Here is a 56,601-nt window from a genome sequence, read left to right on the forward strand (position 1 = left end):
GGCGGTCTGCATATCCTGGTCAACAACGCCGGCCTGATCCGCCGCGCCGACGCAGTGGACTTCAGCGAGCAGGACTGGGACGACGTGATGAACGTCAACATCAAGTCGGCTTTCTTCATCTCGCAGGCCGCCGGCCGCCATTTCATCGCCCAGGGCAGCGGCAAGATCATCAACATCGCCTCGATGCTGTCGTTCCAGGGCGGCATCCGCGTACCGTCGTACACCGCCAGCAAGAGCGGCATCGCCGGCATCACCCGCCTGCTGGCCAACGAGTGGGCGGGCAAGGGCGTGAACATCAACGCGATCGCACCGGGCTACATGGCCACCGACAACACCGCCGCGCTGCGCGCCGACCAGGACCGCAACAAGGCGATCCTCGAGCGCATTCCGGCCGGCCGTTGGGGTACGCCGGAAGATCTGGCCGGCGCGGCGGTGTTCCTGGCCTCGTCGGCGTCGGATTACATCAACGGTGCGGTGCTGCCGGTCGATGGTGGCTGGCTGGCGCGGTAATGCTTGGTTTTCGGTAGTGCCGGCCACTGGCCGGCATTTCCACCGACGCTCAACGCATCCATGAAATTGCCGGCCAGCGGCCGGCACTACCAAGGCCCGGCCATGCGGAAGCTGTTGTTGCTGTTGCTGCTGTCGAGCGCCGCCGCGCATGCGGCGCCGGTGCGATTGTTCATTGCCGGTGACTCCACTGCGGCCGAATACGGGCCCGAGCGTGCGCCGCAGGCCGGGTGGGGCCAGGCGCTGCAGAGCTACCTGGATCCGGCGCGCTTCGAAGTGCGAAACCACGCCAAGGGTGGGCGCAGCACGCGCAGCTTCATCGACGAAGGACGCCTGGATGCGATTGGCCGCGAACTGCGTCGCGGCGACGTGCTGCTGATCCAGTTCGGCCACAACGATGCCAAGTTCGAAGACCGGACGCGTTATACCGATCCGGACAGTGACTACCCGCGGATGCTGATGCGCTACGTGCAGTTGGCGCGTGACAAGGGTGCCACGCCGGTGCTGGTCACGCCGGTGGCACGGCTGCTGTACGACTTCGGTTCGCTGCTGGATACGCACGCGCGTTACACGTTGGCGATGCAGCAGCTGGCCACACGCGAGCACGTGGCACTGATCGACCTCAACGACCGCAGCATGCGCTGGATCCGCGCGCTGGGCGAGCAGGGTGCACGCCCGTACTTCCTGTTCGTGCCCGAGCAGAAGAAGGCCGACGGCACCCATTTCAGCGTGGCCGGTGCGAATGCCGTGGCGTGCCTGGTGCTGCGCGAGGCGGTGCAGGTTCTGCCGGCGCTGCAGCCTGCACTGGTGCGCGATATCGACTGCGATGTGATGGGGGTGGGGCAGGGCGGCGATCCTGCGCGTGCCTCGCAGGTGGTGCACGAAGACACGCTGGCGCGCGCGCAACCGGGCCCACATGGCGGCGGCGGGCCGACCACGGCGTACCCGTTCTTCGCCGATGCGCAGGGCCTGCCGTTCGTGCTGCGCAAGCGCGTGCTGCACAAGGGCGCGGGCATCGGCCTGCATCCGCAGCACAAGGATGAGATCTACTACATCGTGAGCGGGCAGGGCAGCTATGTGCTGGATGGAAAACAGCACGACGTGCGTGCGGGGCATGCGCTGCTGACGCGCAAGGGCAGCAGTCATGCGCTGCAGCAGGTGGGTGATGAGGATCTGGTGGTGCTGCTGGCGTATCCGCGGTAAGAGAAACGCAGCCGAGCGTGGGCTCGGCTCTACAACGGCTCCGGGCCGAAATGCTTCAAGCCCAGCCGGGCCAGATCTTCCGGGCGGGCGTAATAGTCGTCCTCGAAGGCATGCAGCGCCTCCTGCTCCTGCTCGGTCATCGCGCCATACAGGTCGGTCAGTTCCTTGATCGCCGGGTCGTCTTCCAGCCGGTCGAGCAGACCACGCATGCCGGCCAGGATCGCGTGCGTCTGCGTTGCGCCCATCGCCTGCAATGCGCGCAGCGCCAGCTGGCAGGTCGGGTCGCCCCAGTTGCACAGGAACTGCATGAAGCCGCCGTTGTTGATGTCCGCTTCCATCCGCCACAGCGCCACCAGCTGCTGGTCTTCATCGGACAGCGCATCGAGCGACCACGCGGCCGCCTTCAGGCGCGCCAGCGCGGCTTCATAGCGGTCATCCCACACCTGGTTCGGAACATCGACCACGCCGCGTTCCTGCGCCGGCAGCAGCGCGGGCCAGTTCACGCCCAGCCCATCGGTCGTGAGCACCCACTGCGCACGCTGTTCAGCCGTGGCCTCGAACAGCGCGGGCGCCCAGCGCAACGGCTGGCGGGTGCGGCGGCCATCGGCCAGGGTCATCAGGATGAAGTCGTCGTTGAAGGCGACGTCGGTTACGCGCAGCGAAGCAAATGCATCAGTCATGCCGTGCAGGATAGCGGAGACCCAGGATTGGCCCCCTAATCTTCAAAAGCTGCAGACGCTTTTGAAGTTTAGCCGGACCTCGGCTGTCGCCTCACACATCCCCACCATCAGCCCAGCCTTCGCCCGTACCCGCCTGGAACACGCGGTCGTCGGCCTGCACGTCACCGGCCGGCAGGTGCGCCTGGTCGGCCAGCGCGGCATAGATCGGGGTGAAGTCCGGCGACGTCGCCTGCATCAGCTGCTCGAAGCTGTCGATGACGAAGTAGGTCTTCTGGAAGGTGTCGATGCGGTAGCGCGTGCGCATGATCCGCTGCAGGTCGAAACCGATGCGGTTCGGTGCGGCCGACTCCAGCGAGTACAGCGATTCGCCCTTCGACGAGACGATGCCGGCACCGTAGATGCGCATGCCTTCGGGCGTGTCGATAAGGCCGAACTCCACCGTGTACCAGTACAGGCGGGTCAGGTTCTGCAGCGCCTCCGGGCCGATCGCATGTGCTTTGACGCCGCCGCGGCCGTAGGCCTCCATGTAGTTGGCGAACACCGGATTCATCAGCAGCGGCACGTGGCCGAACAGGTCGTGGAACAGATCCGGTTCGGCGATGTAGTCGATCTGGTCGGGGCGGCGGATCCACCACGTCACCGGGAAGCGGCGGTTGGCAAGGTGGTCGAAGAAATCCAGTTCCGGCAGCAGGCCTTCCACGCCGACCAGGGTCCAGCCGGTGGCCGCGCCCAGCACTTCATTGAGCTGGTCGAAGCGCGGGATCATGTGCGCGCTCATGCCCATCTCGTCCTGCGCATCCAGGAACTCCTGGCAGGCGCGGCCGACCAGCAGTTCGCGCTGGCGCTGGTACAGCGTGCTCCAGGTGGCGTGGTCGTCGGCGGTATAGGTGTCCCACGGCTGCTCGACGAGCGCGGTGGTGTACACCGGCACATAGCCCTTGTCGGTCTGCTGGTGTTCGACGCGGCGGGGCTGGGCGAGGTCCATGGAAGACTCCTTGACGGGATACCCACGATGCTAGGGCAGGGGGCGCGCAACAGGGTTGCAAAAGTTGCGCGGATTGACCTTGTTGGCGCAATATCCTTGCGTACTCACCATGTTGCGGGGCAACAATGGCCGGAGAAGTCCAGTTCGATCGCACGGATATACGTCTGCTGGCTGAAATCCAGCGTGATGGTCGCGCCACCAACGCGGAGCTGGCGACGCGGGTGAACCTGTCGCCGTCGGCCTGCCTGCGCCGCCTGCAGCGGCTGGAAAGCGAAGGGGTGATCGTCGGCTATGGCGCGCGACTGGAGCCACGCCGGCTCGGTCTGGGGCTGCAGGCGTTCGTGCGCGTCCAGCTGGAAAAGCATGACCAGGCCGCGATCGGGCACTTCGTCGACAGCGTGCAGGCCTGGGATGAAGTGGTGGCCTGCCACGCTCTGACCGGCGACATGGACTATCTGCTGCATGTGTATGTGCGCGATCTGGAGCACTTCTCGCGTTTCCTGCTGGACAGGCTGCTCAACGCCGGTGGCGTGGCCGATGCCAATTCCAGCTTCGTGCTGCGCACGGTGAAGGGTTTCCAGGCATTGCCTTTGTCGCAGCTGGAATGAACCGGCGGCCGCGGTGATGTTTGACGGCGCGCGCGGGCTGGCCGAGCATCGTGGCCCGCGGCGGCCGTGCACACGCAGGCCGCGCAGTGATTCCCTCTGGCTCCGGCATGTCTGATACCCCATCCCCGACGTCTTCCCCGTTGTTCCTTCCGCTGCGCGAGCAGAGCCTGCTGCGGCACCTGAGCGACGGCACGCCGCCGGACACACCGCTGGAGCAGGCCGGCCTGCTGGTGGCCATGCTGTGCCGCCGGCAGAGGCCACCGGCCACCCAGCTGCAGCGGTTGCTGCACGACGCCTGTGCGCTGTTCGCCGCCGATGACGGCCCTGCTGCGCAGGCGCAGCTGGCGGCCAGCGCTGGACAGGACGCGCGGGCGCTGGAGGCGTGGCTGGGCGTGCTGGCCGCGCAGGACGTGCTGCTGGCACCGGACGAGGTGATGGAGGCGGTGCTGGCTGCATCGCCGGATGCGTATCCCGGCGCGGACTTCCAGACGGCGTGCAGGATCACCCTGGAAGAGCACACGATCCACTTTCCGGCGACATCGCTGGCCGAAGGCGATGACGAAGACACCGGCGATGACGAACAGACCACGCATGCAACCCAGCACAACGGCCTGTTCACTTCCGAACAGGCACGCGTGCTGCGTGCGATCGCGGCCAATCCCGATGAATTGATCGACCTGCAGGCCTATGCCGGCACCGGCAAGGGCCATCTGGTGCTGGCGCTGCTGCAGGCTCGCCCGGGCCGTTATACCTACGTGGCGCCCACGCGTGGCCAGGTCGAGGCATTCCGCGCGCGGCTGCCGGCCGACGCCGGCACGCGCCTGCTGACCCAGATCGAGTTCGCCAACGCGATCGCCCGCCATGCCGCCGCCAACGGCCTGACCGGTGGCTTCGTACCGACCTACCGGCAGAGCACGCTGACCCTGCGCGAGGCGGCCGCCCGCCTCGGCCTGCCGGACATCGGTGCACGCCGGCCGGACCAGGTCCTGATGATCGCCCTGGACGCCATCAACCGGTGGTGCGCGTCGTCAGCGCCGAGCCTGCAGGCCTGGCATTTCCAGCGCTCGCTGGGCGCAGCGCAGCTGGAAGCCACGCCGTTCATCGCGGCCGCGGAGTTCGTCTGGCGTTGCATGTTCGATCCGGTCGTGCAGAAGGGTGGCTGCCTGCGCCTGGATGCCGGACACATCGGCAAATGGCTGGCCCTGCGTGCTGTGCCGCTGCCAGTGTCGCTGGGCATGGTGCTGGTCGATGAGGCGCACGATCTCAGCCCTGCATGGAAACAGCTGCTGGCCACCCACGCGCCCGGCGTGGTCAGCCTGGGCGATCCGCATCAACGGCTGAGCGGACGCGTACAGCGCTGGTCATCGGCGAAAACGCTGGAGATGCACCAGTCGGTGCGGCAAGGGCGGCAGGTCGATGCGCTGGTCAACCAGTCACTGGCGTTGGACGATCTCGGCGAACCGGCGCCTTTCGTGGGGGCCAGCGACCGCGCCACCGGGCTGCGCCGCTATGATGACTGGTCGGTGGTGCCCAGCACCGGCGCCCGCCTGTACGGCAGCCTGTGGCGGATGCTGCTGGAAGCCAACGAGTTGGTTGCGCGCGGCGCGCGCGTGCATCTGCATCCTGCGTCGCGGCAGGCGCTGTTGAAAGAGGTGGACGGTCCGATCGACGCCTGGCGCAGCGCCGCCGCTGGCGGCCCCGGACAACGCTGGGAAAGCTTCGTGCAGGTCTGTGCCAAGCGTGGACAGGCGGACATTCCCGCGCTGTTTGCCGGTGGCTTCGATGCTGCGGCGTTGCAGCGCCTGCTCGGGCAACTGGTCGATGCGGACGAGGCCAGCGTCGTGCTGTGCCTGGCCCAGCACGCCAAGAACCTGCAGTTCGCTACCGTGTCCATGGCGCCGTGCTGCTTCGACAGCGGCCATGATGCGCGCGCGCTGCACAGCCCGGTGCGCGCCGCCTATGTGGCGATCACCCGTGCCCAGCAACAGCTGTGGCTGCCGGGGGACGCGATGGAGCAGTTGCAGCTGAGCGCACAGCGGCATGACCGGGCGGTGGATGAGCGGCGCCGGCAGCGACGCCTGGCCAGTGGTTACCCGCCACCGCGGCGCTGACCGCGGCGGCCGTTCAAGCGCCGCGCGTCAGCACTTTTCCTTGCGGCCCATCAGCTTGCCCAGGCGCGAAGGCTCGTCGCACTTGGGCGCAGCCACCGGTGCCGGTGCCAATGCGGCGGCGCGGGCCTTCTGCAGCTGCTGGATCTTGGCGCGGATCTGCGGCATCGCCGCCATCGCGGCCTTCTCGCCTTCCAGGATGGCCGTGCCACGCTGGCTGAAATCGGCAGCACCGATGTCCAGCACCTTCGGCCGGATCACGATGTCGGCGCGCGCCAGTTCCTGCTCGCCCAGGCGCTGGCCCATGATCGAGATCGACTGGTTGACGATGCCGAGCATGCCGGTCGGTGCCTTGCCGCTGGCCTTGCTGGAGATGTCCACGGCGATCACGAACTCGGCACCGAGCTGTCGTGCGGCATCCACCGGCACCGGGCTGACCACGCCGCCGTCGATGTAGTTGCGGCCACCGATCTTCACCGGCTCGAACACGCCGGGGATGCTGCTGGAAGCACGCACCGCCTGGCCGACGTTGCCGCGAACGAAGATCGAACGCTCGCCGGTCTCCAGCTGGGTGGCGACGGCGGCGAACGGCTTCTTCAGGCGCTCGGCTGGGCGGTTGGCCACCTGTTCGTTGACGTAGTCCTGCAGCTTCTGGCCCTGCACCAGGCCACCGGAGAACAGGCGCACGTCGCGGATGCTGGCTTCATCCAGCGCCACCGCCTTGCTCTGCATCTGGAAGGCGTCCATGCCGCTGGCATACAGGGCGCCGACCACGCTGCCGGCACTGGTGCCGGACACCACCACCGGTTCGAAGCCGTTGGCCTCGAGCATCTTGATCACGCCGATGTGCGCAAAGCCCTTGGCCGCGCCGCCGCCGAGTGCGATGCCGATCTTCACCGGCTTGGCCTGCGGAACCACGGTGGGCTGCGCGGGCGGGGTGGGGCGGACCTCTTCACCACCGCAACCGGCCAGCAGGCCGAGCAGGGCGACGGACAGCAGCACGCGGGGGCGGAACAGGCTCATCGGCAGTGCGCTCGCGGCGCCGGATTCAGGAAAGGGCGCCAGCATACCGAAGGCGTGGCAGGCCGGGCAGGGTGGGCCGGCTCCCCATTCATGAAATCGCCTGCCGCCGACTGGGTAGTGCCGGCCGCTGGCCGGCAATCGCTGGGATGCATGGGTTGCCGGGGTTGCCGGCCAGCGGCCGGCACTACCAGCCGTCCAGACTTCCCGCTCAGCCCAGCAGCGAACTCTCGCCGCGGCTCTTGCCGCCGCCCTGCGGCGCGGCCATCCACATGCGGCCGGCCAGGCGCGAGAACGGCAGCGACTGCAGCCAGACCTTGCCTGGCCCGGTCAGGGTGGCCAGGAACACGCCCTCGCCACCGAACAGCACGCTTCGGATGCCTTTGACCCGGCGCACGTCCATGTCCACGGTCGGGTGGTAGGCGACGATGCAGCCGGTATCGACGTCCAGGCGTTCGCCGGCGGCCAGCTCACGCTCGACCACGCAGCCGCCGGCATGGATGAACACCCAGCCATCGCCTTCAAGCTTCTGCATGATGAAGCCCTCGCCGCCGAACAGGCCGGTCATGATCTTGCGCTGGAACTGCACGCCGATCTGCACGCCGCGCGCGCCGGCCAGGAAGCTGTCCTTCTGGCAGATCAGGCGCCCGCCGTGCTGGTCCAGCTTCATCGCCAGCACGATGCCGGGATAGGGCGCGGCGAAAGCGACCTTGCCGCGGCCCTGGCCGGTCTGTGTGTAGACGGTGGCAAACAGGCTTTCACCGGTCAGCACGCGCTTGCCGGCCGCCATCACCTTGTCCATGAAACCGCCACTCTGGCCGCTGCGCGCGCCGCCGCCGAAGACGGTGTCCATCTGCACCGAGGCATCCTTGAACATCAGCGCGCCGGCCTCGGCCACCGCACCTTCGCCGGGATCCAGCTCGATTTCCACGAACTGCATTTCATGGCCGACGATGCGGAAGTCGATGCGGTCGGCGCGGCCACCGGTTGACGCTGTTGCGACTGCAGGGGTGACTGCAGGCATCGGCGGCGGAGCCGCGGTGCCGGTGCCGGCCTGCTGCAGGGCGGCGATTTCGGACACCGGTGTCCACCCTGTCATGCCCTGGCACCAGGCCAGCGCGCGCGGATTGGCCTGGGCAAAGCGGCGCGCGGCCTCCTCGTCGAACGGACCGACACGGTCGGCCTGGCCGGGAGCATGGAAGTACCACTGGGTCATCGCAGCAGGTCCGTTGCGGGGAAAAACCCCGAGTCTAGCGGCAGCGTCCGGCGGCGCGCGAGGCGGCCATGAACGATCGGCATTTGCGAGGGAGGTGCTGTATTGCAACAATTATCTGGTAGCGCCGTTTTACCACCCCTCCAAACACAGCCTACCGCCATGTCTCCGACCCGTACTTCCCGTGGCCGCTCTCCGGTCGCGCGCCCGCTCGTTGTCGCTCTTTCCGCCCTGCTGCCGCTGGTAGCAGCCGCCCAGGAAACCCCCGCCGCCAAGGATCCGGTCGCCCTCGATGCGCTGCAGGTGACTGCACAGCGTCGTGTCGAGAACGCCAAGGACGTGCCGGTTGCGATCAGCGCGATCCAGGGCGAAAAGCTCGACGTGCTCGGTTCGGCGGGCGATGACATCCGCTTCCTTGCTGCGCGCGTGCCGAGCCTCAACATCGAGTCGTCCTACGGCCGTGCCTTCCCGCGCTTCTACATCCGCGGCCTGGGCAATACCGATTTCGACCTCAATGCATCGCAGCCGGTCTCGCTGGTGTACGACGATGTGGTGCAGGAAAGCCCGCTGCTGAAGGGCTTCCCGCTGTTCGACCTGGCCGGCGTGGAAGTGCTGCGCGGCCCGCAGGGCACCCTGTTCGGGCGCAACACCCCGGCTGGCGTGGTCAAGTTCGATTCGGCGCGGCCGTCGCAGGATGCCGATGGCTACGTGCGCGTGGGCTATGGCAGCTACAACAGCTGGAACGTGCAGGGCGCCTACGGCGGCCCGCTGACCGACCGCTGGTCCGCACGCGTGTCGGCCATCTACCAGCGTCGTGACGACTGGGTCGACAACACCCGTGCCGGTGCGCCCAATAGTGGTTTTGAAGGCTATGACGAAGCCGCCGGCCGCGTGCAGTTCCTGTACGAAGGCGATGACTTCGAAGCGCTGTTCAACCTGCACAAGCGCAAGCTCAACGGCACCGCGCGCCTGTTCCGCGCCAACATCATCGAGAAGGGCGGCAACGCGCTGGTCGAGAACTTCGACCGCGACAAGGTCGCCAACGACGGCGTCAATTTCTCCGACCTGGAAACCTGGGGCGGCAGCGCGCGCCTGCAGTGGAACCTCGGTTCGGTGACCCTGCATTCGATCACCGGCTATGAGACCGCCGAATCGCTCAACCGCGGCGACATCGACGGTGGCTACGGCGCCGCGTTCCTCGGCGCAGGCAACTCCGGCCCGGGCCTGATTCCGTTCTCGTCCGAGTCCGCCGACGGCCTGCCGCACCACCGCCAGTGGACCCAGGAATTCCGCGTGGAATCCAACGAATGGGGCCGCTTCGACTGGCAGGCCGGCGTCTTCTACTTCGATGAAGACGTCACCATCAACAACTTCAACTACGACTCGCTGACCCCGGGCAACCCGCAGACCGGCCACGTCGTGCAGCAGCAGCGCAACAAGGCATGGGCGGTGTTCGCTTCGGGCGACTTCGATGTCACCGACCGCTTCAAGCTGCGTGCCGGCGTGCGCTATACGCAGGACAAGAAGGACTTCAGTGCCAGCGTGCTGCAGGCCGTGCCGTTCGGCACCCCGGTCAGCGGTCCGTACCTGGCCAACACCGACGTCAACGACGTCAGCTGGGATGTCAGCGGCGTGTACAAGCTGACCGACAACGTCAATGCCTATGCACGCGTGGCCAAGGGCTTCCGCGCACCGTCGATCCAGGGTCGCCTGGCGTTCGCACCGGGCCTGTCGCAGGCCGATTCGGAGAAGGTGATTTCGTACGAAGCCGGCATCAAGGCCGACCTGTTCGAACGTCGTGCGCGCCTGGGCTTCAGCGTGTTCCGCTATGACGTGGACGGCCAGCAGCTGATTGCCGTCGGTGGCACCAACAACACCGCCACCCTGCTCAACGCCGACAAGACCATCGGCCAGGGCGTGGAGCTGGACCTGGAAGCCTACCTGGCCGACAACGTGCTGCTGACCTTCGGCAGCAGCTACAACGACACCGAGATCAAGGACAAGAACCTGGCGGTGGCGGTCTGTGGCGGCGGTTGCACCATCACCGACCCGACCACGGTCATCAATGGCGGCACCTATGCGCTGGTCAACGGCAATCCGCTGCCGCAGGCACCGAAGTGGATCCACAACGCGACCCTGCGCGTGGGCTTCCCGCTCAGCGATGGCAGCGAGCTGTATGCCTACACCGACTGGGCCTACCGCAGTGCGGTCAACTTCTTCATCTACGAGTCGCCGGAATTCCGCGGCCGCAGTTCGCTGGAAGGTGGCCTGCGCCTGGGTTACAACTGGGATTACGGCCAGTACGACGTGGCCGTGTTCGGCCGCAACCTGACCAACCAGACCCGCGTGGTCGGCGCGATCGACTTCAACAACCTGACCGGCTTCCTCAACGAGCCGCGTACCTGGGGCGTGGAGTTCACCGCGAAGTTCTGATGCGGCTGCAGCAGTGATGCAATGAAGAAGGGCCGGCGCAATGCCGGCCCTTCTGTTTTTCGCGTCCGCCGGGAACGGTCCGGCGCTACCCATGCGTCGCGCCCGGTAGCGCCGGGCCATGCCCGGCGAGCGCAGCGGCGGTGGATTACAAGGCGCTCTGCGGGCGCACCTTCAGCACGGCGTTTTCGGTGGCGCAGTCGCGGCTGGAATGCAGGCCGGCCTTGCGCGCAGCAGCGATCTCCCTGCGCGCGGCAAGCAGGTCGCTGTTGAACGCCGCGTTGTCATGCAGGCGGGCCACGGCGGCGGCGCCCATGAAGCGGCCTTCGAGGATGTCGCTCTGCCAGTGCACGTTGCATACCAGGCGGCTCTCGCCGTAGTTGCGGCCGCGTGCCTGGATGGCATCGGCGCGGTCCGGTGCGATCTCCGACAGGATCAATGCCCATGCCCAGCCGATCGAGGTATGGCCGGACGGGTAGGAGCCGTTGCTGCGCAGCCCCTCCTCATCCTTCGGCGAGCAGGTCGGCTCGCCGTTGACCATGAACGGACGCGGGCGCTGGTACTTGTTCTTGGCAGCCTTGGTGGCAGCACTGGCGTCGATGCGGCTGCGCTCCAGCAGGCGGTACAGGGCCGGGGTCTTCACTGCATCGACGTCGATGTCGGCGGCGCAGGAAAAGTGGTTGGCGCCTTCCGGGAAGCCGAGTTCGGCATCGACACCGGCCTGGGCGAAGCGCGGGCTGCCGCGCAGCGCGCGTGCTTCACGGCTGACCTGCTCGTCCAGCGCAAAGGCCGCCGAGCCGGCGGCCGGTGGTGCCGGCACCAGATCGATGCTGGCCGGCACTGCGGTCTTGTCCAGGTAGCCCACGGCCTTGGTGGTGACGTTGGCTTCGACGGCGGTCGGTTTGCTGGCGGTGGTGGCGGCGCAGCCGGCCAGCGACAACGCGATGGCCAGGCCCAGCAGCGGACGGGCAGGGGGGAGGATCGACGACATGGGCAGACTCGGGCAGGGAACTCGCCGGCCATGATCGCAGCCTCGATTGCCGGCCGCAGCGTCCATCGGTCATACGGCCAGACCCGGCATGGTCCCGCTGGGTTGGATGAAAACAGTCATCAAGTGTCGGCAATCTCCTGAATCCGGGCGCAGCGCACGGACTTTCACGCGCTGCCGCCACGAGCATCAGGTCACAGCCGGGCCGGGGGGATCCGCTGAAAGGGAGAGAAGCGATGCGCAGCACCGCAACAGGAAGTACCGTCCTGGCCCTGGTCCTGGGGCTGGCGACCGCCCCGGCGCAGGCCGCCGACGTCTACGGCGTGGCCTTCGTGCATGGCACCGGCGCGCAGACCAATGCCACGCAGGACTACTGGCAGCCGGCGATCATCGACACCGTCCGCCAGGGTCTGCCGAACAGCAGCAACTACGTAGTCATCAACTGCGACTTCACCCAGTACATGTGGAAGCCGGAAGCGGCCGGTTGCCTCGCCAACCAGCTCACCGGCTTCATCGACAGCCGTGGCATCACCCAGCTGGTGGTGATCACCCATTCCAACGGCGGCAACGTGATGCGCTGGATCCTGTCCAACCCCACCTACGACAGCCGCTACCCGAAGATCATCAACCGGGTGCGCAAGGTCACTGCGCTGGCGCCCTCCTCGGCAGGGACGCCGCTGGCCGACGCCGTGCTCAACGGCAATACCTTCGAAACCTCGCTGGGCTGGCTGCTGGGCTACAAGAGCGATGCCGTGCGCATGCAGCAGGTTGGACACATGGCCACCTACAACGCGCAGAACCTGTACGGCACCGCCGGCCGCCCGGCCCTGCCCAAGCCGTTCCGCGCAGTGGTCGGCAGCGATGTCGAGTCGGCGGTGTGGGACAGCAACAGCTACTGCGGTGGCTATGCCGCCAATGTCGGCCTGGAGTTCACCCAGAACTGGCTGTCGTCGTGCTCGGACGGTTTCCTGGAATGCAGCAGCCAGAAGGCAGCCGGCACGCTGTGGTTCACCGACAAGGCGCGCACTCAGGGCGCCGAGCCGCTCAGCCACAACCAGAGCCGCCGCGAGTGCTTCGGCCTCGGCGGCATCCTGCGCAACGACCTGACCCAGTGAGGGAGATGACCATGACGATCCATTCCACCTTGCTGGCTGCCGCCGTGCTGGCGGTCCTTTGCACTGCATCGGCGCAGGCCGCGCAGCCGCTGCGTGTTGCCGCTGGCGACCAGATTCCCGCCGGCCTGGTTGCCGCGCCGCTGCCTGCCGATGAAAGCGAGCACGCGCCGCTGGCCTTCGCCTGGGCGCTGGACCCGGCACAGCCACTGCAGGCTCCCGGTCCCCAGGCCGCCATCAGCCGCAGCTACTGGCAGCAGGTCGACGCTGCCGAACTGCAGCGCGGCCTGGAACTGCCACTGAGCGCACCGGATGCGGTGATCCAGCTCAGCCCGGCGCCGGGCGCCCGCGCGCTGCCGGCCAGCTCGCTGCAGGTACGTGATCCGGCGGGGCGCAGCAGCGTCGCGCGCAGCGTCGACGCACGCCAGCTGCAGGATGCGGGCATGCCGGTCGGTGATGGCAGCAGCATGCTGCGCACCGGCACCACCAGCGCGGCCGGCGCTTACCGCCTGCAGAGCGCGCAGGCGCAGGGCCGCTATGTGGTGCAGGTGCTGGAGCCCAACAGCCCGCTGCGGTTGGAAGTGCAGGCCAGCCAGACGCAGGTGCTGGCCGGAGGCAACGTGCAGCTGCAAGCGCGTCTGCTGGAAGACGGTGCCAGCGCGTCGGCGTTGCGCACACGGCGTGACAGCCTCGGCGGCGAAGCGCTGCTGGTCGCACCCGATGGCCGCAGCTGGCCGCAGCGGTTGCTGCGCACCACCGATGGCAGCCTGCGTGCACAGGTAAGGATTCCGGCCGAGGCCAGCAACACGCAGGGCCTGTGGGAACTGCAGGTGTTCGCCCAGGCCGACGGCGTGCTGCGCGATGGCAAGGTCGCCTTCGCCGTGGCGCGGCCAACCGCACGCTTCACCGGCCAGGCCGCCCCCGACCCGGCCAGCCGCCAGGTCAGTCTGCCGTTGCAGGTGGCCGCCGCCGGACGCTACGAGGCGCGCGGCACCCTGTATGCCACCGCAGCCAACGGCCAGTTGCAGCCGGTGGCGCAGGCGCATGCCGCAGCGTGGTTCGATGGCCCGGGCCGCGGCGCGCTGGTACTGCCCTTCGACCAGGCCGCGTTGCCTGCCGGCTTCGGTGCGCCCTATGAACTGCGCGACCTGCAGCTGCAGGACCAGAGCCGGATGGCACCGATCGAGTCGCGCGCGCTGGCGTTGCGGTTCTGAAGCAGGGCGTGGCGGGCCGGACGTCCGGCCCGCCACAGACGCGGTGTCACCCCGCGTACGCGGTCAGCCGTCCTTCCTGTTCCACCACCGTGATCGCGCCGCCGAACACGGCCGACAGCGGTTCGTCGCGCAGCAGCTCGGCGCGCGCTCCATCGGCCACCACGCGGCCGTCGCGCAGCAGCACCACGCGCTCGATCTCGGGAATCACTTCCTCGATGTGGTGGGTGACCAGCACCAGGGTGATGCCCTGCTGCGCAAGCACGCGCATGGTGGCGATCAACTGCTGGCGGGCTACCAGGTCCAGCCCGGTGGAGGGTTCATCCAGCAGCAGCGCCTGCGGCCGGTTGACCAGCGCGCGGGCGATCAGCACGCGGCGGGTCTCGCCGGCCGACAGTTCGGCGTAGGCACGCTCACGCAGGCCCGACGCACCGGTCATCGCCAGGGTCTCGCCCACCCGCATGCGCATATCGGTGGTGACCTCGCGGAAGGCCGGCACCATGTAGCTGGCGAAGAACCCCGACAGCACCGCCTGCTCCACCGTCAGCCCCGGCATGTCGGCCAGGTTGCTGCTGAGGTCACCGGTGACGATGCCCAGCTGCGAACGCAGCCGGTCGACCTGCCAGCGGTTCTGCCCCAGCACCTTCACCGCCACCGTGCCGTCGGCCTGCGCCAACGGGTACAGCTCGCGGGTGATCAGCTTGATGAAGGTGGACTTGCCACAGCCATTGGGGCCGAGCAGGGCGGTGTGCTGGCCCTGCGCGATGCGCAGGCTCAGCCCGTGCAGGACCTTCACCTGGCCGCGCATCACGCTGGCGCGGTCCAGTTCGATCAAGGGCGGCAGGTCCCCGGCGGATGGGGCGGGGTCTACGGCGCGGATGCGCGGATCAAGGGTCGACAACACGGGTCCCCAACTGTGAACGAAGCCACGGAATGGCGCTGCCAATCCAGCGGTGCAAGGTGCAGTTTGCAACGCAAGCGCCCATGATGTCTTCCATACCTGTGTCGCTCTGGAGAGCCGCCATGCCTGATGCCCTGATGTCCCTGCTGACCGGTGGCGTACTGGGCCTGGGCTGGTGGCAGCTGGCCCTGGTGCTGCTGGTCTTCACCCAGCTTACGATCTTCTCGGTCACCCTCTACCTGCACCGCAGCCAGGCGCACCGGGGCGTGGACTTCCACCCGGTGGTCGCGCACTTCTTCCGCTTCTGGACCTGGCTGACCACCTCGATGATCACCAAGGAGTGGGTGGCGATCCATCGCAAGCACCACGCCAAGGTGGAAACCGAGGACGACCCGCACAGCCCCGTTACCCGTGGCATCGGCCAGGTGTTCTGGCGCGGCGTGGAGCTGTACCGCGAAGCACGCGGCATGCGCGAGGACATCGAACAGTACGGTCGCGGCACTCCGGACGACGCGATCGAGCGCCGCCTGTACACCCCGTACGCAACCCTCGGCCCGGTGCTGCTGTTTGCCATCAACACGGTGCTGTTCGGCCTGCCGGGCGTCGCCCTGTGGGCGATCCAGATGGCGTGGATCCCGTTCTGGGCCGCCGGCGTGGTCAATGGCCTGGGCCACTGGTGGGGCTATCGCAACTACGAGTCGGCCGACACCTCCACCAACCTGACGCCGTGGGCGTTCTGGATTGGTGGCGAGGAACTGCACAACAACCACCATGCGTTCCCCAGCTCGGCGCGCTTTGCGATGCGGCGCTGGGAATTCGACATCGGCTGGAGTGCGATCCGCCTGCTGCAGGCATTGCGCTTGGCCAAGGTCCTGCGTGTCGCGCCGGCCATGGACGTGCGCCCCAACATCGCCGTGCCCGACGCCGATACCCTGAAGGCACTGCTGTCGCATCGCTTCCAGGCGATGACCGACTACCAGCGCAACGTGTTCATGCCGGCATTGCGCGAAGAAGCGCGATACGCGGGTGCAAAGCTGCGCCGGTTGCTGCCGCGCCGGCTGCGCCGTGGCCTGGTCAACGACGGCCGCTGGTTGAAGCCGGACAGCCGCGCCCAGCTCAGCGAATGGGTCGCCCAGCGCCCGCGCATCCGCACCCTGGTGGAATACCGCGCACGCCTGGCGACGCTGCTGGAAGCACGCGGCCATGATGCCGCCGAGCGCCTGCGTCAACTGCAGGCCTGGTGCCGCGAGGCCGAGGAAAGCGGCATCGCCGCGCTGCAGGCCTATGCCGCGCGACTGAAGGGCTACACCCTGGTGGGCGGATGAGGGCTGCGCTGACGGCATTGCTGCTGGCCGCCGTGTGCGCACCTGCCGTGCAGGCCCAGGTCAGCGACACTGCCAGTTACCTGCAGCGCATGGACAGCGATGGCGACGGCAAGGTCAGTGAAGCCGAGTACCTGCAGTGGATGCTGTATGCCTTCGATCGCATGGACCGTAACGGCGATGGCGTGCTGACCGCCGACGAACTGCCCGGCGGCAAGGGCAGGGCCATCACCCGCGAACAGCAGCGGCAGGTGATCGTGCAGCGCTTCCACAAGCAGGACGCCAACGGTGACGGATTCCTGGATGCACGGGAACTGGCTGCACCGCCGCGCTGAGCGGGCATAGAATCGTCCCATGCCCGAACTGCCCGAAGTAGAAACCACCCGCCGTGGCCTGGCGCCACACCTGCAGGGCCGCCGCGTGCACGGGGTGATCCTGCGCCGTGCCGACCTGCGTTGGCCGATTCCACCGGAAGTGGTCGAGCTGCTGCCCGGCCAGCGCATCGAAGAGGTGCGCCGCCGTGCCAAGTACCTGCTGCTGGATACCGCCATCGGCAGCGCCGTGCTGCACCTGGGCATGTCCGGCAGCCTGCGCGTGCTGCCCGGCGACACCCCGTTGCGCGCGCACGACCATGTGGACATCAGCCTGGACAACGGCCGCCTGCTGCGCTTCAACGACCCGCGCCGCTTCGGCAGCCTGCTCTGGCAGCCGGCCGGCGAGATCCACCCGCTGCTGCAGGGGCTGGGCCCGGAGCCGCTGGACGACGCCTTCGACGGCGACTACCTGTTTGCCCGCAGCCGCGGCCGCAGCGCGCCGGTGAAGACCTTCCTGATGGACCAGGCGGTGGTGGTCGGGGTGGGCAACATCTACGCCGCCGAGAGCCTGTACAAGGCGGGGATCAGCCCGCTGCGCGAGGCCGGCAAGGTCACCCGCGAGCGCTATCGGCGGCTGGCCACGGCAGTGAAGGAAACGCTGGACTACGCCATCACCCGCGGTGGTACCACCCTGCGCGATTTCATCAGCCCCGACGGCGCGCCGGGCTACTTCGAGCAGGAGCTGCTGGTCTATGGCCGCGATGGCCTGCCGTGCCCCGGCTGCGGCCGCCCGCTCAAGCACGCCATGATCGGCCAGCGGGCAAGCGTGTGGTGCAGCCGCTGCCAGCGCTGAACGTCTTCATGCGCTGCACACGCGCAGCGCTATAGTCCAGCCGACATCCGCTGCGGGGGAGCGTTGGCGATGGACGAAGGCCCGGATATCACCGTATGGCTGGATGCTGCGCGCGGTGGCGACCGCGCCGCGCTCGACCGTGTGCTGACCACCTTGTACCAGGAACTGCACAGCATGGCCCGGCGGCAGCTGGCCGGGCAGCAGGGACGCACCCTGGATGCGACCTCGCTGGTCCACGAGTCCTACCTGAAACTGCTGGGCAGCCGCGGTGCGGCGCGTTTCGAGGACCGTGCGCACTTCTTCGCCTATGCGGCGTCGGCGATGCGCAGCGTGGTCGTCGATTACGCGCGCAACCGGCTGGCGCGCAAGCGCGGTGGCGACCTCAAGCGGGTGGCCGAGATTCCCGAGAACAGCAGCAGCGGCGTGCGCCTGGACGAGGATCTGCTGGCCCTCGATGTTGCATTGGAACGCCTGCAGGCCGTCGATGCGCACCTGGCCAAGGTGGTGGAGCTGCGCTACTTCGCCGGCTTGTCCGAACTGGAGATCGCCGAACTGAGCCAGCGCTCGGAGCGCAGCATCCGCCGCGACTGGCAGAAAGCGCGGCTGTTCCTGCTGGCCGCGATGCGCAGCGACTGAGTCGCCGCCACCCACACCATGGATACCGCCCGCTGGCAGCAATTGTCGTCCTGGCTGGACCAGCTGCTGGAGCTGGCACCCGCCGCCCGCCAGCTGCGCCTGCAGCGCGTGAGCGCGCAGGACCCGACGCTGGGCCGCGAACTGGAACGCCTGCTGCAGCAGGAAGCCGACAGCCACGAGTTCATGGCCCAGCCCTTGTGGACCGCTACACCGCCAGGCCGCGCCGGAAGCGAGGTCGGGCCGTATCGGCTGCTGCATCCGCTCGGCGAAGGCGGCATGGGCGAGGTCTGGCTGGCCGAGCGCTGCGATGGCCTGTACCAGCGCCAGGTCGCGCTGAAGCTGCTGCGCAGTGGCGTCGCCGATCCCGGCCTGCGCCAGCGCTTCGGCCGCGAGCGGCAGATCCTGGCCCGCCTGCAGCACCCGCACCTGGCACAGCTGCTGGACGCCGGGGTGGACCAGCACGGGCAGCCCTACCTGGCGCTGGATTACGTGGAAGGCGAGCCGATCAGCGACTACTGCCGGCGCCTGCAACCGCCGCTGGAAACGCGGCTGCAGCTGATGCTGCAGGTCTGCGCGGTGGTCAGCCATGCGCATGCGAACCTGGTGGTGCACCGCGACCTGAAGCCCTCCAACATCCTGGTACGCGCCGATGGCACGGTGAAACTGCTCGACTTCGGCATCGCCAAGCTGCTCGACCACGACGATCCGAACGCGGCCCATCCGGCTACCGAAATCCGCGCGTTCACCCTGCACTACGCCGCGCCGGAGCAGGTGCGTGGCGAGGCGGTGACGACCCTGACCGATGTCTATTCGCTGGGCGTGGTGCTGTTCGAGGTGGTCACCGGGCACAAGCCCTATCGCCTGCGCCGGCACAGCGATGCGGAATGGGAGCGCTCGATCCTGGATGTGCAGGCACCGCGTGCCTCGGCGCTGCTGCAACGGCTGGCCGCCGAGCCGGGGGCACCGAGACGGGCGCTGCTGCGGCAGGCCAAGCGACTGCGTGGCGATCTGGACGTGCTGCTGGAAAAGGCCCTGCAGAAAGACCCGCAGCAGCGCTACAGCTCGGCCGAAGCACTGGCCGGCGACCTGCGCCGCTACCTGCAGGGGCAGCCGATCCAGGCGCGTCCGCCGGGCGTGGGTTACCGGGTGCGAAAGTACGTGGGCCGCCATCGCTGGGGCGTGGCGCTGGCCGGGCTGGCCGCGCTGGCCCTGCTGGGGACCACGTCCTTCGCCCTGTGGCAGCTGCGCCAGGCGCGGGCGGAAATGGCGCGTGCGCAGGCCATGCAGGATTTCACCGTTGGCCTGTTCGACAAGGCGGCCAGCCAGCGCCACGGCCATTTCGACGTGCCGCAGCTGCTGGCCACCGGCCAGCAACGGGGCGAAGCCGAACTGGCTGACCAGCCGCTGGCGCTGGCCGAGCTGCAAGGGGTGATCGGCCGCCTGCGCATCGGCCTGGGCGACTACCAGCTGGCGCTGCAGACCCTGGACCAGCAGCGCCAGCTGCTGCAGGAGGTGGGCGAGGTGCCGCCGGCGCTGCAGATCGAGGCGGTTACCCAGCGCGGGCGCGCACTGCGCATGCTCGGTCGTGGACGCGAGTGCCTGGCGCACCTGCAGCCACTGCAACCGCTGGCGGCCAGCCAGGCGGCGGCATTGCCGGCGGCGGTGGCCGAGTTCCACAGCCAGCTTGGGCGTTGCCAGGCCCAACTGGGTGACGCCGATGCGGCGCGACGTTCGTTCCAGCAGGCGCTGGCGCTGCGCCACCAGGGGATGGTCGAGCGCTTCGGGCGTGCTGAATCACTGGCCGATCTGGCCGCCCTGGACGCCACCGCCGGACGCCTGCCGGCCGCGCTGGCGGGGTACCGGCAGGCGCTGGCCCTGCTCGGCCAACGCGCCGACGCCAGCAGCCCGCAGGTGATCAGCCTGCATCGCCAGCTGGGCGATGTGCTGGCCCGGCAGGGCGACACGCAGGCGGCAGCGGCCGAACTGGAGCTGGCCTGGCAGGCGGCACAGGAGGCATGGGGACCGCGCCACCCGGAGGCACTGGTGGTTCGCCGCGCACGCGCGCTGTTGGCCCTGCAGCGTGGCCAGCACGCGCTGGCCGGCCAGGAACTGCGGCAGGTGCAGGCCCAGCTGCTCGGCGCCCTGGGCCCGGACCATCGCGAGATCGGCTACGGCGAGTTCGCGCTGGGGAAGTGGGCCAGCGCCAGCGGCGACCCCTCGGCAGCAGCAGCACACTATGCCCGCGCGGTGGCGATCTGGCGCCAACCGGATCACGTCGCCCTGCTGCCGCAGGCGCTGCTGGCACAGGGGCAGGTCCTGCAGCAGGCCGGCCAGATCGCGCAGGCCCGCACCGTGCTGGCCGAGGCACGGCAGCTGCTGCTGGCCCAGCGCGGTCCGCAGGCACCGGCCCTGCACGAGCTTGATGCCCGCCTTGCGGCATTGGCGCAGGCTGAACAGGGTATCGAGTCCACCGCTGCCCGTTAACGTTTGTCTGCCTATGATGGCCGACCTTCCCTTTGCTCCCGCGCCTGCATGCAACGACGCGACTTCATCCGCAATGCCTCCCTGGCCCTGGCCGCCTTCGGCCTGCCGTCACTGCCGGCCTGTGCGGCCAGCAAGAGTGGCCAGCTTGGGCTGCGCCGGCTTGGCCAGCCGCAGCCGTTCGATTTCGCCACCCTGAAGGGCCAGGCGCGCGCGCTGGCACAGGCGCCCTACCAGAGCCACAAGCGGGTGCTGCCGGGCAAGCTGGAGGCGCTGGACTGGGATCAGTACCAGTCGATCGGCTATCGCCAGGACCACGCCCTGTGGGCCGACCAGCCGGGTAAGTTCCAGGCCAAGTTCTTCCACCTGGGTCTGTACTTCCATTCGCCCGTGCGCATGTACGACGTGGTCGACGGCAAGGCGCAGGAACTGGCCTATGACGGCGCCGCGTTCAACTACGGCAAGAGCGGGTTGAAGAATGGTGAGCTGCCGGCCGACCTCGGCTTTGCGGGGTTCCGGCTGAACACGCGCAAGGACACCGACCGCGATTTCGCCGCGTTCCTGGGTGCCAGCTACTTCCGCGCAGTGGGCAAGGAAGGCCAGTACGGACAGTCCGCGCGTGGCCTGGCCATCGACACCGGCATGGGCAAGCCGGAGGAATTCCCCGACTTCATCGCCTATTACCTGGAACAGCCTGCGGCCGACTCGGACACCATCATCGTCTATGCGCTGCTGGATTCGCCCAGCGTGGCCGGTGCCTACCGCTTCGCCGTCACCAACGGCGATGTGCTGCTGATGGACATCGACAGCGCGTTGTACCCGCGCAAGACCATCGAGCGGCTGGGCATCGCCCCGTGCACCAGCATGTACCAGGTAGGCGAGAACGACCGCCGCATGGGCTGGGACTGGCGCCCGGAGATCCACGATACCGACGGCCTGTCGCTGTGGACCGGCGCTGGTGAATGGATCTGGCGGCCGCTGGTCAACCCGCGCAACCTGCGCTTCAACATGTTCGTCGACCGCAACCCGCGTGGCTTCGGCCTGCTGCAGCGTGACCGCAACTTCGACCATTACCAGGACGACGGCGTGTTCTACGAGAAGCGTCCGTGCCTGTGGGTGGAGCCGAAGGGCGACTGGGGCGAGGGTTCGGTGCAGCTGGTGGAGATTCCCACCGTCGATGAAACCTTCGACAACATCGTGGCCTTCTGGAACCCGAAGGAAAAGCCGCAGCCGGGCCAGGAACTGCTGGTTGGCTACCGCCTGTACTGGGGTGCACAGCCGCCGGCGCATACGCCGCTGGCCCATTGCGTTGCCAGCCGCACCGGCCTGGGCGGGGTGATCGGCAAGAAGCGCGAGTACTTCTCGTGGCGCTTTGCGGTCGACTTCGAAGGCGGCGAACTGGCCAGCCTGATCGACAAGGCCGACGTCGAAGCCGTTGTCGAAACCAGCCGTGGCCGGGTGGAGATCGTCTCGGCGCGGCCGCTGCGCGAGATCAAGGGTTACCGCGCGATGTTCGACCTGGTGCCGCCGGAGGGCAGCAGCGAGCAGATCGACATCCGCCTGTACCTGCGCAGTGGCGGCAAGACCCTCACCGAAACCTGGCTGTACCAGTACACCCCGCCGCCGGCTGGTGCGTCGGAGCGCACGTTGTACTGAGTGATGCAGGGTGCCGGCTTGCTGCCGGCACCTTGGGTTATGGCTTGCCCTCGGTTGCCGCTGGAGGTGGCGTCTGGGTCGGCAGGCCGACTTCCACGGTGCCGCGACGTATTTTCATCCAGTTCTCGTCCTGCCAGCGCTGATAGCGGTCTGGATCCCAGTACGTGGGATCGTAGAGGCGGTCGGCTTTGATGGTTCGGCTCACGCCTCCATCCATGTAGACGATGTCGACGTTGTTGGACAGTGAGCCGGTCCGGCTCCCGGTCATCGCACGCTTGCCTCGCTGCAGCTCCGCGGCCAGGCGTGGGCGAGCCGCTGCATCGCCGTACTCATCGCGCAGCCGCAGCGCCTGCGCTCGTGCGATATCGTGCTGTTCCAACGGCAGTGCTGCCCAGTACTTGTCGCGCAGCTCGAGCATCAACGGGTATCCGCGCTCGGCCGCGACATCCATCCACGCAAAGGCCATGACCGGGTCGGCAGCACGTTTGACACCGTACCAGTACATCTCGCCCAGCAACCCCTGCGCAGGCTTGTCGGCGTAGCGGGCAGCCTTGCGGAAGTTGTCCATCGCCGCTTCGGCGTCTCCGCGTTGCAGCGCATCCATGCCCCACTGCCGGAACTTCATGTCTGGATGCCCGTCCAGGAATCCGGCGCCAAGCAGTGCCGCATCATCCAGCGGAGCGGCGGGCCCCTGGCCGGAGGCGACGGCAAGTACAGGCAGGAACAACAGGGGAATCAACAGCAGGGCGGAACGCATGGCGGACTTCCAGTTCGGCAGCAGACGTTGCCGCAGCCTAGGCAGGTAGCCGTCCACTTGTAAACGGCTGGATGCCATGCCCTACAGCGGCAGCGGTGCCTGCGCCGGATCGATCCGCCCCTCGCCACGGGTGATCTTCTTGAACTCGGCGCGGCTGACCGACACGTAGCGCTCGTTGCCGCCGATCTCCACCTGCGGGCCGTCCTGCACGGCATGGCCATGTTCGTCCACGCGCACGGTCATGGTCGCCTTCTTGCCACTGTGGCAGATCGTCTTGATCTCCTGCATCTCGTCGGCCCAGGCCAGCAGGTACTGGCTGCCCTCGAACAGCTCGCCGCGGAAATCGGTGCGCAGGCCGTAGCACAGCACCGGGATGCGCAGCTGGTCGACCACTTCGCTGAGCTGCCAGACCTGGCTGCGGCTGAGGAACTGCGCCTCGTCCACCAGCACGCAGCCCAGCGGCCCGTTGGCCTGCAGATCCTGGCTGACCCACTGCTGCAGGTCGGTGTCGCGTTCGAAGGCCATGCCGTCGGCGCGCAGGCCGATCCGCGAGGCGACCACGCCCGCGCCGGCACGGTCGTCCAGGCGCGGGGTCAGGATCGCCACGCGCATGCCGCGCTCGCGGTAGTTGTGCGCGCTCTGCAGCAGGGTGGTGGTCTTGCCGGCGTTCATCGCCGAATAGTAGAAATAGAGCTTGGCCATCGGCCGATTGTACGACGCCACCCGGCGCCGGCCGAAGCCGTTCAGCAAGCCCACCGGCCGGCGGCTGTGGCCGCCACCAACGCCCGCTACAATCGCACCCCAATGCACGGTCTCAATCCCCCCCAAGCTGCCGCCGTCCTCCACATCGAAGGACCGCTGCTGGTGCTCGCCGGCGCCGGCAGCGGCAAGACGCGCGTGATCGTGGAAAAGATCGCCCACCTGATCGGCTGTGGCCGCTACCCGGCCAAGCGCATCGCCGCGATCACCTTCACCAACAAGTCGGCCAAGGAAATGCGCGAGCGCGTGGCCAAGCGCCTGCGCGAGCAGGATGCCGATGAAGTGACCATCTGCACCTTCCATGCGCTGGGCCTGAAGTTCCTGCAGATCGAGCATGCCGCCGTCGGGCTCAAGCGCGGTTTCTCTATCTTCGATGCCGATGACGCGGCCGCGCAGATCAAGGACCTGATGTACGGCGCGAAGCCGGACGACATCGAGGACATGAAGAACCTGGTGTCGCGCGCCAAGAACGCCGGCCTGTCGCCGGAGCAGGCGATGGCCGCTGCGCGCAGCAACCGCGAGAAGGAAGCGGCCGGCATCTACGAGCGCTACCAGTTGCGCCTGAGCGCGTTCAACGCAGTGGACTTCGACGACCTGATCCGGTTGCCGGTGCAGATCCTGGAAGAGAACCCGGAGATCGCGCTGGCCTGGCGCGAGCGCATCGGCTACCTGCTGGTCGACGAATGCCAGGACACCAACGATGCGCAGTACCGCCTGCTCAAGCAGCTGGCCGGTGACAAGGGCAACTTCACCTGCGTGGGCGATGACGACCAGTCGATCTACGCCTGGCGCGGTGCCAACCCGGAAAACCTGCAGCAGATGGGGCGCGATTACCCGGCGCTGGAAATCATCAAGCTGGAGCAGAACTACCGGTGTTCCAACCGCGTGCTGCGCGCGGCCAACGCGCTGATCGCCAACAATCCGCACGAACACCTGAAGAAACTGTGGAGCGACCAGGCCGATGGCGAGCGCATCCGTGTGTGGGAGTGCCGCAACAGCGAACACGAGGCCGAGAAGGTCGCCGCCGAGATCGCGTTCGTAGCGCAGACGCGCAACGTGCCGTGGAGCGATTTCTGCATCCTGTTCCGCGGCAACTTCCAGTCGCGTCCGCTGGAAAAGGCCATGCAGCTGCTGCGCATCCCCTACCACCTGACCGGCGGCACCATGTTCCTGGAGCGCCAGGAAGTGAAGGACACGCTGGCCTGGCTGCGGCTGCTGGTGAACCCGGACGACGACACCGCGTTCCTGCGTGCGGTGCAGTCTCCCAAGCGCGAGGTCGGCGCCGGCACCCTGGCCAAGCTGGCCGAACTGGCCTCGGAAAAGGACATGCCGATGGCGCAGGCCGCCGAGGCGATCGGCGCGCTGCAGCAGCTGCCACCGCGCGCGGCCAACAGCCTGGCGCGCTTCACCGACATCCTGCGTGACCTGCGCGCGCAGACGCGGCAGATCAGCTCCGGCGACATGATCCGCAAGGTCGCCAAGGAATCGGGCCTGCTCAGCGAGCTGCGGCAGCAGGCCAAGGAAGAAGCCAGCTACCAGCGTCGCGCCAACAACATCGAAGAACTGGCGCAGTGGTTCGAGGGTGGCCCGCGTGGTGCCACCGCGGCCGATCTGGCCGGCCAGCTGGCGCTGTTGTCGCGCAGCGACAAGGACGAGGGCGGCAACCAGGTGCGGATGATGACCATGCACGCCTCCAAGGGCCTGGAATTCCCCTATGTGTTCATCGTCGGCTGCGAGGACGGCGTGCTGCCGCACCAGGTCAGCCTGGACGAGGGCAATCTGCAGGAAGAGCGGCGCCTGCTGTACGTGGGCATCACCCGCGCCAAGATCCAGCTGTGGATGAGCTACAGCAAGCTGACCCGCAAGTTCGGCGAGCATGTGCGGCTGAAGCCGAGCCGCTTCTTCGAGGAGATCCCGGCCGAGGAGATCCAGCGCGATGGCGCTGATCCGGTGGCGGATGCGGCGCGCAAGAAGGAGCGCGCGACGGCGGGGTTGGCCGCGATCGAGGCGCTGTTCGATTGAGGATCGAAAAGCCACTAAAGCGGTATTCCAATCCGTCCGATTGACGCTTCTGGCCTTGAGCCTGCATCGGGTTAAGGCCTAGTGTGAGCGCACCCGAAGTGCGCACCGTGTCTTTCATCGTGTCCAACGATATCCCTGCTGTTCTCACCCGTACCTTCCTCGGGCTGGGCCTGGTCCTGCTTGTTTCAGCGCTTCTGGCCTACGTTGGGGCCAGGCGCTTCCTCGATGGGGCGGTCATTGCCGATGGCAGGATCACCCATGTGGATGCCGTCAGCGTTGATCGCGGTGGTTCGCGCACTTCAGGGGTGAAGTTCCTGTACTGGGTGGACTTCACTACTAGCAGCGGGCAAGTGATGCGGTTCTTCGCAGGTCGTACCCGCCATCGTGCCTACATGACGGGCGATCATGTAGATGTGCTGTACCTGCCGGACCGCCCGGACAAGGCCCTGGTGCGTTCGCTCTCATCACCCTGGGGCCTGAGCGTCATACTGGGAGTGACCGGCGGCCCATTCTTGCTGGGGGTGGGAATTCTGCACCTGCCGCAGGCGGCGAGGGCATGGCGGCGCAGGCAGCTCCTTCGCCACGGGACACGGGTGCAAGCCAAGGTCCGGGCGATCAAGCGCGATCGCGGAGTATTCTCGGGGGGAAGGCATCCGTTCGTCATCGTCTGCGCCTGGCGCGATCCTGAAACCACTCGATGGCATGTCTTCCACAGTGCGTATCTCTGGGCCGATCCCCGTGCACAGGTGAGTGGGCGTGAACTGGATGTCCATGTCATGCCGGGCAATCCGCGCTACTACCATGTCGATATTTCCTTCATTCGATCAGCGCCGGCACCGGCACGCTGATCGATCAACCCGGCCAGCACCATGCCCACCCTCCTCAGATGTTTTTTGCTGTTTTTCTTTGCCGTGGGCCTGCTGATCCTTCTGGCCGCCGCCTGGCTGTTCGTGGACGTCCAGCGTTTCGCGCGCAAGGCCGTTTCCGTAACCGGAACGGTGGTGGCCGTCCAGGCAGAGGATGCCCGGTCGGAAATGGAGGGGATGCCCGCACGTGACATCACCCTGCATCGCCCGGTGGTGAGGTTCCAGACCGCACAGGGGCAGATGATTCAGTTCACCGCGTCCTTTGCTACCGGGGCACCACTGTACGTGGTCGGCGAACAGGTACAGGTGCTATATCCCGGCGGCATGCCTTCCAAGGCTCGTATCCAGCACCCGGGATTGCGCTGGGGCGCACCGCTGCTGTTGGCGCTGATGGGCATGGGGTTCTGCCTGATCGCCGCATGCGTCCATCGCCTGTGCGTGCGCTACTGGCCGATCCTGTTCGGCCAGCGTGACGGGGCATGTGGCTAGGCTGGGCATCGTAGTGGCCCACCTGGCCTGAGCGTGCTGCACGGCGGGCGCTGGCGTTGCAAAATCGAGGTATTCCTTCCGGAGCCCACCCATGCATCCCATCGAAAGCGAACGCCTGCGGCTGCGCCGCCTGGAACCAGACCGGGATGCTGCGCCGATGCTGGCATTGCTCAATGATCCAGGCTTCGTGCGCTTCATCGGCGACCGCAACGTGCACAGCGAGGAACAGGCGCGGGAGTACATCGCGCTGCGCGTGCTGCACAGCTATGCCTTGAACGGGTTCGGCATGTACGCCATCGAGCGGCTGTCCGATGGCGCCTGGCTGGGCAATGCCGGCCTGGTGCGGCGTGATGGCCTGCCGGGACCGGATATTGGCTATGCGGTGCTGTCGGAATTCGCGGGGCAGGGCTATGCCAGCGAGGCAGCGCGGGCGGTGTTCAATCACGCGCGCACGGCGCTGGGCCTGATGGATCTCTACGGCATCACCGATCTGGACAACATCGCCTCGGCGAAGGTGCTGCTGGGCCTGGGCATGCACGAGCGCGGGGTCATCCAGCTGCCGGGCATCGACAGCCTGAGCCGCTTGTATGCCACTCCGGGTGCACCGGATTGATTGCAATGCAGTGCAGTGCACTGCAGATCAAGCAGCACGGTGCATGCAGGCGGTTCGTCAGAAACGTTGCAAAATCGCCGGATAGTGAAGTTGTTCGCCCCAGGGCTTGCGCATGGTGTGCCCAACTGGTGATCCGCAATCCGCGGGATCAACAGAAGGTACGCACCCATGAAAGTTTCGATCATCACCTTCGGCCTGTTTGCTGCATTGGCCAGTGCATCCGTGTCGGCAGAAGAATCCAATGGACTACCGCTGATGATGATGGGCACGCAATCCTGCGCTGCCGCGTTCAATCAATCGGGTGCCAGCGGCTCCTGCCGCCTCACGAACGCCCAGGACTTTGGCAACAATTATTGCCAGATCACCGCCGATTGCTGCCGCCACGATGGCAGTATGGGCCATCCCCTCTATCAGGGAAGCAAAAGCAACGTCGCACGGCTGCAGAACTGCGACGGCAGTCTGAGAGTTGGTGGCTGCTGACGGCAAACACCCTGGTGTGTCGTTTGACAGATGCAAACGGCCACTCCGCCCGTCCGCGGTGGGTGCCGACCGTTGGTCGGCACTGCACCGGCAGGATATGGACGTTCAGCCGCGCAGCCCGGCCAGTTGGGCCTGCAGCTCGGCCACTGCCGCTTCCAGCTGCGCCACGCGCTCGGCCAGGCCGGGGTCGGCCGGCTCGGCGCCGCCGCCACTGCTGGCGTACTTCGCTGCCAATGCCGCGCCGTCCACTTCACCGCACAGCAGGTGCATGTAGCGGTCTTCGCGCTGGCCGCTGGCGCGCGGCAGCACCACCAGCAGGGCACGCTGCTGCAGGCGCTCGATGGCGTGGCGGGCTTCGTCGGCATCGGCGAAGCGGTGCAGGCGCTCGGCGCGGGTGACCAGTTCGCCCAGGGTCTGCGGCCCGCGCAGCAGCAGCAGGGCCAGCAGCACGGTCTGCTGCCGGGTCAGGTCCAGCGCGCTCTGCAGGCGGTGCTCGTAACGGTCGGCGCGCGAGGAGAAGTGCTGGCGCGCCAGGCCCAGGGTCTCCAGCTGGCGCAGCGCATGCTCCACGCTGCCGGCGCTCACGTTCATCACCGGCTCACGGGCGGTCTTCTGGTTGGCAGCCGATTGCGCGGCGTTGACGGTCAGCGGGTAGGTGTCCGGGGTGGTGGCTTCCTTCTCCACCAGGCAGCCCAGCAGGCGCGCCTGTACGGCATCCAGCAGCGGAACGTCGGGGGTCTGGGCAGGTTCGGTCATGGCGGCTTCCGGAAGACAACGTGTCAACCGCCAAGCATAGCCGTCCCGGCGGCGCCTTTGCCGGTAAAATGGGCCGGTATATCTGATCGCCGGTGAATCCATGCGTCGTCCCGTTTCCTTGTCCCTGACCCTGCTCGCCACTGCGGTGCTGGGCCTGTCCGCCTGCAAGCGCGTGGAAGCGCCTGCCGAAGCCGCCACCCCGCAAGCCCCGGCCGCCGCCGCCAAGGCCGACGGCGCGCTGGACGCGACCGCCAACGACAACCTCAATGCCGTGCTGTGGATGCAGCGCGCGCAGGAATACAGGGCGATCACCGAGCAGACCTACCGTGCCGCCGCTGACCATCTGGACGTTGCGCTGAAGGAAGCCCACTGGGACGCGCTGGTGCCGGAAGAGCGCGGCAACGAGGCCAAGGGCCTGAAGCCGGCCGTGGTGCTGGACGTGGACGAGACCGTGCTGGACAACTCGCCTTACCAGGCGCGCCTGGTGCGTGATGGCAAGGAATACGACGAACTCAGCTGGGACCAGTGGGTGGCCGAAAAGAAGGCCAAGGCCATTCCCGGCGTGGTCGATTTCGCCAAGGCTGCCAATGCCAAGGGCGTGACCCTGCTGTACATCTCCAACCGCGCCGTGCACCTGAAGGACGCGACCCTGGCCAACCTGCGCGAGCAGGGCCTGCCGGTGGCCGATGACAGCGTGTTCCTCGGTCTGGGCACCGTGGTTGAAGGGTGCGAGCAGGCCGGCAGCGAGAAGAACTGCCGCCGCCGCCTGGCCGGGCAGAAGTACCGCGTGCTGATGCAGTTCGGCGACCAGCTCGGTGACTTCGTGGAAGTGACCGCCAACACCAACGATGGCCGCGACGCGCTGCTGCAGCAGTATCACGACTGGTTCGGCGAGCGCTGGTGGATGCTGCCGAACCCGACCTACGGCGGCTTCGAGCCGGCGCAGTTCAACAACGATTACGCGCAGTCGCGGCAGGCCCGTCATGACGCCAAGCGTGCCGCGCTGGACTACGCGCCGTGAGCCGCGCCCCGCTGCCGCTGCGTGACGACGAACGCCTGATCTTCGCGCTGGACGTGCCTGACCGTGTGCAGGCGCTGGCGTGGGTCGACCGCCTTGGCGACAGCGTGGCGTTCTACAAGATCGGCATGGAACTGCTCGCCTCCGGTGAGTACTTCCAGGTGCTGGACGAACTGGCACGCCGCGACAAGCGCGTGTTCGTCGACCTGAAGTTCTTCGACATCCCGGCCACCGCCGCGGCGGTGATCAAGCGCCTGGCGCAGTGGCCCGTCAGCTACGCCACCATCCACGGCTGGCACCCGGCGATGATGGAGGCCTGCGCGGCTGCCAACAGCGGCGACATGCGCCTGCTGGCGGTGACGGTGCTGACCTCGATGGGCCGCCCGGACCTGGCGCAGATGGGCATCGACCGCGAGCCGGTGGAGGTCGTGGTCGAACGCGCGCTGGCCGCACAGGCCGCGGGCATCGACGGCGTGATCGCCTCCGGCCAGGAAGCCGGCCCGATCCGCGCCGCGACCGGCGCCGGTTTCTCGATCGTCTGCCCGGGCATCCGCCCCGGTGGCCCGGTCGGCGATGACCAGAAGCGCACGGTGGGTGTGGCGCAGGCGTTTGCCGATGGTGCCGATGCCATCGTGGTCGGTCGTCCGATCCGCCATGCGTCCGATCCGCAGGCTGCAGCACGGGCGATCCAGCAGGAAATCGCGACGGCTTTGGCCGCGCGCTGAGCCCCGCCCCCACGGCGGTCACGCCGGCACCACGAACGCCATCCCGTCGAATGCGGGATGGCGTTCGCATTTGTGCCTGTTGCCCTGACGCACCCGACCCCAGCCGGGAAAACTGTGCGCCGCATCGCGCTGTAAGCGTGGAGCGCCCTCTATCAATCGATGCACCAGCACGGACCGCGGCCGTGCCGGTACCAACCATCGACAGAGGAATACACGGATATGTATCGCAGCACCTCTTTGTTGTTCGGCGGCCTGTTGGCGGCGGCCATCGTCTTTCCCGCCACGGCTGCACCCCAACCCCGCGAAGCACCGCGCATCATCGGCGGCGAGGATGCCAAGCCGGGCGACTACCCGTTCATGGTCAGCCTGCAGGGCATCTCCTACGGCGACACCGACCACACCCGGCACTTCTGCGGCGGCACGCTCATCTCACCGTCCTGGGTGCTGACCGCCGCGCACTGCGTGCAGGGCAGTTCGCCCGCCTCGATCGCGGTACTGGGCAATGTCACCAGGCTGTCCACCGAACCGTCCGCGCATGCATCCAACGTCAAGGCCATCCACGTGCACCCGGCGTTCAACAGCGGCAACACGCTGGAACATGATGTTGCCCTGATCCAGCTCAGCGCACCGTTGGCCGATGCGCAGCCGGTCGCGCTGCGGTTGCGGCCCGATGCCGGCTATCTCAAGCCAGGCCGGGAGTTCACGGTGATCGGCTGGGGCGACACCGACATCAGTGAAGAACGGCTCTATCCCACCCAGCTGCAGACGGTGCAGACCCCGTTCGTGCCCTTCGCCGAATGCCAGCAGGCCTACGGAGGCGAGCTCGCACGCGGCAAGGTCATCTGCGCCGGCCGCGAAGGGATCGACAGCTGCCAGGGGGATTCCGGTGGTCCGCTGCTGCTGCGCCTGCGCGAGGGCTGGACCCAGTTCGGTGTTGTCAGCTGGGGCGAAGGCTGCGCGTTGGCCGGCCACCCCGGCGTTTATGCCCGAATCGCCGAAAAACATGCCGTAGATTTCATTGAAGCAGTCTGGCAACGTGATTGATTCAATAAAATCAATGAGTTGAATGACATTTCATCATGTGTTGCGTTAACTTTACGGGCAGCGTAGGATCGCCGCCATCCGGTCTTCGGGCCGGACATGCGCCACAACACTGTCCACCGGCCTTGCGCCGGTTTGAAGAGCCTGCGATCCCTGTGGTCCGGGCTCTTTTTTTATCCGCCGGGTGCGGCAAGGGCCCATCGGCGCGGGGCGTGGATCCACCGCGCAGTGCGCGCCATGGCAGAAACCGTGACGCCCCGGCTTGCCGCTGTCACGTCGCAGGCCGCAAGATGCGGACCGGTCCGGGGAGTCCGATTGCATGAGCGTGGTAATGCGAGGAAGGTCTGCGCGGGGATGGGGGCTGGCGGCCATGCTGCTGCTGGCCATCGCCGCGTGCCGTGAATCCGGCAGTGATCCGGCCGCCGCGCCGGCTGAACCTGTCGCTGCGGTACAGGCGATGGCGCAACGGCTGGCCGAGGACGACCTGGTCGGCTATGCAAAGCTGTCGGTGCCCCCCAGCCAGTACCAGCGCCTGCAGCAGGCCTGGGCCGACGGCCACAGCCAGTGGCCGCTGACCGGACTGCCGCTGGGCGACCAGCTGCTGCCGATGCTGGCGGCGCTGCGTGAGCCCGGTGCCAGCGTGCAGCTGCAGCGCAGTTTCGACCGCCAGCTGGCCGGCCAGGCCCGTGCCGTGCGCCAGGCCGCGCAGTCGATGGGCAACTTCGGTGTGCAGTACCTGCGGCACCAGAAGGGCTATACGCCCGGCCAGCAGGCGCACTACATCCAGCTGGTGCAGACCCTGGCCGCCTGGGCGCAGGATGCCCCGATCAGCGACCGCGCCAGAGCCCGCAGCAGCATCGCCGCCCTCGTCGGCGCCGCCGCCCAGGTGGGTTTCCAGGACGATGCCGGTCTGCAGGCCGCAGGCATGGAAGGCAGCCTGCAGCAGCTGGCGCCGTTCATCCACACGCTGAAGGCGGTGCTGGCCAGCTATGGCCTGGGCGTGGACGAGGCGCTGCGCAGCGTGCGCGGTGAGCTGCTGTCGGTGGAGGGCGACAATGCCCTGGTGCGCCTGCAGTACGAGCTCGCCGGCCGCGCGATGACCGTGCAGGTGCCGCTGAGCCGGCGCGAGGGCCACTGGTACCTGACCCGCACCCTGGCCGATACCGATGCCCTGTTGCGGCAGGCCGATGCGGCGCGCGCTGCTGCCGCTCCGGACCCTGTGCCCGCCCCGACAACCGATGGGGAAGCGGCAACGCCATCGGCTAAGCCATAATGACGTCGATGTCGAAACAGAACCCGCTGCCGTTCCCCGGCGAAGAATCCCAGCCGACGCCCGCCGACACGGCGCCGGCGTCCCCCTCGACCGACGCCGGCACGCCGCCGGCGGCGACGCCTGTGCACGCGCGTCCTGCCGGCCGCCGCCCGCTGTGGGCGCGCCTGCTCGGGCGCCTGGTGGAACCCTGGCTGTCGCTGAAGATCGAGCCGGAAGACCCGGGCCAGTACAACGATGGCCGCCCGGTCATGTACGTGCTGGAAGACTACGGCCTGTCCAACGCGCTGATCCTGGACAAGGCCTGCCGCCAGGCCGGCCTGCCGTCGCCGCTGGTACCGCTGGCCGGTGACCCCACCGGCCGCAAGCGCGCCTACCTGGCCCTGTCGCGGCGCAGCTCGAGCAACTCGCTGATTCCCGAGCAGCGCGGCGCCAAGACCCATTCCGATTCGCTGGCCAAGGTCCTGCAGGCCCATCGCGTGCGCGACGACCTGGATGTGCACCTGGTGCCGGTGTCGATCTTCGTCGGCCGCGCCCCGGACAAGCAGAGCGGCTGGTTCGCCGTGCTGTTCTCGGAAAACTGGGCGCTGGTCGGCCGCTTCCGCCGCCTGCTCGGCCTGCTGCTGAACGGCCGCAACACCATCGTCCGCTTCGCACCGCCGATCTCGCTGCGCAGCACGGTCGACGAGGGCCTGGAGCCCGAGCGTACGGTGCGCAAGCTGCAGCGCGTGCTGCGTACCCATTTCCGCCGCATCCGCGAGTCGGTGATCGGTCCTGACCTGTCGACCCGGCGCCTGCTGGTGGACCAGGTGCTGGCCGCCGAGACGGTGCGCGAGGCGATCGCCTCGCAGGCCAAGCGCGACAACAGCAAAACCAGCGATGCCTGGAAGAAGGCGCACGCCTACGCCTGGGAAATCGCCGCGGACTATTCCAGCCCGGTGGTGCGCTCGGCCAGCTTCATGCTCAGCCATGTGTGGAACCGCATCTACGCCGGCGTGCTGGTGCACCACCTGGACAAGTTCAAGGCCGCAGCGCCGGGCCACGAAGTGGTCTACGTGCCCAGCCACCGCAGCCACATGGACTACCTGCTGCTGTCCTACCTGCTGTACGACCGCGGCATCGTGCCGCCGCACATCGTGGCCGGCATCAACCTGAACCTGCCGGTGGTGGGCACCCTGCTGCGCAAGGGCGGTGCGTTCTTCATCCGTCGCTCGATCCGCGGCAACGCGCTGTATTCGGCGGTGCTGAGCGAGTACGTGGCGCAGCTGGTCGCCGGCGGCTATTCCATCGAGTACTTCGTCGAGGGCGGGCGCTCGCGTACCGGCCGGTTGCTGCAGCCCAAGGGCGGCATGATCTCGATGACCCTGCGCGCGTTCCTGCGCCAGCCGCGCAAGCCGGTGCTGTTCCAGCCCATCTACATCGGCTACGAGAAGCTGATGGAGGGCGGCAGCTACCTGGATGAACTGTCCGGGCGGCCCAAGGAGAAGGAATCGATCTGGCAGCTGCTGTGGGGCATCCCCAAGGTGCTCAAGCAGAACTACGGCCAGGTGGTGGTGAACTTCGGCGAACCCATCGCGCTGAACGATGTGCTGGCCGAGAAGGCTCCGGAGTGGGGTGGCGAGGCGGTGTCCGAGGACGAGAAGCCCTCGTGGCTGTCGACCACCGTCGATACCCTGGCCGAGCGCATCCAGGTGCGCATCAACGGCGCGGCCGACGTCAATCCGATCAACCTGCTGGCGCTGGCCCTGCTGTCCACGCCCAAGCATGCGATGGGCGAGGCCGACCTGATCGCGCAGATCGAGCTGTGCAAGACCCTGCTGGTGGAAATGCCGTATTCGGGCCGGGTGACGGTGACTCCGCATTCGCCGGAGCGGATCATCGCCCACGCCGAAGAGATCAACGTCCTCACCCGCATCAAGCACCCGCTGGGCGACGTGCTCAGCGTCAGCGGCGATACCGCGGTGTTGCTGAGCTACTTCCGCAACAACGTGGTGCACCTGTTCACCGCATCGTCGTGGGTGGCCTGCTGCTTCCAGAACAACCGCCGCATGAGCCGCACCGGCCTGGTGCAGCTGGGCCGCACGGTGTACCCGTTCCTGCAGGCCGAACTGTTCCTGCCGTGGACCGAGGACGAGTTCGCCCAGCGCATCGACCAGACCATCGACGTGTTCGTGCGTGAGGGCCTGCTGCAGAACGTCAACGAAGACGACGGCGGCATCCTTGCCCGCAACACCGGGCAGACCGACGAAGTGTTCCGCCTGCGCGCGATCGGCCACTCGCTGCAGCAGGCATTCGAGCGCTACTACATCGCCATTTCGGTGCTGGTGAAGAACGGTCCGGGCACGCTCGGCGCCGCCGAGCTGGAAAGCCTGTGCCAGCAGGCCGCACAGCGCCTGAGCCTGCTCTATGCACCGGCCGCGCCGGAGTTCTTCGACAAGTCGCTGTTCCGCGGCTTCATCCAGAAGCTGCGCGAGCTGCGCCTGGTGTGGCCGGACGAGAACAGCAAGCTGCTGTTCGACGAGCGCCTGGACGCCTGGGCCAAGGATGCCAAGTTCATCCTCGGCCGCGAACTGCGCCACACCATCGAACGGGTCAGCCCGGAAGCGGCGCGCCCGGACGAACCGGCACCGCAGGATTGAACCTGCGACGACTGTCGGTCCTGGCCGCGTTGATCGCGGCCGGAGGCCTTGCGGCTACTTCGGCGCAGGCTGCAGAAGCCTGCGTGGACGACAACCTGCCCGGGCGCCTGGCCGATGCGCCGGTGCGCCTGTGTATCGAGGCCGGGCAACCGGTGCGCTACCGCTTATGGTTGGCCGGCGAGGTGCGCATCAGCGGTGATGAATCCGCCGCTCGCCAGGGTCTTGCCGGTGACTGGTACGGGCACCCGCTGGGTCTGCGCTGTTCCGGTGCCGACAACGTGCGCCGCTGCGACCTGACCGTGGACGGTGAGGCGGCCTGGAGTGCGGAGCTGGCCCTGCCGCGTTGATGCAGGCCCCCATCCACGCATGGCGTGGATCTACCGGGACTTCCCGGCATGGCGTGGATCCATAGGCTGCCGCTGTGCCATCGGCGTTCGGGGCGGCGTAGGCCAGTAGATCCACGCCATGCGTGGATGGGCCACCGGTTACGCCGGTTCGTCCGGAATCTGCAGGCTTTCCAGCTTGGTGATGCAGTCCTTCAGCTGCAGCTTGCGCCGCTTCAGGCGCTTGAACTCCAGCTCATCTTCGCCGTTGGCGGCCATGCGCGCGATCTGTTCATCCAGCGACCGGTGCTCGGCGCGGAGGGCGACGAGGTGTTCGACGATTTCGGCGGGGTTGTAGGTGTCCACGGTCTCCGAGCATACACAGCGACGATGACTGCCGGGAGAGGGGAATCCCGACCCCGGGTCCGGGCTGCCACAAGCCGGTAGAATGGCGCCATGTCCGCCGTGATCTCCCTGCCCGATCCCCCGCAGCGCGTTCCGCGCGATCCGCGCGTGGACGGGCTCGGGGCGGACAAGCTGGGCAAGCGCCTGCGCCGCCAGGTCGGCCAGGCCATCGCCGACTTCGGCATGATCGAAGCGGGCGACAAGGTCATGGTCTGCCTGTCCGGCGGCAAGGACAGCTACACCCTGCTGGACATGCTGCTGCAGCTGCAGAAAAAGGCGCCGGTGCCGTTCGAACTGGTGGCGGTGAACCTGGACCAGAAACAGCCGGGTTTCCCCGCGCACGTCCTGCCGGAGTACCTGGCCGGGCTGGGCGTGCCGTACCAGATCATCGAGCAGGACACGTATTCAGTGGTCAGCCGGGTCATCCCGGAGGGCCGCACGATGTGTTCGCTGTGCTCGCGCCTGCGCCGTGGCGCGCTGTACAACCACGCCAAGGCACATGGCTTCAGCAAGATCGCACTGGGCCACCATTGCGATGATGTGGTGGCCACGTTCTTCCTGAACCTGTTCCACCACGCCAAGCTGGCCGCCATGCCACCGAAGCTGCTCAGCGACGATGGCCAGCACGTGGTGATCCGCCCGCTGGCGTACGTGCGCGAGCACGACATCGCGCAGTACGCGCAGGCCCGCCGTTTCCCGATCATTCCCTGCACCCTGTGTGGCAGCCAGGAAAACCTGCAGCGTCGGCAGGTCGGCCTGATGCTCAAGCAGTGGGACCAGGACCATCCGGGGCGCATTGAACAGATCGCACGTGCAATGGCCGACGTGCGACCTGCGCAGCTGGCCGATGCCGCCCTGTTCGATTTCATGGCCCTGGGCCGCCGTGGCGATGCGGCGCATGCCGATGCCTGGCCGGCCGACGCAGTTCCCGAGACGCCTGCCGTTTAAGGTCGGGCGCCCTTCTTCTTCAGACACCGGAATTCCATGTTCTTTCGCAACCTGACGTTCTTCCGCTTCCCGACTGCCACTGATTTTTCCGAAGTCGACACCCTGCTGCCGCACGCCCTGCTCAAGCCGGTGGGCGCACTGGAAATGAACTCGCGTGGTTTCATCTCGCCATTCGGCCGCGAAGAGAAGGAAGTGCTCTCGCACCGCATTGCCGAACACCTGTGGCTGACCGTCGGTGGCGAGGACAAGATCCTGCCCGGCGCGGTGGTCAACGACCTGCTCGAGCGCAAGCTGGAGGAGATCGAAGAGAAGGAAGGCCGCCGCCCCGGTGGCCGCGAGCGCAAGCGCATGAAGGACGACCTGCTGCATGAACTGCTGCCGCGCGCCTTCGTGAAGTCCTCGCGCAACGATGCTTTCATCGACCAGCTGCACGGCTATGTGGCGGTGGACACCTCCAGCCGCAAGACCGGCGAATACTTCATGTCCGACATCCGCGGCCTGCTCGGCAGCTTCCCGGCGATGCCGCTGAACGCCGAAGTCGCGCCGCGTTCGATCCTGACCGGCTGGATCGCCGGCGAGCCCCTGCCCACCGGCTTCAGCCTGGGCGAGGAGTGCGAGATGAAGGACCCGGTGGAAGGCGGCGCGGTGGTCAAGTGCCAGCACCAGGAACTGCGCTGCGACGAGATCGACAAGCATCTGGATGCCGGCAAGCAGGTCACCAAGCTGGCCCTGGTGTTCGAGGACAACCTGTCCTTCGTGCTGGGCGACGACCTGATCGTGCGCAAGCTGAAGTTCCTGGACGGCGCGCTGGACCAGCTGGAACATGCGGACGAAGACGGCCGCCGTGCCGAGTTCGACGCCCGCTTCGCCCTGCAAAGTGCGGAGATCCGTCGCCTGTTCCTGCTGCTTGAAGAAGCCTTCAAGCTCAGCAAGGCTGACTGAACAGGCAGGCCGTCGGCCGCCGGTCATCCGGCGGCCTCGCACGGCGCTATGCTGGGACCATGAGCCGTCTGCTGCGCCGCCTGATCTCGCCGGTCCCACCCGCCACCGTGCAGCGCGACACCGTTCGCCTGCGCCTGGAGGATGTCGAGATCGAGATACTGCGCGTGCGTGATCCGCGCGCGCGCCGGATCAAGCTCAGCGTCGATGAGCGCGGCGCACGACTGACGTTGCCGCCGCGTGCCAGCCTGGTGATGGGCGAGCGCTTCCTCGAACTGCATCGCGAATGGCTGGGGCTGCAGCTGCGCCACTACCAGGGGCATGGTCTGCCCGCCGCGTTGCAGCCCGGCGTTGAAGGGGTGCTGCCGCTGCGCGGCGAGTTGTTGCCACTGCGCTGGCAGGAAGGCCGCTACGCGCGGCTGGAAATCGACGGGCACGGTGCCTGTGTGCAATGGCCGAGCCGGGGCGGCGATGCGACCCTGCGCCGCCTGCTGCGCGAATTCTACGAAGCACAGACCCGCGCCGATGTCGGCCGCTGGTTGCCGAAGTACCTGCCCGGCCTGCCGCGCGCGCCCAGCCGCCTGCGGTTGAAGGTGATGTCCTCGCAATGGGGCTCGCTGGCCCCCGACGGCAGCATGGCGCTGGACCTGGCACTGGTACTGGGCCGTCCCGCCGCCTTCGAGTACGTGCTGGTGCACGAACTCTGCCACCTGATCCAGGCCAACCACTCGCCCGCGTTCTGGCACGAAGTGGAACAACGCTTCCCCGACTGGCGCGAGCAGCGCGACTACTTCCAGCTGGAAGGGCGACGCCTGAAAGCAATGCTTCGGCAGCTGCTGTAGCGCTGTGATTTTGTAGAGCCGAGCCATGCTCGGCTATCGCGCACGGCGTGGATATTCAGCCATCGCGACCAAGAGCAGCCGAGCATGGCTCGGCTCTACAGAAGCGCGCACAGCGCGCGACCCGCTTTGCTCCTGCTCTTCCTTTTCTCTTCCGTGTCAGCACGGAAACTGTCTGAGGTCGGGCGGGTGGGCCATGCAGGGGCGTTGGCGCCATGGATGGCGCCATCGAGCTTACATGGATGTACTTGCAGCGTCCCCTGCATGGCCCACCCGCCCGGCCAAGCGCGGCTTTTGATTGTGCCCCTGCGCCACGAGGGGCTCAGCCGTTGGCCGCAAACCTCATCGACCCGCGCGCAAGACCGCCGCCTCCGCCCACCGCGCCGCCACGCGCGGTGCAGTGATGCATACCGCCTGATCGGTCACCGTGGTCACCGCCCGTTCCAGCAGCTGGATGTCCGCTTCGTGCTGGCGCGCCACGTGCGGATCCTCGAAGAAGATCGCGCGCTGGCAACGGCCTTCCAGCACGCGGTCGGCAATCTGCGCATCGCCGCCCATCGGGCCGCTCTGGTAGCGCGTCACCCACGCCGCATCCGCTGGCCAGCCACGGCTCCAGGCCAGCTCGTTCAAGCGCTGGCCGGTGGTACCGGTGGCGACGCGCTCGCCGAAGCGCGCCAGCACGTCGAAGTGTTCATCGGCGAACGCCAGCATCGCCGGCTTCATCGCATCGTGCGCGATCAACGCCAGCGTCTGCCCTTCGAATGCATGCAGGTCGTTGGCGCCTGTATCGGCAGCCAGGCCAGCATGGATGCGCTCCACCTCGATCCAGTCGCGGGCGGTGGCCACGGTGGAAATGAAAGGCTTGCCGTGGATCACGCACTGGCGCTTGAGCGCGGTCGCCTCGGGGAATACCGAGGAAGGGTCCACCGGATCCATCAGATAGATCGCACCGTCCAGCGTACGCTCGGCGCCCATGCCCACCACTTCGGCCACCAGTTTCATCAAGCCGCCGTCGCGACCGTAGGGATAGCGCTGCAGGCCGTCGTAACCGGCAAGGAAGCCGTTGCGCTGGATCGCGTCGTGGGTACGGCCGACCGCACACAGTGTCACGCCCAGTTCGCGCATCCCGGGTTCGCTGGCGCGCAGCCAGCGGAACAGTGCCGCGCGCGCGTCGTGGTGATGGAGACGGTTGGCGGCCAGGCCGATGCGCATCGAAAGCTCCGGGATCGGTAGAAGCGGCAGTGTATGTCGCTATTGGCGGTTTCGGAGGGTTTTACAAATTTCCTCATTGTTGCTGGCAGGGGCGTCGCTAGCGTGGCAGGAGGCCGCACCGCGATGCGGCCATGCCCCTGCCTGCGACATGAGGATGTCCACCGTGAATGTCGCTGGCCCTTTGGCCCGCATCGCCGCCCTGTCGCTGTTGTCGGCGCCGGCCTGGGCCGGACAGTGCGAAGGCCCCATCCTGCTTGCCTATCCCGCTGACCGTGCGCCGTTGTCGTCCAGTCAGGACGACACGCCACAGGGGCTGGTGGCCGCCTACCTGGCGCTGCTGCAGGAGCAGGTGCCCACGCTGCGCGCCACACCGGTCGCGGCGACGACGCTGGCCGCTGCCGCGCTGCCTGCCGGGACCCACGCCGTGCTCGGCTGGCCGCGCGCGCAGACGCCGAAAGGCTGGGTGGCCAGCGTGCCCTACCTGCAGGTGCCGCAGGTGATCGTGCGACGCCCCGACGCGCTGCCGATCCACGGCCTGGACGGACTGCACGGTCGCGGCGTGGCCAGCCTCGACACCGTGCCACTTGCCAGGGTGCTGGAGGAGTCGGGCGCGCATGTGCCGCTGCTGCAGGTGGCGGCGTTGGACAAGGCGCTGCAGCTGCTGATCAGCGGCCAGATCGATGCAGTGGTGGGCAACCTGGTGGAAGTGGAAGCGGCGCTGCGCGATCAGCCTGGCGGCGCGCTGGACGTGGCGGCGCCGGCCGGCTTCAGCGACGCACTGGTACTGGCGGCGCTGCCGGCGTGCGCGCACCTGGTGGATCGCTTCAACCAACTGCAGGCAGCTATGACGGAGGAGCAGCGCGAGGCATTGCGGGCCCATTGGGTCTCGACATCCCCTCGCCGCGGCCAGGTGCCGCCGGTGTCGCCCCTGCGCGGCTTGATCGCGGTGCTGCTGATGCTGCTGACAATGGGCCTGGTGCATGCATTCGGTTACTGGCGACTGCACCGCGAAGGCCTGCGCAGGCAGGCGCTGGAGCAGCGTCTGCAGGAGGTCACCGCCAACCTGCCGGCGGTGGTGTACCAGGCGCGGCGCAGCAGCACCGGCGAGTACAGCGTTCCCCACATTGCCGGCGATGTGCATGCCCTGTTCGGGATCAGCGTAGATACCGCGCGGGTCGACCATGGAAGCCTGCTGGCAGCAGTCCATCCGCAGGACCGCCGCTCGGTGCTGGCCTGCGTTGATGCCGCCGCGCTGGTGCGTGGGCCCATCGACATCACCTTCCGCACGCGCGGCCCCAACGGCTGGCGCTGGGTACGTTCGCACGGGCGCCCGATTGCCTGCAGCGACAGCGGCGTGGAATGGAGCGGATACTGGATGGATGTCACCGAGGCGCGCGCACGCACGCAGGCACTGAACGATGCGCGGCGTGATGCTGAGCAGGATGCTGCCGCCAAGAGCCATTTCCTGGCCACCATGAGCCACGAGATCCGCACGCCGATGAGCACCTTGCTGGGAATGCTGGAGCGCTTCGGCAGCGGCGCGCTGGATGCGCGCCAGCGCCAGGTACTGGCGACCATCGATGATGCCGCGCAGATGCTGCGGCAGATCCTTGATGACGTCCTGCACAGCCAACGCCTGCAGTCCGGCCCACAGCCACCGCAGTGCCTGCCCACCGACTTGGCCGAACTGCTGCGTGCGGTGCAGCGCCTGCTGGTGCCGGTGGCGGCAAGCAAAGGGCTGCATCTGCACTGCGAGGTGGATCCTGCGCTGCAGCGTGGATCGTTGGCCGATGCGCTGCGCCTGCGCCAGATCCTGTTCAACCTGGCGGGCAATGCGCTGAAATTCACCCTGCAGGGTGGGGTGGACCTGCAGGTGCGGGTGCTGCAGCAGCGCGAACGTGGCCAGCAGCTGCGCCTGCAGGTGACCGATACCGGTGTGGGCATCAGCCGGGAGCGCCAACGGGCGGTATTTGCAGCATTTACCCAGGCCGACGCCTCCACCACCCGGCGCTTCGGTGGCAGCGGCCTGGGCCTGGCGATCTGCCGGGACCTGGCGGCATCGATGGGCGGGCAACTGCAGCTGTGCAGTACGCCGGGCGCGGGCACCACGGTGTGGCTGGACCTGTACCTGCCGGCCTGCGAGGCGCCATCGGTGAAGCATCGTGATGATGCGGCTGGCCTGCACGAATTGCCGCCGGTACGGGTACTGGTTGCCGAAGACCATCCCACCAACCTGCAGCTGCTGGTGCGACAGCTGCGGGATCTGGGCCTGCAGGTGCATGCCGCAGCCAATGGCGAGCAGGCCTGGCAGGCGTGGCAGACGCAACGGTTCGCGCTGGTCATCACCGACTGCCACATGCCGGGCATGGACGGCTTTGCACTGGCCCGCGCGATCCGCGCCGATTCCCGTGCCGACGCGGCAAGGGTGCCGATCATCGCGTTGACCGCCAGCGTGCTCGACACTACCCGCCAGGCCTGCCTCGACGCTGGCATCGATCATTTCATCGCCAAGCCGGTCGACCGCCAGGCACTGCATGCCACCCTGGCCGCAGTGCTGATGCCGCTCGATCTGTCAGTGCGCCAGTAGCCGGGCGATGCTGGCGGCGGCGTCGCGACCTTCGGCCACGGCGGTCACCACCAGATCGGCACCGCGCACTGCGTCACCCCCTGCGAACAGCCGGGGATGTGCGGTCTGGAAGGGCAGCTTGCCCTTGCCTCCGGCGAGGATGCGGCCGTTGGCCTGGCCCTCCACGCCATGCTCGGCCAGCCACGACGGCACGCTGGGCGAGAAACCGAACGCGATGATCACCACGTCCGCTTCCAGCAGCGACTCGCTGCCCTCGATCTGTACCGCGTTCTGGCGGCCGTTGGCATCGGGTTCGCCCAGGCGCGTCTCGATGACGGTGACGCCGATCACTTCGTCATCGGCGCCGGCTTCGATCGACAGCGGCTGACGGTTGAACAGGAAGCGCACGCCTTCCTCGCGCGCGTTGGCCACTTCGCGCGCGCTGCCCGGCATGTTGGCTTCGTCGCGGCGGTAGGCACAGGTGACCTTGGCCGCGCCCAGTCGCACCGCGCTGCGCACGCAGTCCATGCCAGTGTCGCCACCGCCGAGGACCACCACGCGCTTGCCATTGAGGTCGGGCAGGGCGATCTGGTCTTCCCAGCCGGCGATCGGGCGGCCCTGCGGATCATCGCCGCCGACGATGCGGCTGTTCTGCACCAGGAACGGCAATGCCGGCAGCACGCCCTTCAGGTCCTGGCCGTCGAGGCCACCATCGGTGTAGCGATACGCGCCGGTACCGACGAACACCGCATCGTGGGTGTCCAGCAGCTGCTGCAGGCTGATGTCGCGGCCGATCTCCACGCCGAGGCGGAACTGCACGCCCATGCCTTCAAGCACGTCGCGACGACGACGGATCACGTCCTTGTCCAGCTTGAAACTGGGGATGCCGAACTGCAGCAGGCCACCGACCTGTTCGTAACGGTCGTAGACCACCGCGGTGATGCCGGCATGCGCCAGGCGGTCGGCACAGGCCAGCCCCGCGGGGCCGGCACCGATCACCGCCACCGTGTGGCCGGTGGGCTGCACCGCCGTCATGTCCGGCCGCCAGCCGGTAGCCAGCGCGGTATCGACGATGTACTTCTCCACCGCGCCGATGGTGACCGCACCAAACTCTTCCAGCGTGCAGCTGCCCTCGCACAGGCGATCCTGCGGGCACACCCGGCCGCACACTTCCGGCAACGGGTTGGTGCTGTGGCACAGCGTGGCTGCTTCGTGGATGCGGTTCTCCTGCACCAGCTGCAGCCATTGCGGAATGGCGTTGTGCACCGGGCACTTCCAGCTGCAGTACGGGTTGCCGCAGTCCAGGCAGCGGCCTGCCTGGTACTGCGCATCCTCCTTGCCGAACTTTCCGTACAGCTCACCCCAGTCGCCGGAGGTGCGCAGTTCAACCGGGATGCGCTGCGGCATGGTCCGGGGCAGGTCGAGGAACTGGAAGGCGTGCTTGCGGCTCATGGCGGACTCTGTGGATTTCCGGATGCCGGCCAGCGGCCGGCACTACAGCGGTGGGGAAGCCGGTGCGCCCAGTGCATGCGGCGCATCCGTCACGTGCGGTGTGTCACGCCGCGCGGCGCAGGGTTTCGGTCAGCGACTCGATGCTGGCGGCCTTGGGTTTGACCAGCCAGAACTTGCCGATGTAATCGCGGAACTCGTCCATGATCTGCTGCGCCCAGATGCTGCCGGTCAGTTCGCGATGACGGCCGATCAGGCGGTGCAGGTGCTGGCGGTAGTTCTCGAACCCTTCGGCGGAGACGCGATGGATGTCGATCAGCTCGTGGTTGTAGCGGTCGACGAAATCGCGGTCCACGTCCAGCACGTAGGCCAGGCCACCGGTGAAGCCGGCACCGAAGTTCAGGCCGACCTTGCCCAGCACCAGCACCACGCCGTCGGTCATGTACTCACAGCAGTGATCGCCTGCACCTTCCACTACCGCCAGTGCGCCGGAGTTGCGCACGGCGAATCGTTCACCGGCACGGCCAGCGGCGAACAGCTCGCCACCGGTTGCGCCATACAGGCAGGTGTTGCCGATGATGGCGGTGCTGCGTGCCTCGAAGCGTGCGCCACGCGGCGGACGCACCACCAGGCGGCCACCGGCCATGCCCTTGCCGACGTAGTCGTTGGCTTCACCCTCCACTTCCAGGTGCAGGCCGCCGACGTTGAAGGCGCCGAAGCTCTGCCCGGCGCTGCCGCGGAAGCGCAGTTCCAGCGGCGATTCGGCCATGCCCTGGTTGCCGTGCGCGCGCGCCACGGCGCCGGCCAGGCGGGTGCCGATGCTGCGGTCGGTGTTGTGGATCAGGAAGCGATGCTCGCCACCGCGCTTGTGTTCGATGGCCTCGGCCAGCAGGCCGTCCATCTGCGTGGCCAGGCTGTCCGGAGATTCATACAGGCGCTGTGCGGCGCAGTGGCTGCCCGGGTAACTGGCGTCGGCCAGCAGCCGCGACAGGTCCACGCGCACGTCCTCGCGCGGCGAGACCTCAAGCTGGCGCAGCAGGTCGGTGCGGCCGACGATTTCCTGCAGCGAACGTGCGCCCAGCACCGACAGCCAGCCGCGTACTTCCTCGGCCAGCAGGCGGAAGAAGTTCTCCACGCGCTCGGGCTGGCCGGTGAAGTGGTTCTCGCGCAGGCGCTCGTCCTGGGTGGCGACGCCGGTGGCGCAGTTGTTGAGGTGGCAGATGCGCAGGTACTTGCAGCCCAGCACGATCATCGGCGCGGTGCCGAAGCCGAAGCTGTCCGCACCCAGCAGCGCTGCCTTGACCACGTCCAGGCCGGTCTTCAGGCCGCCATCGGTCTGCAGCAGGGTGCGCCCACGCAGGTCGTTGGCCACCAGCGCCTGGTGCGCCTCGGCGATGCCCAGTTCCCACGGCACGCCGGCGTAGCGGATCGAGCTGACCGGGGAAGCACCGGTACCGCCGTCATGGCCGGAAATGGTGATCAGGTCAGCACCGGCCTTGACCACGCCCGCCGCGATCGTGCCGACGCCGGCATGGCTGACCAGCTTCACCGACAACAGCGCGGTCGGGTTGACCTGCTTGAGGTCGTAGATCAGCTGCGCCAGGTCTTCGATGGAGTAGATGTCGTGGTGCGGTGGCGGCGAGATCAGGCCGATGCCCGGCCTGGCATAGCGCAGGCGTGCGATCAGTTCATTGACCTTGTGCCCGGGCAGCTGGCCGCCTTCGCCGGGCTTGGCGCCCTGCGCAACCTTGATCTGCAGCACTTCGGCGTTGACCAGGTATTCGGCGGTGACGCCGAAGCGGCCTGAGGCCACCTGCTTGATCTTGCTGCGCTTGTCGGTGCCATAGCGTGCCGGGTCTTCGCCACCTTCGCCGGAATTGCTGCGGCCGCCGAGGCGGTTCATCGCAATGGCCAGCGCTTCATGCGCCTCGGGAGAGAGCGCACCGAGGCTGATCGCGGCGGTATCGAAACGCGGGAACAGATCGCTGGCCGGTGCCACTTCGTCCAGTGGTGTCGGCGTTGCCGCCGGCACCAGCTGCAGCAGATCGCGCAGCGCCGACGGCGGGCGCGCATGCACGGCATCGCAGTACTGCTGCCACGCACGCGGGTCACCGCTGCGCGCTGCGCGCTGCAGGGTGGTCACCACGTCCGGGTTGTACATGTGGTACTCGCCGCCGTGCACGTACTTCAGCAGGCCGCCGACATCCACGCCCTGCTGGGCGTCCCAGGCCTGCGCGCACAGTTCACGCGCGTCGGCATCCAGGCGTGCGAAGCCGGCGCCACCGATGCGCGACGCGGTATCGGGGAAGCACAGGTCCACGACCTCCGGCTCCAGGCCGATGATCTCGAACAGCTGCGCACCGCGGTAGCTGGCCACGGTACAGATGCCCATCTTCGAGATGATCTTGGACAGGCCCTTGTAGATGCCCTTGCGGTAGCGGCGGCCGATCTGCGACTGCTCACCGCCCTTGCTGAGCTTGAGGATGCCGCGTCGGCCGAGGTCGAACAGGGTCTGGTAGGCCAGGTACGGATACACCGCCGTGGCACCGAAGCCGAGCAGGCAGGCCATGTGGTGCGCGTCGCGCGCGGTGCCGGTTTCCACGATCAGGTTGACGTCGCAGCGCAGGCCCAGCCGTGACAGGTGGTGGTGGATGGCGCTGGTGGCCAGCAGCGCATGCACCATCGGCCGCCCGGCCACCGGGTAGCGGTCGGACAGCAGCAGCATCACCATGCCGTCGCGCGCAGCCTGTTCGGCTTCGACGCAGATGCGTTCGATGCCCGCACGCAGGCCTTCCTCTTCGCTGTAGGACAGGTCGAGCAGGCGGTTGGCCTGCACGTACTGGTCCATCTTCAGCAGCTGGCGCAGCTTGCGCTGGCTCAGCACCGGCGAGTTGAGGATGACGTGGTTCACCGTCTCCGGGCCGGCATGGAAGATGTTGGTCTCCTTGCCGAGCTGGGTGGACAGGGACATTGCGCAGTCTTCGCGCAGCGGGTCGATCGGCGGGTTGGTGACCTGCGCGAAGGCCTGGCGGAAGTAGTCGTACAGCGGACGGCTGCGCTGGCTGAGCACGGCCATCGGCGTGTCATCGCCCATCGAGCCGGTGGCTTCCTGCTCGGTCTCGGCCAGCGGCCGCAGCACCTGTTCCACTTCCTCGCTGCTGAGCTGGTACAGCTTGTGGTAGCTGCGCAGGGTGCTTTCGTCGAACGGCTCTTCCACCAGCGACGGGTCGATCAGTTCGGTCTGCAGGTAGGTGACGCCCTGCTGCAGCCACTGCTTGTACGGTGCACGGCCGCGGTTGATGCGGTCGATGGCCTCCGAATCGAGCAGGTCACCGCGCTTGAGGTCGATGGCGATCATCTCGCCCGGGCCGAGCTTGCCCTTGCGCACCACGCGCTCGGTCGGTACTTCCCACACGCCTGCTTCGGAGGCGACCAGGAAGTGACGATCCGCGGTCAGCATCCAGCGCGCCGGGCGCAGGCCGTTGCGGTCGAGGGTGCACACCGCGTAGCGGCTGTCGCAGGCGACGATGCCGGCCGGGCCGTCCCACGGTTCGCTGTTGAGGCCGTGGAACTCGTAGAACGCAGCCAGGTCCGGGTCCTTGAATTCCAGCGACTGCGTTGCCGGCGGCACCAGGATGCGCAGGGCCTGGATCAGCTCCATGCCGGCGGACACCATCAGTTCCAGCATGTTGTCCAGGCTCTGCGAATCGGAGCCGTGCATGGAGATGACCGGGTCGAACTCGCCGATGTCGAAACGGGGCGTCTTCCACACCTTGCTGCGCGCCTGTGCCCAGCGCCGGTTGCCTTCGATGGTGTTGATCTCGCCGTTGTGGGCGAGCATCCGGAACGGGTGCGCCAGCGGCCAGCGCGGCAGCGTATTGGTGGAGAAGCGCTGGTGGAACACGATGGCGCTGGAGGCCAGTTCGCGCCGCTGCAGGTCCGGGAAGAAGCGGCTGAGCTTGTCCGGCAGCACCATGCCCTTGTAGCTGATGGCGTTGGGGCTGAGCGTGGTGACGTAGTAGTCGGCGTGCGCACGCAGCTGCTGTTCGCTGCGGCGGCGGGCCAGGAACAGGGCCAGGCCGAAGCCGGCGTCATCCTGGCCGACGCCGGCATCGACGAACACCTGCTCGATGCGCGGCAGGGTGTCGCGTGCCAGTTGTCCGCAGACGCTGTCGTCGGTCGGTACCTCGCGCCAGCCGGCCACCTTGCAGCCCACCGCTTCGATCTGCTGCTGCAGCTGCGTGCGGCAGGCCTGCGCGGCATCGGCATCGTGCGGCAGGAACACCAGGCCCGCAGTGAAGCGCGCGCCGACGGCGATGCCGGCTTCACTGGCCAGCAGTTTCAGGAAGGCATCGGGGCGGCGCAGCAGCAGGCCACAGCCATCGCCGGTGAGCCCATCGGCGGCGACACCACCACGGTGGGTCATGCGCGAGAGCGCAGCGATGGCGGTATCCACCAGCAGGCGCGAAGGCTGGTCGTCGAGCTGGGCGACCATGCCAAATCCACAGGCATCGCGCTCGGAGCGCGGGTCGTAAAGCCCTTGGCGGTTGCGGGGGGCCATCTCTACCTCGATGCAGATTGAAATGAACGGGGACACTCCTGCCCGCTCTGTAGAGCACGCCCTGTACGTCATGGTGGAGTGTGCCGCGCATGGCGCGGCCCGTCGGGAAGCCGCTTGGCGCACGCCCATACGGCGTTGCTCACCTTGCGCAGGCACTCGCCTGCGCGGCGGCGCGCGCCTTGTCTGGCCGCACGCCAAGTGTCTTCACACTCACCCTGACGCACACGCCGTGCTCTTCCTGGAGCGCATCATGAGGCCACCGGATGCCTCGACTAGATCACAGGTTGCTGCAACGCCGCAATACACGGTTGCAGGCGCAACCAAAGCGCCGGCAAACGCTTGCCGGCGCGGGGTTCCTCAGCCGCAGCGGACGCCGCTTACCACGTCCTTTGCGTCCACTTCGATGTTCAGGCGGTCGCCCAGGAACTCCATCGTGGTGACGTCATTGGGGTGCAGCACGCGCAGCTGCTTGGCCGCGGCATCTTCCTGGGCCTGCTTGCCGAGCGCTTCGGTGTAGGGCTGGCCGACCAGGCTCTGCACCTGGCTGGCATCGCAGTTGCCGACCGGCGGTGCTTCGGTGGCCTTGCCGGCTTCGTCGGCCGGCGCCTTGGCGGCCTCGGCGGCCTGCTGTGCGTGGGCGGTGGCCGAATCCTGCTCATCCAGCGACGGCGCCTGGCAGGCGGTCAGGGCCAGCACGGCCGGCAGCAGCAGGGCGGAGAGGGAACGGGCGCGGATCGGGAACGACATCATGACTCCGGAATGGAAGGGACGGTGAAAGGCCGAGCATAGCGGCGAACCCGCCCTCACGTGTTTGTCTTGCGTTATTGACGTGGCCACGCCGCGCCGATCGGCAGACTGCAGGCATGCCAGCGACCCCCACACCCGAACGCCAGGCCGCGCGCGCCGCCGGCCTGCGCTACGTCGATGACACCCAGCCCGGTTTCAGCCGCGTCCGCGCCGGCAAGGGTTTTTCCTATCGCGATGCCGATGGTCATGTCGTGCGCGATGCCGCCACCCTGCAGCGCATCCGCGCGCTGGCCATTCCACCGGCCTATACCGCCGTGTGGATCTGTGCCCGCGCCGATGGCCACCTGCAGGCCACCGGCCGCGACGCGCGCGGGCGCAAGCAGTACCGCTACCACGCCGACTGGGCGGCCGTTCGCGACGCCGGCAAGTTCGACCGCACCATCGCCTTCGCCCAGGCGTTGCCAGCGCTGCGGCGGCGCCTGGGCCGCGACCTCAAGCGCAGCGGTTTCCCGCGCGAGAAGGTGCTGGCGGTGGTGGTCGCGCTGCTGGCCGACACGCTGGTGCGGGTGGGCAATGAAACCTATGCGCAGGAGAACAAGTCATACGGCCTGACAACGTTGCGCAACCGTCACTTGGACCTGCTTCGGGGTGGCCGGGTGCGCATGCGCTTCCGGGGCAAGTCCGGGCAGTTGCAGGAGGTGGTGGTCGGTGACCGTCGGCTGGGCGCGCTGGTGCGCAGCGTGCAGCAGCTGCCGGGTCAGGCCCTGTTCCAGTACCGCGACGACGCGGGCGAGGTGCAGCCGGTGGATTCGGGCGCGGTCAACGACTACCTGCGCGAGGTGATGGGCGAGGACTTCACCGCCAAGGACTTCCGCACCTGGGGCGGCACGATGGCGGCGGTGCAGGCCTTCGCCGCCACCGAGCTGCCCGAGCCGGCCAGCCAACGCGCGCTGGCCAAGGCGCAACGCGAGGTTGTGTGCCAGGTGGCGGCGCGCTTGGGCAATACGCCAGCGGTATGCCGCAAGGCCTACATCGATCCCTGCGTGTTCGCCGGTTGGGAACGCGGCGAACTGACCGCACTGGCGGGCCTGCGCGGCCCGCGGCAGTGGGAACAGGCGACACTGAAGGTGCTGCGCCGGGCCCGGCGGCTCAGCCGCAAGGCAGGTCAGCCGCAGTAGATGGCGGTGATGTTGTTGGTGCGGCCGGTTTCGATGGTCAGGCGATCCCCACCTTCCGTGGCTGCGCCGGCGGCCGGATCGGCAGCGCCGCTGGCGGTGTTGCCGCTGCGCTCGCGGCTGCCGCGGGTTACCTGCACGTGCAGGCTGTCGCTGTCCACGCGCGCACGTTCGATGGTCATGCCCGAAGCGGCCAGGCCGACTGCGCCGCGCACCTTGTCGGTGTGGCACTGGCCTGAAATCACCCCATCGATCGGCTGGACCTGGGCGACCGGGCTGCTGCTGCAGGCGGCGAGAGCGAAGCAGACGGCGGCGGTGGCAATGGCATGTTTCATGGGGGACGTTCCTCGTGTTGTGGCCTGCAGGGTGCGACGACACGCGTGGTGGCGGAATGAATGCCGTGCACGCGACGGACACAGATCGCTCACTGCCGCCAACAGCCTGCGTGGAGACACTGCACGAGCGGCGCACGCCGCCCCCGGTACTGCGGCGCACGCGCCCCGGTAGTGCCGGCCGCTGGCCGGCAACCCCCATCCTCCCGAGGAGACCTGCATGGCCACCACCAAGAAAACCCCCGCCCGCCGCAAGGCATCGCCGAAGGTACGCAAAGGCACCCAGGCAGCGCCCGCCGCCGCCGAAGCCACCACGTCCGATCGCCCGCGCGTGGTGAAGACCGCCACCCGCAAGGCCGCCGCTTCCGATCCACGCGCGGCGCGCGTCGCAGCGCGGCAGCGGCGCCTGCAGGACCAGGAAAAAGCGAAGGATGTGCGCGTAGCGAAGAAGGCGGCAAAAAAGGCGACCAAGAAGACCACCACCCAGGCTGGCCCGCGGCATCAGCCGGAGAAGATGCCGGCGCAGCATCTGGCCAAGCCCGGCCATGAGCACGCACTGGAACTGGCGCCGCGCTTCCTCGCGCCGGATTACGTCGGCAGCGGCAAGCTGCAAGGGATGCGAGCCATCGTCACCGGTGGTGATTCCGGCATCGGCCGTGCGGTGGCGGTACTGTTCGCCCGCGAAGGCGCCGACGTTGCCGTGCTGCATCTGGATGAAGCCAAGGACGCCGAGTTGACGCGTCAGCACGTGGAAAAAGAGGGCGGCCGCTGCGTGGTGATCGCCGGCGACGTGCGCGACCCGCGCTTCTGCAACAAGGCAGTCAAACAGGTGGCCAAGGCGTTTGGTGGCATCGACATCCTGGTCAACAACGCGGCGTTCCAGCTGCACTGCGAGCGCCTGGAAGACCTGGAAGATGCGCACCTGCAGGAAACCCTGCAGACCAACATCGGCGGTTACATCCAGATGGCACGTGCAGTGCTGCCACACCTGGGCGAGGGCGCCAGCATCATCAACACCGGCTCGGAAACCGGCCTGTTCGGCAGCAAGGCACTGATCGATTACTCGGCTACCAAGGGGGCGATCCATGCGTTCACCAAGGCGCTGGCCAGCCAGTTGCTGCCACGTGGCATCCGGGTCAACTGCGTGGCGCCGGGTCCGGTGTGGACGCCGTTGAACCCGGCCGACAAGCAGGCCAAGGACGTGGCCGAGTTCGGCAAGGACAGTGACATGGGGCGGCCGGCACAGCCCGAAGAGCTGTCGCCGGCCTATGTGTTCCTGGCCTCACCGGCCTGCGCCAGCTACATCAGCGGGGTGATCCTGCCGGTGATGGGCGGGCCGCGCGGTTAGCGCGCGGCGGCAACGCCCTTGGGCGCGGCAGTGTAGAAACCGGCGATGCGCGGTATGAACTGCTGCGGATTGGCGCCGACAAGATTGGTCAGCACGACAACGGCGAGTTCGCGCTCGGGATAGACGATGAAGGCCGAGCGCGCACCGCCCATGCCACCCACCTGCAGGTCGGGTGCGGTGTTGAACACCGGCCAGCCTGCGGCCCAGTCGCCGGCACTGCCATCATTGAGGTGTTCGGCCGACCACATCTGTTGCACCGCGCGCAGCTCCAGCAGGCGTCCCTCCTGCAGTGCAACCAACCAGCGCGCGGTGTCATCGGCCGTGGTGAGGATGCCGCCGCCGGCCCACAGGCTGGGCGGCATGTCGTAGAACCAGTGCGACAGGCGTGGCGTCGCATCCTTTGCATCGGTGGCGCGTGGCAGGTAGCTGTACATCGTCGCCGCATCCGGGATCAGGTCGTAGCTGTCGCCGAACGTGGTGCGTGCCATGCGCGCGGTGGAGAACTGGCCGGTGGCCAGGAAGCGTTCGTAGGGCATGCCGGATTGCCGCGCGATGATCCTCGCCAGCAGCAGGTAGTTGGTCTGGTTGTACTGGAAACGCTCGCCGGCCCTGGCCTCTGCCGGCAGCGCGCGGACCGCCTGCCATGCGTCCTGTTCCGAGCCCCCACCCAGCAATCCCTCTGCATCGAGGATGTCGGGCAGGCCGGAAGTGTGGGCGAGCAGCTGGCGCACCCGCACCGCCCGCCAGCTTTCGGGCAGGTCGTCGAGATAGCGCGCGATGGGCGCGTCCAGATCCACCCGCCCGTCCTGTGCCAGCTGCGCCAGAGCGACGCCGGTGAAGGATTTGGTGGCCGAGTTGAGCGGGAACCGGGTGCTGCGGGTGGCGACCACGCCGTTCTCGACGTTGGCCAGCCCATAGGTTTCCGACAGCACCACCTGGCCATCCTTGACCACCGCGATCTGCAGGCCCGGGATGCGCTGTTCCTGCATGGTCTGGCGGATGAAACGACGGGTCTGGTCGTTGGCCTGGTCCTGGTTGGCGGAGACGGCGGCGAAGGGCAGCAGGCTGATGATCATGAGCAGGGTTCGTAGCGTCTGGCGAGGCATGCGGGTTCCCGGAGGGCGGAAAGATCGGCGGCGGTGACGGCCGCCGCAGGCGACAGGCCATGGGTCGGATGCGCGCCCGGCGTAAAAGGTTTAAGCCGGCTGCGCGCCCTACCGTTCGTCGGCCCATGACTTCCGGGGGGTTGACTACAGGTGTCGTCATGGCAACAGTAGCGACACGTGTAGTCAAGGGAGTGTTGTCATGCGTGGCAAGACCATCGGGGACCAGGAACTGGCCCTGCTGCAGTATGTGGATGAGCAGGCACCGGCCAGCGTCGGCGAGGTCGCCAGCGGCTATGGCGAACCGCGCGGACTGGCCCGGTCCACGGTGTTGACGATGATGGAGCGCCTGCGCGCCAAGGGTTACCTGCAGCGCAGGCAGCAGCAGGGTGTCTACCGTTACCAGCCCACCCGTGGCCCGGAGAGCGTGCTGCAGGGCGCCGTTGCCCAGTTCGTCGACAACACGCTGCAGGGCTCGGTGTCGCCATTCGTGGCGTACCTGTCGCAGCGGCAGAAGGTCAGCGACAACGAACTGGCCGAACTGGAAGCGCTGGTGGCCGAACTGCAATCGCGTCGCCAGGAGGACTGAGCCATGGATACCTCGATGTTGATTCCGATGCTGGAACGGCTGGGCTGGACCAGCCTGCAGACCGTGCTGCTGGTGGCGCTGGTGTACCTGCTGTGCCGCGCGCTGCCGGCACTGTCGGCGGCCACCCGTTGCCGGTTGTGGTGGCTGGTGTCGCTGCAGGCGGTGGTCGGTCTGTTGTGGAGCCAACCGCTGCAGCTGGCCTGGTTGCCCGCACCCGATGCGGTGGCAGTGACGACCGTGGATCTTGCGGCGGACGCGATATATACGATGGCACCGGAGGCATCGGCGCACCTGCTGGCGAACACGCCGATGGGTGATGTCGGCAGCACCCCGGTGGCCTGGTGGGCGTTGGCCCTGGCCGCGCTGTGGATGTCCGGTGTACTGCTGATGGCGTTGCGGACCTTCGGCGAATGGCGCCGTTGCCGTGCGCTGCTGGCGGCGTCGTATCCGTGCGAGGACCAGGCGCTGGTGCAGGCGTTGCAGCTGGCCTCGGATGCGCACGGCCTGCGCCGCGCGCCGCGCCTGTGGATGAGCGACCAGGTGGACGCGCCGCAGCTGGTCGGGCCGTTCCGCCCGGTGCTGCTGCTGCCGGCGGGAATGAACGCGCTGCAGGGCGATGCGCTGGACCTGGCGCTGACCCACGAGCTGCAACACCTGCAGCGTCGTGACCTGCAGTGGGGGCTGCTGCCTGCCTTGGCCCAGCACCTGTTCTTCTTCCATCCGCTGCTGCGCCTGGCCGTGCGCGAATACGCCCAGGCCCGCGAGGAAGCCGTGGATGCGGCGGTGGTCGGCCAGCACGGTGCCAGCCGCCATGCCTATGGCCGGTTGCTGCTGCAGCTGGGTGTGGCGCCGCAGCCACACCTCGGCGTGGCCAGCGCAGCGCCCAGCACCACCAGCCTCAAGCGCCGCCTGCTGTCGCTGCAGTCGCACCGGGCGTGCCCACGCCTGCTGGCCGTCGGCTTGACGCTGGTTGTATTGGCCGTGGGTGTGGCGCCGATGCGGCTGGTGGCCGCGCCGGTCCCGCCTGCACCGCCGGCACCGCTGCGCGCTGTGCCAGCGCCGCCGCCGCCGCCCGCAGCACCCCCGGCACCGGCAGCGCCGCCTGCCGCAGCGGTACCGGCAGAGCCGGCCGACTGGGCCGAGCCGGCAGAACCGGCCGAGCCTGAGGAACCTGCCGACGTCAATGAAGACGAGGAGCAGGACGCAGGCACCCATGCGCACTCGCAGACCACCATCGTCACCCATGGCCAGCTGGATCTGGGTACGCCGCCGCAGCAGGCCTTCGTCCTCGTTGATCACGGCCAGGCGTTCGCCAATGCCGGCATGGACGATGTGATGCAGGCGCGCAGCCGGCTTGGTGACGGCCCCGCCCTGTGGTTCCGCCAGGGCGACAAGCGCTACGTCGTGCGCGATCCGATGCTGATCCAGTCGTTGCAGCGTGCCTATGCCGGCGCCGTCGACCTGAGCCGCCAGCAGAGTGAACTGGGGCGCCAGCAGAGTGTGCTGGGTCGTCAGCAGGGCCAGCTCGGCCGCGAGCAGGGCGAGCTGGGCAGGCTGCAGGGCGAAGAGGCGCGTGAAATCGCCCTCGCCGCCGCACGGGCTGCACGCAGTGCGATCAACGATCGCGACATCAATCGCGAAGCGGCAGCCGAAGCGGCGCGGGCTACACGCGGCGCGGTGGATGATGCGGCGATTGCACGAAAGGCTGCGGCCGAAGCACAGCGCGCATCACAGGCTGCCCGCAACCAGGCGCTGCAGTCCGAGCGTAGCCGCGAGATGAGCCGACTCGCCAGCCAGCAGGCCGCGCTGGGAAGCCAGCAGGCGGCACTGGGCAGTCAACAGGCCGCGTTGGGTGAGCGCCAGGCACGGCTGCAGGCACAGGCAGCGAAGCAGGCAGAGCAGGTCATCGCGCGTGCGCTGGCCAGCGGCAAGGCCGAGCGGCTCTGACAGAGCGGAGCGCCGGGCCATGCCCGGCGCCCGCAGCGGCGCGTATGCGAATGGAATCCGCCGGGCAGGGCCCGGCGCTACCCCATCAACCGCAGCTGGCGCGCTCGATACGGTTCTGTGCGTCCACCTGCACGGTCACCCGGTCCTGGCGGAAGTCCATGGTCACCGCCATCCCCGGTTTGACCACGCGTGCGTTGCGCGCGCCACTGTCGGCCACCAGCTTCTTGATCGTCGCTTCGTCGGCGGTCTTGCCGGTGAATGCGTCCAGCGCCTCGGGGCGGCACTCCTGCGGACCATCGGACACCTTGGCTGGCAGGCTGCCGGCATCGGCGGAGGCGTTGCCACCGGCATGGCTGCAGGCGGCCAGCGGCAGGATGGCCGCAAGCAGCAACAGGGGGGATCGACGCATGGCAGTACTCCTGGGTGGTGTTCAGTAGCGGCAGTGTCGCCGAGCG

At 67.9% G+C, this 56,601-nt stretch carries 49 protein-coding genes (1 of these 49 cut by a window edge); 32 read left to right on the forward strand and 17 right to left on the reverse strand.

Annotated features, from left to right (window positions below):
* Together kduD and LC407_RS15235 are read left to right on the forward strand one after the other, a co-directional pair.
* On the forward strand, positions 1-510 hold the 3' portion of the coding sequence (gene kduD, locus LC407_RS15230; protein ID WP_025875481.1) for a 2-dehydro-3-deoxy-D-gluconate 5-dehydrogenase KduD. 246 nt of this gene lie to the left of the window's left edge; the window shows 510 of its 756 coding nt (coding positions 247-756); the start codon falls outside the window, past its left edge; it ends in the stop codon at positions 508-510.
* A 102-nt stretch (positions 511-612) separates the two neighbouring features.
* The gene (locus tag LC407_RS15235; RefSeq protein ID WP_223483130.1) at positions 613-1,710 is read left to right on the forward strand and encodes a GDSL-type esterase/lipase family protein; all 1,098 of its coding nucleotides are present in this window, start codon (positions 613-615) and stop codon (positions 1,708-1,710) included.
* Positions 1,711-1,739: 29 nt separating this feature from the next.
* Here the strand turns inward: LC407_RS15235 and LC407_RS15240 are convergent, their stop codons facing one another.
* Positions 1,740-2,390 (reverse strand): DUF4375 domain-containing protein, encoded by a 651-nt coding sequence (locus LC407_RS15240; RefSeq protein ID WP_223483131.1) that lies wholly within the window; start codon positions 2,388-2,390, stop codon positions 1,740-1,742.
* 91 nt (positions 2,391-2,481) lie between these two features.
* Positions 2,482-3,375, reverse strand: a complete 894-nt coding sequence (gene phhA / locus LC407_RS15245; RefSeq protein WP_025875475.1) for a phenylalanine 4-monooxygenase — start codon at positions 3,373-3,375, stop codon at positions 2,482-2,484.
* A 125-nt stretch (positions 3,376-3,500) separates the two neighbouring features.
* Between phhA and LC407_RS15250 the strand changes: the two genes are divergently transcribed.
* Both LC407_RS15250 and LC407_RS15255 read left to right on the forward strand, forming a co-directional pair.
* The gene (locus tag LC407_RS15250) at positions 3,501-3,983 is read left to right on the forward strand and encodes an Lrp/AsnC family transcriptional regulator (protein ID WP_025875473.1); all 483 of its coding nucleotides are present in this window, start codon (positions 3,501-3,503) and stop codon (positions 3,981-3,983) included.
* A gap of 107 nt (positions 3,984-4,090) precedes the next feature.
* Positions 4,091-6,094 (forward strand): hypothetical protein, encoded by a 2,004-nt coding sequence (locus LC407_RS15255; RefSeq protein ID WP_223483132.1) that lies wholly within the window; start codon positions 4,091-4,093, stop codon positions 6,092-6,094.
* A gap of 27 nt (positions 6,095-6,121) precedes the next feature.
* Here the strand turns inward: LC407_RS15255 and LC407_RS15260 are convergent, their stop codons facing one another.
* Positions 6,122-7,114 (reverse strand): patatin-like phospholipase family protein, encoded by a 993-nt coding sequence (locus tag LC407_RS15260; protein WP_025875469.1) that lies wholly within the window; start codon positions 7,112-7,114, stop codon positions 6,122-6,124.
* A 208-nt stretch (positions 7,115-7,322) separates the two neighbouring features.
* Complete coding sequence (locus tag LC407_RS15265; protein ID WP_223483133.1) at positions 7,323-8,327, reverse strand: TIGR00266 family protein; 1,005 nt, start codon at positions 8,325-8,327, stop codon at positions 7,323-7,325.
* A gap of 159 nt (positions 8,328-8,486) precedes the next feature.
* Between LC407_RS15265 and LC407_RS15270 the strand changes: the two genes are divergently transcribed.
* Positions 8,487-10,757 carry a TonB-dependent receptor gene (locus LC407_RS15270; RefSeq protein WP_032978438.1) on the forward strand — a complete coding sequence of 757 codons (2,271 nt, stop codon included), beginning with the start codon at positions 8,487-8,489 and terminating at the stop codon, positions 10,755-10,757.
* Between the two features lie 145 nt (positions 10,758-10,902).
* On the opposite strand, the gene LC407_RS15275 is transcribed toward LC407_RS15270, so the two are convergent.
* On the reverse strand, positions 10,903-11,745 hold the full coding sequence (locus tag LC407_RS15275) for a phosphatase PAP2 family protein (RefSeq protein WP_223483134.1): 843 nt from the start codon (positions 11,743-11,745) through the stop codon (positions 10,903-10,905).
* 233 nt (positions 11,746-11,978) lie between these two features.
* Between LC407_RS15275 and LC407_RS15280 the strand changes: the two genes are divergently transcribed.
* Both LC407_RS15280 and LC407_RS15285 read left to right on the forward strand, forming a co-directional pair.
* The gene (locus LC407_RS15280) at positions 11,979-12,857 is read left to right on the forward strand and encodes a hypothetical protein (RefSeq protein ID WP_223483135.1); all 879 of its coding nucleotides are present in this window, start codon (positions 11,979-11,981) and stop codon (positions 12,855-12,857) included.
* A gap of 11 nt (positions 12,858-12,868) precedes the next feature.
* Positions 12,869-14,068, forward strand: coding sequence for a DUF4785 family protein (locus LC407_RS15285; protein WP_223483136.1), 1,200 nt, complete (start codon positions 12,869-12,871; stop codon positions 14,066-14,068).
* 46 nt (positions 14,069-14,114) lie between these two features.
* Here LC407_RS15285 and LC407_RS15290 read toward each other — a convergent pair whose 3' ends face one another.
* The gene (locus tag LC407_RS15290; protein ID WP_223483189.1) at positions 14,115-14,873 is read right to left on the reverse strand and encodes an ATP-binding cassette domain-containing protein; all 759 of its coding nucleotides are present in this window, start codon (positions 14,871-14,873) and stop codon (positions 14,115-14,117) included.
* 215 nt (positions 14,874-15,088) lie between these two features.
* Here LC407_RS15290 and LC407_RS15295 point away from each other — a divergent pair, with 215 nt between their 5' ends.
* The 6 genes from LC407_RS15295 (at position 15,089) to LC407_RS15320 (ending at position 22,228) form a co-directional block, all read left to right on the forward strand.
* Complete coding sequence (locus LC407_RS15295; RefSeq protein WP_025875457.1) at positions 15,089-16,291, forward strand: fatty acid desaturase; 1,203 nt, start codon at positions 15,089-15,091, stop codon at positions 16,289-16,291.
* A complete protein-coding gene (locus LC407_RS15300; protein WP_025875455.1) occupies positions 16,288-16,623 on the forward strand; it encodes an EF-hand domain-containing protein in 336 nt (111 codons plus the stop codon). Before LC407_RS15295 ends, LC407_RS15300 begins: the two co-directional genes overlap by 4 nt.
* A gap of 19 nt (positions 16,624-16,642) precedes the next feature.
* On the forward strand, positions 16,643-17,455 hold the full coding sequence (gene mutM / locus LC407_RS15305; protein ID WP_080150236.1) for a bifunctional DNA-formamidopyrimidine glycosylase/DNA-(apurinic or apyrimidinic site) lyase: 813 nt from the start codon (positions 16,643-16,645) through the stop codon (positions 17,453-17,455).
* A gap of 69 nt (positions 17,456-17,524) precedes the next feature.
* On the forward strand, positions 17,525-18,091 hold the full coding sequence (locus LC407_RS15310) for an ECF-type sigma factor (protein WP_025875449.1): 567 nt from the start codon (positions 17,525-17,527) through the stop codon (positions 18,089-18,091).
* A gap of 18 nt (positions 18,092-18,109) precedes the next feature.
* Positions 18,110-20,575: a serine/threonine-protein kinase gene (locus LC407_RS15315; RefSeq protein WP_223483137.1), complete on the forward strand. Its 2,466-nt coding sequence runs from the start codon at positions 18,110-18,112 to the stop codon at positions 20,573-20,575.
* A 48-nt stretch (positions 20,576-20,623) separates the two neighbouring features.
* A complete protein-coding gene (locus tag LC407_RS15320) occupies positions 20,624-22,228 on the forward strand; it encodes a glucan biosynthesis protein D (RefSeq protein ID WP_223483138.1) in 1,605 nt (534 codons plus the stop codon).
* A gap of 37 nt (positions 22,229-22,265) precedes the next feature.
* On the opposite strand, the gene LC407_RS15325 is transcribed toward LC407_RS15320, so the two are convergent.
* A complete protein-coding gene (locus tag LC407_RS15325) occupies positions 22,266-22,985 on the reverse strand; it encodes a sel1 repeat family protein (RefSeq protein ID WP_025875444.1) in 720 nt (239 codons plus the stop codon).
* Between the two features lie 81 nt (positions 22,986-23,066).
* Positions 23,067-23,687 carry a thymidine kinase gene (locus LC407_RS15330; RefSeq protein WP_025875442.1) on the reverse strand — a complete coding sequence of 207 codons (621 nt, stop codon included), beginning with the start codon at positions 23,685-23,687 and terminating at the stop codon, positions 23,067-23,069.
* A 102-nt stretch (positions 23,688-23,789) separates the two neighbouring features.
* On the opposite strand from LC407_RS15330, the gene LC407_RS15335 reads away from it, so the two are divergent.
* The 5 genes from LC407_RS15335 (at position 23,790) to LC407_RS15355 (ending at position 28,214) form a co-directional block, all read left to right on the forward strand.
* Positions 23,790-25,766, forward strand: a complete 1,977-nt coding sequence (locus LC407_RS15335) for a UvrD-helicase domain-containing protein (RefSeq protein ID WP_025875440.1) — start codon at positions 23,790-23,792, stop codon at positions 25,764-25,766.
* An 83-nt stretch (positions 25,767-25,849) separates the two neighbouring features.
* Positions 25,850-26,614: a DUF3592 domain-containing protein gene (locus LC407_RS15340; protein WP_223483139.1), complete on the forward strand. Its 765-nt coding sequence runs from the start codon at positions 25,850-25,852 to the stop codon at positions 26,612-26,614.
* Positions 26,615-26,635: 21 nt separating this feature from the next.
* Positions 26,636-27,121, forward strand: coding sequence for a DUF3592 domain-containing protein (locus tag LC407_RS15345; RefSeq protein WP_081323674.1), 486 nt, complete (start codon positions 26,636-26,638; stop codon positions 27,119-27,121).
* 91 nt (positions 27,122-27,212) lie between these two features.
* Positions 27,213-27,734, forward strand: a complete 522-nt coding sequence (locus tag LC407_RS15350; RefSeq protein WP_059063099.1) for a GNAT family N-acetyltransferase — start codon at positions 27,213-27,215, stop codon at positions 27,732-27,734.
* A gap of 168 nt (positions 27,735-27,902) precedes the next feature.
* Positions 27,903-28,214: a hypothetical protein gene (locus LC407_RS15355; protein ID WP_223483140.1), complete on the forward strand. Its 312-nt coding sequence runs from the start codon at positions 27,903-27,905 to the stop codon at positions 28,212-28,214.
* Positions 28,215-28,319: 105 nt separating this feature from the next.
* On the opposite strand, the gene LC407_RS15360 is transcribed toward LC407_RS15355, so the two are convergent.
* On the reverse strand, positions 28,320-28,970 hold the full coding sequence (locus tag LC407_RS15360) for a DUF480 domain-containing protein (protein ID WP_223483141.1): 651 nt from the start codon (positions 28,968-28,970) through the stop codon (positions 28,320-28,322).
* Between the two features lie 100 nt (positions 28,971-29,070).
* Between LC407_RS15360 and LC407_RS15365 the strand changes: the two genes are divergently transcribed.
* The 6 genes from LC407_RS15365 to LC407_RS15390 all read left to right on the forward strand — a co-directional run bounded on the left by LC407_RS15365 (position 29,071) and on the right by LC407_RS15390 (position 36,010).
* Positions 29,071-29,991 carry a 5'-nucleotidase, lipoprotein e(P4) family gene (locus LC407_RS15365; RefSeq protein WP_025875432.1) on the forward strand — a complete coding sequence of 307 codons (921 nt, stop codon included), beginning with the start codon at positions 29,071-29,073 and terminating at the stop codon, positions 29,989-29,991.
* Entirely contained in the window at positions 29,988-30,713 is a 726-nt protein-coding gene (gene pyrF, locus LC407_RS15370) for an orotidine-5'-phosphate decarboxylase (protein ID WP_025875430.1), read from the forward strand. The genes LC407_RS15365 and pyrF overlap by 4 nt, the downstream gene beginning before the upstream one ends.
* A 219-nt stretch (positions 30,714-30,932) precedes the next feature.
* A complete protein-coding gene (locus LC407_RS15375; RefSeq protein WP_033832669.1) occupies positions 30,933-31,757 on the forward strand; it encodes a serine protease in 825 nt (274 codons plus the stop codon).
* Between the two features lie 316 nt (positions 31,758-32,073).
* Entirely contained in the window at positions 32,074-33,027 is a 954-nt protein-coding gene (locus tag LC407_RS15380) for a hypothetical protein (RefSeq protein WP_025875426.1), read from the forward strand.
* Positions 33,027-35,663 (forward strand): glycerol-3-phosphate 1-O-acyltransferase PlsB, encoded by a 2,637-nt coding sequence (plsB, locus tag LC407_RS15385; RefSeq protein ID WP_025875424.1) that lies wholly within the window; start codon positions 33,027-33,029, stop codon positions 35,661-35,663. The genes LC407_RS15380 and plsB overlap by 1 nt, the downstream gene beginning before the upstream one ends.
* Positions 35,660-36,010 (forward strand): hypothetical protein, encoded by a 351-nt coding sequence (locus LC407_RS15390; RefSeq protein ID WP_218788257.1) that lies wholly within the window; start codon positions 35,660-35,662, stop codon positions 36,008-36,010. Before plsB ends, LC407_RS15390 begins: the two co-directional genes overlap by 4 nt.
* Positions 36,011-36,148: 138 nt before the next feature.
* Here the strand turns inward: LC407_RS15390 and LC407_RS15395 are convergent, their stop codons facing one another.
* A complete protein-coding gene (locus LC407_RS15395) occupies positions 36,149-36,352 on the reverse strand; it encodes a YdcH family protein (RefSeq protein ID WP_032978412.1) in 204 nt (67 codons plus the stop codon).
* Positions 36,353-36,442: 90 nt separating this feature from the next.
* On the opposite strand from LC407_RS15395, the gene ttcA reads away from it, so the two are divergent.
* The 3 genes from ttcA to LC407_RS15410 are packed head-to-tail and all read left to right on the forward strand — an operon-like array spanning position 36,443 to position 39,120.
* On the forward strand, positions 36,443-37,339 hold the full coding sequence (ttcA, locus tag LC407_RS15400; protein ID WP_025875419.1) for a tRNA 2-thiocytidine(32) synthetase TtcA: 897 nt from the start codon (positions 36,443-36,445) through the stop codon (positions 37,337-37,339).
* A gap of 36 nt (positions 37,340-37,375) precedes the next feature.
* The gene (locus LC407_RS15405; RefSeq protein WP_025875418.1) at positions 37,376-38,281 is read left to right on the forward strand and encodes a recombination-associated protein RdgC; all 906 of its coding nucleotides are present in this window, start codon (positions 37,376-37,378) and stop codon (positions 38,279-38,281) included.
* Positions 38,282-38,340: 59 nt separating this feature from the next.
* Positions 38,341-39,120, forward strand: coding sequence for a SprT family zinc-dependent metalloprotease (locus LC407_RS15410; protein WP_059063103.1), 780 nt, complete (start codon positions 38,341-38,343; stop codon positions 39,118-39,120).
* Positions 39,121-39,459: 339 nt separating this feature from the next.
* On the opposite strand, the gene LC407_RS15415 is transcribed toward LC407_RS15410, so the two are convergent.
* The gene (locus LC407_RS15415; RefSeq protein WP_223483142.1) at positions 39,460-40,329 is read right to left on the reverse strand and encodes a methylglyoxal synthase; all 870 of its coding nucleotides are present in this window, start codon (positions 40,327-40,329) and stop codon (positions 39,460-39,462) included.
* 154 nt (positions 40,330-40,483) lie between these two features.
* Between LC407_RS15415 and LC407_RS15420 the strand changes: the two genes are divergently transcribed.
* Positions 40,484-42,916: a response regulator gene (locus LC407_RS15420; RefSeq protein WP_223483143.1), complete on the forward strand. Its 2,433-nt coding sequence runs from the start codon at positions 40,484-40,486 to the stop codon at positions 42,914-42,916.
* On the opposite strand, the gene LC407_RS15425 is transcribed toward LC407_RS15420, so the two are convergent.
* The 3 genes from LC407_RS15425 to LC407_RS15435 form a co-directional block, all read right to left on the reverse strand.
* Positions 42,902-44,347, reverse strand: coding sequence for an FAD-dependent oxidoreductase (locus LC407_RS15425; protein WP_025876048.1), 1,446 nt, complete (start codon positions 44,345-44,347; stop codon positions 42,902-42,904). The two genes, LC407_RS15420 and LC407_RS15425, sit on opposite strands and share 15 nt — an antisense overlap.
* A 103-nt stretch (positions 44,348-44,450) precedes the next feature.
* On the reverse strand, positions 44,451-48,905 hold the full coding sequence (gltB, locus tag LC407_RS15430; RefSeq protein ID WP_223483144.1) for a glutamate synthase large subunit: 4,455 nt from the start codon (positions 48,903-48,905) through the stop codon (positions 44,451-44,453).
* Between the two features lie 357 nt (positions 48,906-49,262).
* On the reverse strand, positions 49,263-49,652 hold the full coding sequence (locus tag LC407_RS15435; RefSeq protein ID WP_025876043.1) for an I78 family peptidase inhibitor: 390 nt from the start codon (positions 49,650-49,652) through the stop codon (positions 49,263-49,265).
* Between the two features lie 116 nt (positions 49,653-49,768).
* Here LC407_RS15435 and LC407_RS15440 point away from each other — a divergent pair, with 116 nt between their 5' ends.
* On the forward strand, positions 49,769-50,830 hold the full coding sequence (locus LC407_RS15440; protein WP_223483145.1) for a DNA topoisomerase IB: 1,062 nt from the start codon (positions 49,769-49,771) through the stop codon (positions 50,828-50,830).
* Here LC407_RS15440 and LC407_RS15445 read toward each other — a convergent pair.
* Positions 50,818-51,162, reverse strand: coding sequence for a hypothetical protein (locus LC407_RS15445; RefSeq protein WP_025876040.1), 345 nt, complete (start codon positions 51,160-51,162; stop codon positions 50,818-50,820). The two genes, LC407_RS15440 and LC407_RS15445, sit on opposite strands and share 13 nt — an antisense overlap.
* A gap of 217 nt (positions 51,163-51,379) precedes the next feature.
* Between LC407_RS15445 and LC407_RS15450 the strand changes: the two genes are divergently transcribed.
* Positions 51,380-52,507 carry an SDR family oxidoreductase gene (locus LC407_RS15450; protein ID WP_059063108.1) on the forward strand — a complete coding sequence of 376 codons (1,128 nt, stop codon included), beginning with the start codon at positions 51,380-51,382 and terminating at the stop codon, positions 52,505-52,507.
* Here the strand turns inward: LC407_RS15450 and LC407_RS15455 are convergent.
* Positions 52,504-53,583, reverse strand: coding sequence for a serine hydrolase domain-containing protein (locus LC407_RS15455; protein ID WP_223483146.1), 1,080 nt, complete (start codon positions 53,581-53,583; stop codon positions 52,504-52,506). The genes LC407_RS15450 and LC407_RS15455 overlap by 4 nt on opposite strands.
* Positions 53,584-53,812: 229 nt before the next feature.
* Between LC407_RS15455 and LC407_RS15460 the strand changes: the two genes are divergently transcribed.
* Both LC407_RS15460 and LC407_RS15465 read left to right on the forward strand, forming a co-directional pair.
* On the forward strand, positions 53,813-54,199 hold the full coding sequence (locus LC407_RS15460; RefSeq protein WP_025876036.1) for a BlaI/MecI/CopY family transcriptional regulator: 387 nt from the start codon (positions 53,813-53,815) through the stop codon (positions 54,197-54,199).
* 3 nt (positions 54,200-54,202) lie between these two features.
* Entirely contained in the window at positions 54,203-56,146 is a 1,944-nt protein-coding gene (locus LC407_RS15465; RefSeq protein ID WP_223483147.1) for a M56 family metallopeptidase, read from the forward strand.
* A gap of 85 nt (positions 56,147-56,231) precedes the next feature.
* On the opposite strand, the gene LC407_RS15470 is transcribed toward LC407_RS15465, so the two are convergent.
* The gene (locus LC407_RS15470) at positions 56,232-56,555 is read right to left on the reverse strand and encodes an I78 family peptidase inhibitor (protein ID WP_025876032.1); all 324 of its coding nucleotides are present in this window, start codon (positions 56,553-56,555) and stop codon (positions 56,232-56,234) included.
* Positions 56,556-56,601: the final 46 nt, after the last annotated feature.

This window comes from Stenotrophomonas sp. OVS01A (genome assembly GCF_019969775.1).
Taxonomy (GTDB): Bacteria; Pseudomonadota; Gammaproteobacteria; order Xanthomonadales; family Xanthomonadaceae; genus Stenotrophomonas; species Stenotrophomonas indicatrix.

Excerpts from the sequence above, each read along its gene's own strand:
- LC407_RS15235 (WP_223483130.1), top strand. The coding sequence starts at position 613 with ATGCGGAAGCTGTTGTTGCTGTTGCTGCTGTCGAGCGCCGCCGCGCAT.
- LC407_RS15240 (WP_223483131.1), bottom strand. The coding sequence starts at position 2,390 with ATGACTGATGCATTTGCTTCGCTGCGCGTAACCGACGTCGCCTTCAAC.
- phhA (WP_025875475.1), bottom strand. The coding sequence starts at position 3,375 with ATGGACCTCGCCCAGCCCCGCCGCGTCGAACACCAGCAGACCGACAAG.
- LC407_RS15250 (WP_025875473.1), top strand. The coding sequence starts at position 3,501 with ATGGCCGGAGAAGTCCAGTTCGATCGCACGGATATACGTCTGCTGGCT.
- LC407_RS15255 (WP_223483132.1), top strand. The coding sequence starts at position 4,091 with ATGTCTGATACCCCATCCCCGACGTCTTCCCCGTTGTTCCTTCCGCTG.
- LC407_RS15260 (WP_025875469.1), bottom strand. The coding sequence starts at position 7,114 with ATGAGCCTGTTCCGCCCCCGCGTGCTGCTGTCCGTCGCCCTGCTCGGC.
- LC407_RS15265 (WP_223483133.1), bottom strand. The coding sequence starts at position 8,327 with ATGACCCAGTGGTACTTCCATGCTCCCGGCCAGGCCGACCGTGTCGGT.
- LC407_RS15270 (WP_032978438.1), top strand. The coding sequence starts at position 8,487 with ATGTCTCCGACCCGTACTTCCCGTGGCCGCTCTCCGGTCGCGCGCCCG.
- LC407_RS15275 (WP_223483134.1), bottom strand. The coding sequence starts at position 11,745 with ATGTCGTCGATCCTCCCCCCTGCCCGTCCGCTGCTGGGCCTGGCCATC.
- LC407_RS15280 (WP_223483135.1), top strand. The coding sequence starts at position 11,979 with ATGCGCAGCACCGCAACAGGAAGTACCGTCCTGGCCCTGGTCCTGGGG.
- LC407_RS15285 (WP_223483136.1), top strand. The coding sequence starts at position 12,869 with ATGACGATCCATTCCACCTTGCTGGCTGCCGCCGTGCTGGCGGTCCTT.
- LC407_RS15290 (WP_223483189.1), bottom strand. The coding sequence starts at position 14,873 with ATGCGCGGCCAGGTGAAGGTCCTGCACGGGCTGAGCCTGCGCATCGCG.
- LC407_RS15295 (WP_025875457.1), top strand. The coding sequence starts at position 15,089 with ATGCCTGATGCCCTGATGTCCCTGCTGACCGGTGGCGTACTGGGCCTG.
- LC407_RS15300 (WP_025875455.1), top strand. The coding sequence starts at position 16,288 with ATGAGGGCTGCGCTGACGGCATTGCTGCTGGCCGCCGTGTGCGCACCT.
- mutM (WP_080150236.1), top strand. The coding sequence starts at position 16,643 with ATGCCCGAACTGCCCGAAGTAGAAACCACCCGCCGTGGCCTGGCGCCA.
- LC407_RS15310 (WP_025875449.1), top strand. The coding sequence starts at position 17,525 with ATGGACGAAGGCCCGGATATCACCGTATGGCTGGATGCTGCGCGCGGT.
- LC407_RS15315 (WP_223483137.1), top strand. The coding sequence starts at position 18,110 with ATGGATACCGCCCGCTGGCAGCAATTGTCGTCCTGGCTGGACCAGCTG.
- LC407_RS15320 (WP_223483138.1), top strand. The coding sequence starts at position 20,624 with ATGCAACGACGCGACTTCATCCGCAATGCCTCCCTGGCCCTGGCCGCC.
- LC407_RS15325 (WP_025875444.1), bottom strand. The coding sequence starts at position 22,985 with ATGCGTTCCGCCCTGCTGTTGATTCCCCTGTTGTTCCTGCCTGTACTT.
- LC407_RS15330 (WP_025875442.1), bottom strand. The coding sequence starts at position 23,687 with ATGGCCAAGCTCTATTTCTACTATTCGGCGATGAACGCCGGCAAGACC.
- LC407_RS15335 (WP_025875440.1), top strand. The coding sequence starts at position 23,790 with ATGCACGGTCTCAATCCCCCCCAAGCTGCCGCCGTCCTCCACATCGAA.
- LC407_RS15345 (WP_081323674.1), top strand. The coding sequence starts at position 26,636 with ATGCCCACCCTCCTCAGATGTTTTTTGCTGTTTTTCTTTGCCGTGGGC.
- LC407_RS15350 (WP_059063099.1), top strand. The coding sequence starts at position 27,213 with ATGCATCCCATCGAAAGCGAACGCCTGCGGCTGCGCCGCCTGGAACCA.
- LC407_RS15355 (WP_223483140.1), top strand. The coding sequence starts at position 27,903 with ATGAAAGTTTCGATCATCACCTTCGGCCTGTTTGCTGCATTGGCCAGT.
- LC407_RS15360 (WP_223483141.1), bottom strand. The coding sequence starts at position 28,970 with ATGACCGAACCTGCCCAGACCCCCGACGTTCCGCTGCTGGATGCCGTA.
- LC407_RS15365 (WP_025875432.1), top strand. The coding sequence starts at position 29,071 with ATGCGTCGTCCCGTTTCCTTGTCCCTGACCCTGCTCGCCACTGCGGTG.
- LC407_RS15375 (WP_033832669.1), top strand. The coding sequence starts at position 30,933 with ATGTATCGCAGCACCTCTTTGTTGTTCGGCGGCCTGTTGGCGGCGGCC.
- LC407_RS15380 (WP_025875426.1), top strand. The coding sequence starts at position 32,074 with ATGAGCGTGGTAATGCGAGGAAGGTCTGCGCGGGGATGGGGGCTGGCG.
- plsB (WP_025875424.1), top strand. The coding sequence starts at position 33,027 with ATGACGTCGATGTCGAAACAGAACCCGCTGCCGTTCCCCGGCGAAGAA.
- ttcA (WP_025875419.1), top strand. The coding sequence starts at position 36,443 with ATGTCCGCCGTGATCTCCCTGCCCGATCCCCCGCAGCGCGTTCCGCGC.
- LC407_RS15405 (WP_025875418.1), top strand. The coding sequence starts at position 37,376 with ATGTTCTTTCGCAACCTGACGTTCTTCCGCTTCCCGACTGCCACTGAT.
- LC407_RS15410 (WP_059063103.1), top strand. The coding sequence starts at position 38,341 with ATGAGCCGTCTGCTGCGCCGCCTGATCTCGCCGGTCCCACCCGCCACC.
- LC407_RS15415 (WP_223483142.1), bottom strand. The coding sequence starts at position 40,329 with ATGCGCATCGGCCTGGCCGCCAACCGTCTCCATCACCACGACGCGCGC.
- LC407_RS15420 (WP_223483143.1), top strand. The coding sequence starts at position 40,484 with ATGTCCACCGTGAATGTCGCTGGCCCTTTGGCCCGCATCGCCGCCCTG.
- LC407_RS15425 (WP_025876048.1), bottom strand. The coding sequence starts at position 44,347 with ATGAGCCGCAAGCACGCCTTCCAGTTCCTCGACCTGCCCCGGACCATG.
- gltB (WP_223483144.1), bottom strand. The coding sequence starts at position 48,905 with ATGGCCCCCCGCAACCGCCAAGGGCTTTACGACCCGCGCTCCGAGCGC.
- LC407_RS15435 (WP_025876043.1), bottom strand. The coding sequence starts at position 49,652 with ATGTCGTTCCCGATCCGCGCCCGTTCCCTCTCCGCCCTGCTGCTGCCG.
- LC407_RS15440 (WP_223483145.1), top strand. The coding sequence starts at position 49,769 with ATGCCAGCGACCCCCACACCCGAACGCCAGGCCGCGCGCGCCGCCGGC.
- LC407_RS15445 (WP_025876040.1), bottom strand. The coding sequence starts at position 51,162 with ATGAAACATGCCATTGCCACCGCCGCCGTCTGCTTCGCTCTCGCCGCC.
- LC407_RS15450 (WP_059063108.1), top strand. The coding sequence starts at position 51,380 with ATGGCCACCACCAAGAAAACCCCCGCCCGCCGCAAGGCATCGCCGAAG.
- LC407_RS15455 (WP_223483146.1), bottom strand. The coding sequence starts at position 53,583 with ATGATCATCAGCCTGCTGCCCTTCGCCGCCGTCTCCGCCAACCAGGAC.
- LC407_RS15460 (WP_025876036.1), top strand. The coding sequence starts at position 53,813 with ATGCGTGGCAAGACCATCGGGGACCAGGAACTGGCCCTGCTGCAGTAT.
- LC407_RS15465 (WP_223483147.1), top strand. The coding sequence starts at position 54,203 with ATGGATACCTCGATGTTGATTCCGATGCTGGAACGGCTGGGCTGGACC.
- LC407_RS15470 (WP_025876032.1), bottom strand. The coding sequence starts at position 56,555 with ATGCGTCGATCCCCCCTGTTGCTGCTTGCGGCCATCCTGCCGCTGGCC.